At 67.9% G+C, this 57,671-nt stretch carries 46 protein-coding genes (1 of these 46 running past the window's edge); 25 read left to right on the forward strand and 21 right to left on the reverse strand.

What is annotated here, in order from left to right:
• Together DB30_RS09465 and DB30_RS09470 are read left to right on the forward strand one after the other, a co-directional pair.
• Positions 1–237 (forward strand): hypothetical protein (locus DB30_RS09465; RefSeq protein ID WP_420870647.1); only part of this gene is annotated, 237 nt, incomplete at its 5' end.
• A gap of 164 nt (positions 238–401) precedes the next feature.
• Entirely contained in the window at positions 402–2,141 is a 1,740-nt protein-coding gene (locus DB30_RS09470) for a HEAT repeat domain-containing protein (protein ID WP_052548034.1), read from the forward strand.
• A gap of 20 nt (positions 2,142–2,161) precedes the next feature.
• Here DB30_RS09470 and DB30_RS09475 read toward each other — a convergent pair whose 3' ends face one another.
• Entirely contained in the window at positions 2,162–2,653 is a 492-nt protein-coding gene (locus DB30_RS09475) for a hypothetical protein (protein WP_165703680.1), read from the reverse strand.
• Between the two features lie 78 nt (positions 2,654–2,731).
• Between DB30_RS09475 and DB30_RS09480 the strand changes: the two genes are divergently transcribed.
• The gene (locus DB30_RS09480; RefSeq protein ID WP_052548038.1) at positions 2,732–4,006 is read left to right on the forward strand and encodes a tetratricopeptide repeat protein; all 1,275 of its coding nucleotides are present in this window, start codon (positions 2,732–2,734) and stop codon (positions 4,004–4,006) included.
• A 14-nt stretch (positions 4,007–4,020) separates the two neighbouring features.
• Here DB30_RS09480 and DB30_RS09485 read toward each other — a convergent pair whose 3' ends face one another.
• From DB30_RS09485 to DB30_RS09495, 3 genes are all read right to left on the reverse strand, one after another.
• On the reverse strand, positions 4,021–5,646 hold the full coding sequence (locus DB30_RS09485) for a hypothetical protein (protein WP_052548040.1): 1,626 nt from the start codon (positions 5,644–5,646) through the stop codon (positions 4,021–4,023).
• A 94-nt stretch (positions 5,647–5,740) separates the two neighbouring features.
• On the reverse strand, positions 5,741–6,256 hold the full coding sequence (locus DB30_RS09490) for a low molecular weight protein-tyrosine-phosphatase (RefSeq protein ID WP_052548043.1): 516 nt from the start codon (positions 6,254–6,256) through the stop codon (positions 5,741–5,743).
• Positions 6,253–6,975 carry a hypothetical protein gene (locus tag DB30_RS09495; RefSeq protein WP_146658377.1) on the reverse strand — a complete coding sequence of 241 codons (723 nt, stop codon included), beginning with the start codon at positions 6,973–6,975 and terminating at the stop codon, positions 6,253–6,255. The genes DB30_RS09490 and DB30_RS09495 overlap by 4 nt, the downstream gene beginning before the upstream one ends.
• 299 nt (positions 6,976–7,274) lie before the next feature.
• Between DB30_RS09495 and DB30_RS09500 the strand changes: the two genes are divergently transcribed.
• Positions 7,275–8,561 carry a DUF5777 family beta-barrel protein gene (locus DB30_RS09500; RefSeq protein ID WP_052548047.1) on the forward strand — a complete coding sequence of 429 codons (1,287 nt, stop codon included), beginning with the start codon at positions 7,275–7,277 and terminating at the stop codon, positions 8,559–8,561.
• Positions 8,562–8,568: 7 nt separating this feature from the next.
• The gene (locus DB30_RS09505) at positions 8,569–9,387 is read left to right on the forward strand and encodes a hypothetical protein (protein WP_153258262.1); all 819 of its coding nucleotides are present in this window, start codon (positions 8,569–8,571) and stop codon (positions 9,385–9,387) included.
• A gap of 10 nt (positions 9,388–9,397) precedes the next feature.
• Here DB30_RS09505 and DB30_RS09510 read toward each other — a convergent pair whose 3' ends face one another.
• Positions 9,398–10,282 carry an SDR family oxidoreductase gene (locus DB30_RS09510; protein ID WP_052548050.1) on the reverse strand — a complete coding sequence of 295 codons (885 nt, stop codon included), beginning with the start codon at positions 10,280–10,282 and terminating at the stop codon, positions 9,398–9,400.
• Positions 10,283–10,467: 185 nt separating this feature from the next.
• Here DB30_RS09510 and DB30_RS09515 point away from each other — a divergent pair, with 185 nt between their 5' ends.
• From DB30_RS09515 to DB30_RS09535, 5 genes are all read left to right on the forward strand, one after another.
• On the forward strand, positions 10,468–11,523 hold the full coding sequence (locus DB30_RS09515) for an ATP-binding protein (RefSeq protein ID WP_052548052.1): 1,056 nt from the start codon (positions 10,468–10,470) through the stop codon (positions 11,521–11,523).
• A gap of 249 nt (positions 11,524–11,772) precedes the next feature.
• Positions 11,773–12,936, forward strand: a complete 1,164-nt coding sequence (locus tag DB30_RS09520; protein WP_052548053.1) for an efflux RND transporter periplasmic adaptor subunit — start codon at positions 11,773–11,775, stop codon at positions 12,934–12,936.
• A 1-nt stretch (position 12,937) separates the two neighbouring features.
• A complete protein-coding gene (locus DB30_RS09525) occupies positions 12,938–16,057 on the forward strand; it encodes an efflux RND transporter permease subunit (protein ID WP_052548055.1) in 3,120 nt (1,039 codons plus the stop codon).
• Between the two features lie 26 nt (positions 16,058–16,083).
• Positions 16,084–18,390 carry a YfhO family protein gene (locus DB30_RS09530; protein WP_052548057.1) on the forward strand — a complete coding sequence of 769 codons (2,307 nt, stop codon included), beginning with the start codon at positions 16,084–16,086 and terminating at the stop codon, positions 18,388–18,390.
• 31 nt (positions 18,391–18,421) lie between these two features.
• Entirely contained in the window at positions 18,422–19,375 is a 954-nt protein-coding gene (locus DB30_RS09535; RefSeq protein ID WP_052548060.1) for a sulfotransferase domain-containing protein, read from the forward strand.
• Here the strand turns inward: DB30_RS09535 and DB30_RS09540 are convergent.
• Positions 19,348–20,076: a class I SAM-dependent methyltransferase gene (locus DB30_RS09540; RefSeq protein ID WP_052548061.1), complete on the reverse strand. Its 729-nt coding sequence runs from the start codon at positions 20,074–20,076 to the stop codon at positions 19,348–19,350. The two genes, DB30_RS09535 and DB30_RS09540, sit on opposite strands and share 28 nt — an antisense overlap.
• 36 nt (positions 20,077–20,112) lie before the next feature.
• Between DB30_RS09540 and DB30_RS09545 the strand changes: the two genes are divergently transcribed.
• The 3 genes from DB30_RS09545 (at position 20,113) to DB30_RS09555 (ending at position 23,185) form a co-directional block, all read left to right on the forward strand.
• Positions 20,113–21,015 (forward strand): ATP-grasp domain-containing protein, encoded by a 903-nt coding sequence (locus DB30_RS09545; RefSeq protein WP_052548166.1) that lies wholly within the window; start codon positions 20,113–20,115, stop codon positions 21,013–21,015.
• A gap of 51 nt (positions 21,016–21,066) precedes the next feature.
• Positions 21,067–22,551 (forward strand): aryl-sulfate sulfotransferase, encoded by a 1,485-nt coding sequence (locus tag DB30_RS09550; RefSeq protein ID WP_146658379.1) that lies wholly within the window; start codon positions 21,067–21,069, stop codon positions 22,549–22,551.
• 121 nt (positions 22,552–22,672) lie between these two features.
• Positions 22,673–23,185, forward strand: coding sequence for a hypothetical protein (locus tag DB30_RS09555; protein ID WP_146658380.1), 513 nt, complete (start codon positions 22,673–22,675; stop codon positions 23,183–23,185).
• 50 nt (positions 23,186–23,235) lie between these two features.
• Here the strand turns inward: DB30_RS09555 and DB30_RS09560 are convergent, their stop codons facing one another.
• Positions 23,236–25,383, reverse strand: coding sequence for a hypothetical protein (locus DB30_RS09560; protein ID WP_240480197.1), 2,148 nt, complete (start codon positions 25,381–25,383; stop codon positions 23,236–23,238).
• A 194-nt stretch (positions 25,384–25,577) separates the two neighbouring features.
• Between DB30_RS09560 and DB30_RS09565 the strand changes: the two genes are divergently transcribed.
• On the forward strand, positions 25,578–27,626 hold the full coding sequence (locus tag DB30_RS09565; protein ID WP_146658381.1) for a hypothetical protein: 2,049 nt from the start codon (positions 25,578–25,580) through the stop codon (positions 27,624–27,626).
• Between the two features lie 25 nt (positions 27,627–27,651).
• Here DB30_RS09565 and DB30_RS09570 read toward each other — a convergent pair whose 3' ends face one another.
• Positions 27,652–29,538 carry a hypothetical protein gene (locus DB30_RS09570; protein WP_052548073.1) on the reverse strand — a complete coding sequence of 629 codons (1,887 nt, stop codon included), beginning with the start codon at positions 29,536–29,538 and terminating at the stop codon, positions 27,652–27,654.
• 95 nt (positions 29,539–29,633) lie between these two features.
• Here DB30_RS09570 and DB30_RS09575 point away from each other — a divergent pair, with 95 nt between their 5' ends.
• Positions 29,634–31,028 carry a sodium-dependent transporter gene (locus DB30_RS09575; RefSeq protein ID WP_052548074.1) on the forward strand — a complete coding sequence of 465 codons (1,395 nt, stop codon included), beginning with the start codon at positions 29,634–29,636 and terminating at the stop codon, positions 31,026–31,028.
• Between the two features lie 38 nt (positions 31,029–31,066).
• On the opposite strand, the gene cdd is transcribed toward DB30_RS09575, so the two are convergent.
• From cdd to rpe, 5 genes are all read right to left on the reverse strand, one after another.
• Positions 31,067–31,987 carry a cytidine deaminase gene (cdd, locus tag DB30_RS09580; RefSeq protein WP_165703681.1) on the reverse strand — a complete coding sequence of 307 codons (921 nt, stop codon included), beginning with the start codon at positions 31,985–31,987 and terminating at the stop codon, positions 31,067–31,069.
• Positions 31,988–32,001: 14 nt separating this feature from the next.
• On the reverse strand, positions 32,002–32,418 hold the full coding sequence (locus DB30_RS09585; protein WP_052548076.1) for a hypothetical protein: 417 nt from the start codon (positions 32,416–32,418) through the stop codon (positions 32,002–32,004).
• A gap of 203 nt (positions 32,419–32,621) precedes the next feature.
• Positions 32,622–33,662 carry a poly-gamma-glutamate hydrolase family protein gene (locus DB30_RS09590; protein WP_052548077.1) on the reverse strand — a complete coding sequence of 347 codons (1,041 nt, stop codon included), beginning with the start codon at positions 33,660–33,662 and terminating at the stop codon, positions 32,622–32,624.
• A 257-nt stretch (positions 33,663–33,919) separates the two neighbouring features.
• The gene (locus tag DB30_RS09595) at positions 33,920–34,363 is read right to left on the reverse strand and encodes a hypothetical protein (RefSeq protein WP_052548078.1); all 444 of its coding nucleotides are present in this window, start codon (positions 34,361–34,363) and stop codon (positions 33,920–33,922) included.
• 88 nt (positions 34,364–34,451) lie between these two features.
• Positions 34,452–35,165, reverse strand: a complete 714-nt coding sequence (rpe, locus tag DB30_RS09600; protein ID WP_052548079.1) for a ribulose-phosphate 3-epimerase — start codon at positions 35,163–35,165, stop codon at positions 34,452–34,454.
• Positions 35,166–35,226: 61 nt separating this feature from the next.
• On the opposite strand from rpe, the gene DB30_RS09605 reads away from it, so the two are divergent.
• Both DB30_RS09605 and DB30_RS09610 read left to right on the forward strand, forming a co-directional pair.
• Complete coding sequence (locus DB30_RS09605) at positions 35,227–36,942, forward strand: hypothetical protein (RefSeq protein WP_146658384.1); 1,716 nt, start codon at positions 35,227–35,229, stop codon at positions 36,940–36,942.
• Positions 36,943–37,289: 347 nt separating this feature from the next.
• Entirely contained in the window at positions 37,290–39,386 is a 2,097-nt protein-coding gene (locus tag DB30_RS09610; RefSeq protein ID WP_146658385.1) for a hypothetical protein, read from the forward strand.
• Positions 39,387–39,598: 212 nt separating this feature from the next.
• Here DB30_RS09610 and DB30_RS09615 read toward each other — a convergent pair whose 3' ends face one another.
• The gene (locus tag DB30_RS09615; protein WP_146658386.1) at positions 39,599–40,090 is read right to left on the reverse strand and encodes an EXPERA domain-containing protein; all 492 of its coding nucleotides are present in this window, start codon (positions 40,088–40,090) and stop codon (positions 39,599–39,601) included.
• 405 nt (positions 40,091–40,495) lie between these two features.
• Entirely contained in the window at positions 40,496–40,669 is a 174-nt protein-coding gene (locus tag DB30_RS09620; RefSeq protein WP_153258264.1) for a hypothetical protein, read from the reverse strand.
• Positions 40,670–41,075: 406 nt separating this feature from the next.
• Between DB30_RS09620 and DB30_RS09625 the strand changes: the two genes are divergently transcribed.
• Entirely contained in the window at positions 41,076–42,227 is a 1,152-nt protein-coding gene (locus tag DB30_RS09625) for a Vps62-related protein (protein WP_052548083.1), read from the forward strand.
• A gap of 216 nt (positions 42,228–42,443) precedes the next feature.
• Here the strand turns inward: DB30_RS09625 and DB30_RS09630 are convergent, their stop codons facing one another.
• From DB30_RS09630 to DB30_RS09650, 5 genes are all read right to left on the reverse strand, one after another.
• Positions 42,444–43,061, reverse strand: coding sequence for a hypothetical protein (locus DB30_RS09630; RefSeq protein ID WP_052548084.1), 618 nt, complete (start codon positions 43,059–43,061; stop codon positions 42,444–42,446).
• Positions 43,062–43,081: 20 nt separating this feature from the next.
• Positions 43,082–43,870, reverse strand: a complete 789-nt coding sequence (locus tag DB30_RS09635) for a hypothetical protein (RefSeq protein ID WP_146658387.1) — start codon at positions 43,868–43,870, stop codon at positions 43,082–43,084.
• 96 nt (positions 43,871–43,966) lie between these two features.
• Positions 43,967–46,141: a hypothetical protein gene (locus tag DB30_RS09640; RefSeq protein WP_052548086.1), complete on the reverse strand. Its 2,175-nt coding sequence runs from the start codon at positions 46,139–46,141 to the stop codon at positions 43,967–43,969.
• Between the two features lie 16 nt (positions 46,142–46,157).
• Positions 46,158–46,739 (reverse strand): hypothetical protein, encoded by a 582-nt coding sequence (locus DB30_RS09645; protein ID WP_052548087.1) that lies wholly within the window; start codon positions 46,737–46,739, stop codon positions 46,158–46,160.
• Between the two features lie 9 nt (positions 46,740–46,748).
• A complete protein-coding gene (locus DB30_RS09650) occupies positions 46,749–47,888 on the reverse strand; it encodes an AAA family ATPase (protein WP_052548088.1) in 1,140 nt (379 codons plus the stop codon).
• 332 nt (positions 47,889–48,220) lie between these two features.
• On the opposite strand from DB30_RS09650, the gene DB30_RS09655 reads away from it, so the two are divergent.
• From DB30_RS09655 to DB30_RS09675, 5 genes are all read left to right on the forward strand, one after another.
• Entirely contained in the window at positions 48,221–48,523 is a 303-nt protein-coding gene (locus tag DB30_RS09655; protein ID WP_146658389.1) for a hypothetical protein, read from the forward strand.
• A 14-nt stretch (positions 48,524–48,537) separates the two neighbouring features.
• Positions 48,538–49,395, forward strand: a complete 858-nt coding sequence (locus tag DB30_RS09660; protein ID WP_052548090.1) for a hypothetical protein — start codon at positions 48,538–48,540, stop codon at positions 49,393–49,395.
• 174 nt (positions 49,396–49,569) lie between these two features.
• Positions 49,570–50,988: a Vgb family protein gene (locus DB30_RS09665; RefSeq protein WP_146658390.1), complete on the forward strand. Its 1,419-nt coding sequence runs from the start codon at positions 49,570–49,572 to the stop codon at positions 50,986–50,988.
• 81 nt (positions 50,989–51,069) lie between these two features.
• Positions 51,070–53,379: an amidohydrolase family protein gene (locus tag DB30_RS09670; protein ID WP_146658391.1), complete on the forward strand. Its 2,310-nt coding sequence runs from the start codon at positions 51,070–51,072 to the stop codon at positions 53,377–53,379.
• 88 nt (positions 53,380–53,467) lie between these two features.
• A complete protein-coding gene (locus DB30_RS09675; RefSeq protein WP_052548093.1) occupies positions 53,468–54,412 on the forward strand; it encodes a hypothetical protein in 945 nt (314 codons plus the stop codon).
• Positions 54,413–54,439: 27 nt separating this feature from the next.
• Here the strand turns inward: DB30_RS09675 and DB30_RS41325 are convergent, their stop codons facing one another.
• Positions 54,440–55,519 (reverse strand): DUF4215 domain-containing protein, encoded by a 1,080-nt coding sequence (locus DB30_RS41325; RefSeq protein WP_052548094.1) that lies wholly within the window; start codon positions 55,517–55,519, stop codon positions 54,440–54,442.
• 153 nt (positions 55,520–55,672) lie between these two features.
• Here DB30_RS41325 and DB30_RS09685 point away from each other — a divergent pair, with 153 nt between their 5' ends.
• Positions 55,673–56,959 carry an FG-GAP repeat domain-containing protein gene (locus DB30_RS09685; protein ID WP_146658394.1) on the forward strand — a complete coding sequence of 429 codons (1,287 nt, stop codon included), beginning with the start codon at positions 55,673–55,675 and terminating at the stop codon, positions 56,957–56,959.
• A 19-nt stretch (positions 56,960–56,978) separates the two neighbouring features.
• Positions 56,979–57,671, forward strand: the 5' end (the start) of a protein-coding gene (locus tag DB30_RS41330; protein WP_153258266.1) for a hypothetical protein. It continues 1,431 nt past the right edge of the window; the window shows 693 of its 2,124 coding nt (coding positions 1–693); its start codon is at positions 56,979–56,981; its stop codon lies off the right edge, out of view.

Here is a 57,671-nt window from a genome sequence, read left to right on the forward strand (position 1 = left end):
GCCGCCCGCGAGCGCGACGCAGAGGCCCGACGCCCGGCGACGCCCGCACCGGCCCCGGCACGCCGTGCCGCCAACGAAGAGGACGACGTCACCGTCGTCATCAAGCAGCACGCCGCCCTGCGCAAGGGTGAGGCCCCGCCGGAAGAGGAAGAAGAGAAGTCCGGTCGCCGTCGGCGGGCCAAGAAGTCGGCCCGCGTCCCCGCTCGCGGCCGCAGCAAAGCCGGCCGTCGCGGCTAGTCGCAAACTCTCGATCCGCGCGGTCGTTTGGCCGTTGTCTGCAGATGGGCTGGGTTCTCACGAATCCAGCCCATTGTGCATCGCGCGACCGATCGGCGTGAGTCATGCGTTTAGAGCCCCCGCTCAGGGTGCAAACCAGGTAACATTCGCGCCCGAGGCTTCCCATGCGCAAGTTCGTGATCCACTCCCTGTTCGCGGCCGTCCTCGCGGTCACCGTCACCACCACTGCTGCCTGCAATCAGGGCGACCCCAACGCGCTCGAAACCCACGTCAAGAAGCTCGATGACGCGGAAGCGCGGGCCGAGGCGTTCAAGCAGCTCGAGCGGATCGTGTCGGGCATCGCCACCGATCCAGAAGACACCCGCCGGGCAGAGTTCGCCGAGAAGGTGCTGCCCAAGTTCGAGGAGCTCTACTCCGAGGACGACGTCGCGCCCTACCGCGAGCAAATGCTGAACATGGCGATGGCCATGAAGCGGCCCGAGGCCGTCGGCATGTGGAAGAAGGCGCTCGAGATCGACGGGTCCGCCGAGGGCCACAAGCAAGCACTGCTGGCGCTGCAGGGCATCCGCGAGTCCAAGGCCGAGGCCGCCGCGGAGACGATCATCGCCCAATTCACAAAGCTGACAGAGAGCCCCAGCAAGGACATGAGCGAGGGCCAAGAGGGCGCGCTGCGCTACGAGATGGCCCGGACCCTAGGTGAGCTCAAGGCCAAGGCCGCGGTCGCTCCGCTGATCGCCGCGCTCGGTCAGTCCGAAGAGACCCAGCCCAAGGTGGTCTACAAGGCAGCAATCGATGCGCTTGGCCAGATCGGCGACCCAGAGGCGGTCAGCGTGCTGATCTCGGTCCAATTCTCGGTCGCCGACTCGCCCGGCACGCAGTCAATTGGCGAGCGCGCCGTGCGGGCGCTCGGGGCGATCGGCGAGCCCGCCGTGCCCAAGCTGGTCGAGACCATGGAGGGCAAGAACACCAAGGTCAACGAGCTCGCCGCCGAGAAGAACGTGCCCGTGCAGATCGTGCAGCAGAGCGCGGTTCGGATCCTGGGTGTGATCGGCTCGTCCAAGGCGACCGAGGCGATCGTCGCCTACATGCCGCAGAAGGACTGCGCGGGCGACGAGCCCGTTGATCTGGCCGCGCTCGAGGAGAGCGAAGAGGGCTTCGATCAGAGCGCGGCGGTCGGGCTGCGCGCGTTCTCGGCCAACTCGCTCGGGTTCATTGGGGATCCGGCTGCAGTCGCGGCGCTGTGCAACTGTCGCAACGCGACCCACAACCCCGGCGACCTGTGGGAGATCATCTCGGCGCTTGGCCGGATCGGCGGCGACGAGGCGTTCGCGTGCATGGAGAAGATCATGGCGACCGGGTTCTACGACCCCGAAGAAGCCGTGAACTCCGACTTCAAGTACCAGGTCCGCTGGGAGGGCGCGCGCTGGATGATCCTCGCGGCCCCGCCCAGCAAGGCTGCCGCGGCCAAGGCTGCGATCGACACCAACGAGGACAACGTCAAGGCCGAGATCGAGAAGCTGGGTTGGGGCGTCGGCATCGGCGTGCTCGAGTCCTGCAAAGAGGACGTCGCCTGCTACGAGAAGATCCTGTTGGACTCGAGCAAGGGCTGGTTCGAGCGCGAGGTCGCGGCCTTCAACTTCGCCCGCATGTCCAAGCCAGGCGACATCGAGGCGGCCGGCAAGCTGGCCAAGGCGTTCAAGACCCGTGACCCCGAGGCGCGCATCAACATCGCGTGGCTGTCCGCAAGGGTCGCTGGCGGCACGCCTTGCCAGGAGTGCTCGGACGCGCTCGAGGCCGTCATGAATGCCGAAGAGCTGACCAAGGACGCCAACATGCAGGGCGCTTGGCTGACCGCGCGGCAGGCCATGGCCAAGATGACCAGCGGCGGCAGCGGCGGCGAGTAGCGCTCACCGCTGGCGCGGGCTCACAGCTGGCGCGGAGCCGGGGCGATCGAACGCAAGTTCGATCGCCCTCGTCGTTCCAGCTCCTCTGGCGACGGCTCGGCTTGGGTTCCTTGGTAGCTGCGCCGGGCCGCCTCGATCGGACCCTCGCCAAGCCGCTCGAGCCGATGCTCGAACTCCAACAGCAGCGCCGGATCGACGTTGCCGAGCTGTCGCGCGCTGGCGATCGCGGCGCGGGCTCGCGTGACCGCCTGCTCGGCTTCGCGGACCTCATGCTCGAGGCGCGCGCTGTGGTGGATCAACTTGGTGGGATCCGGTGCGCCGTTTTGGCCCGAGATGACGGTTGGCGTCACGGCCGTGCTGTCGGCCCGTGGCGCCGGCCGGCTCTGCGCCAAGCTGGCGAGCCCACCCACGCCGACCGCGGAGACAGCCAACACCGCGACGGCTGTGAGCAGGCGGACGCGCGAACGTGCACGAGTTGGACCGTTGAACTGAGGTCCGGCGGGCTGATTCACCGGCGCAGCATACCAGGGAAGCGCGCGAAAAATTGTTGGGGGGGACGCGGGGGCGGCGTCGGCAACCAGGCGAGACCCATGTCATGCTCGGTCGTGCCGCGCAGCTCGATCCTCGCAGCCCGCCTGTTGTCCCTCGCCTGCATCGCCGCGCTCGGGACGGCCTGCGCAGCCATCACGAGCGGGCAGGGGTCCAGTCAGACGCCCGCGGCCGCGACCGGCACGGAGGATCGCAAGCCTGGATCCGACGCTGCCGACGCGACCGCGGCGGATCCCAACGCGTGGATCGACGAGGCCGAGCGGGCGCTCTCGGGGGGGCAGCCTGCACGGGCGGCGACCTTGTTCGCGCGCTACCTCGGTCAAGATGCCAGCGGCGAGCAAGACCGCCGCGCCTACGCGGGCTTGGCCCGCGCGCACGAATTGCTGGGCGACTTTGACGCTGCGATCCGCGCCTACGACGGCTACCTCGCCCACTTCTCGGATGATCCAAGCGCCCACCTGCTGCTCGCCCGGCGCGGCGCGTGCGAGGCCCAAGTCCTGGCGTGGGAGCGCTCGGCGGCCTCGTATGCGCAGGTGCTCGAGCTTGGCGGCGACCAGCTGATCCCCAGCCAGCGGGTCGAGGCGCTCGCGCGCCAGGGCTTCGCGCTGTATCAGCTCGCGCAGTTCGAGCAGGCCGACGCCGTGCTCGCTCGCGCCGACGCTATTTACGAGGCGGCGACGAGCGGCGAGGCGGCGACGCGCGGCGGACAAGAGCGGTTCTCGGACACCTACTTCGTGGCGATGGCCCGGTTCTATCGCGCCGCGATCTTGCACCTCGAGTTCCGCGCCGCCCGGATCCGGCTGCCCGAGGCCCAAATGAACGCCGACTTCGAGGCCAAGCTCGCGCTGCTCGAGCGGGCGCAGACGGCCTACAACCATGTTGTTCGGGCGCGCCACGTGTACTGGGTGTCGGCGGCTGGCTACCAGCTGGGCTCGATGTTCGAGGAGTTCTACGACGCGATCATGTACGCGCCGGTGCCCGACTGGCTCGACGAGGCCCAGCGGCGCACCTATTACGTCGAGCTCGAAGAGCAGCTGCGACCGGTGATCGACAAGGCCGTGTGGGTGTTCGAGAAGAACCTCGAGACCGCGCGCAAGCTTGGGTACGACAATGAATTCATCGAGCTGACCGAGGCGCAGCTCGGGCACTTGCAGGGGATCGTGCTTGGCCGCGGTGAAGGTGGCGGGCCGATGCCCCGGCTGGCCTCGCGCGAGCCGGGGGACGCGGATGACCCCGACGCGTCGCTGCCTTCACCTCGAGATCAGCTGTCGGCGGTCGAGCGCAAGCTGTTCGTGCCGATGCCGACGACGCTGTAGCAGCTGCTCGAGCTTCATGGGTTGAGCTTGCGGGCCCACCAGTTGGTGCCGCCAACGTCGTATGCGATGGCGGACACGTACACATAGCCAAAGCGATCGACCTCGACCGCGGCGTCAAACCCGAGGAACAGCAGGTTCGGCCCCAGGAACCCGCCGCCGGGGTAGATCTGCTCCCACATCAATTGCCCGCTCGGGTCATATTTGCGGATCGCGAGGTCGCACGACTCGTAGCGAAGCCCCGGGCTCGAGCAGCCCTCGGTCGAGACCGCCACGACCTCGCCCCAGGGATCGATGGCGAGCGCCGCGACGACGCCAAGGTCGGTGATGGGAACCACCACGTCCCACTGCATCGCGCCGTTGGGGTCGTAGCTGCGGACCCAGGACAGGGCCTCGCCGTCGACCGGCGCCTGGCCGCCAACCACCACGCTGCCATCGGCGGCGATGTCGACGGCGTGGAGGATGCCGGCCCCGTAGTCGTTGATCTGTACCTCGTTGACGACCATGCCCTGCGCGTTGAAGCGGCCCATCCACGGCTTGATCGGCGTCTCGGCGAACTGCCCACCCACGAGCACGTAGCTGCCGTCGCTGGCGGCGGCGAAGTCGTAGGCGAAGGGCCGCCCGCTGAGCGCCTCGCTGGGGAAGCGCTCCCACTCGAAGTCCATCGCGTCGGTGTAGCGCCGCACGTAGGTGACCCACTTGTCTTCCTGGGACCCGCCGCTGGCAAAGTAGGTGCCCATGATCAGGACACCGCCGGGGGCTGGCTCGGCGGCGATCGGGTTGTCGGCGTCGTCGGCCATGTCGGGCTGACTGGACCCGTCGAACACCGTCGACTCCATCAGCACGCCCGCGGCGTCGTAGTGGTAGAGCGCCGAGTCGCTCTTGTTGTTGGGCTTGGGGATCGCGCCCGCGACGAAGTACCCGCCGTCCTCGCGCTGGGTCACGGCTGCGCCGTACGCCGAGCCGATCTCGACCTTGTTGGCCCAGCTGGGACCCACCACCCGATCGGTGCGCTGCTGGCTTGCGAGGTCGTCCGTGCGCTGGCCCGTGATCACCAGGTCGTCGCCGTTGGGGCTCACCGCCAGGTCGTAGGCCGCGTCGAGCTGGCCGCTGTCGTAGTCCCAGTTGTCGACCTCGGACCCGCCGGCGGCCATGCCAAGCGTCACGCTCACGCCGTCGCTGATCACCATGTTGTCGGCGGCGTCGGTCGCCTCGGCGGTCAGCTCGTAGGTGCCGTCGAGCTCCGCCCCGCTGGCGACCCACTCGAACGCGTAGCTCGGACCGGGATCATTGGCGAAGGTAGCGATCGTCTCGCCGTCGCGCTTGAACACGACGTAGTTCACGTCCATGTCGAGATCGCTGAGCTCGGCCTCGATCATGATCCCCGAAGCCGAGGTCACGACGCCGGGGTTGGTCGACATGTTGACGGTGAAGCTGACGAACTGCGGTGCGCTGTCGCCGGGGTCACCATCACCGTCGCCGGGGTCGCCGTCGCCGTCGCCGTCGCCAGGATCGCCGTCGCCGTCACCAGGATCGCCGTCGCCGCTGGTCTCGGTCGGGTTGCTGGTCTCGTCGTTCGACGCACCGTCGAAGCAGGCCAGGGGGAGCGCACAGATCAAGGCCACAGCCGATCGCAAGTTCATTGCGACAGTGTACATCGCGCGTCGTCGCGTGATCGTGCCGCGAATCGATCCACACCCGGAGCACGGCTCGGGATCCGTCCGCTGACGCACCGAACTACTGGATCTCGTCGAGCAGCGCCGAGCACCCTGCCGCGATCAACTCGTAGGCCGCGGCGTACTGCCCGGGCCCGCAGCCGATCGGATCCGGCACATCGAGGGCGCGGCCGCTGGCCTTGGGATCCGCGATCGCCCGCAGCATCCGCAGCCGGGCGCGGAACCCCTCGAGCTCGCCAAACGCCGAAGGCGCAGCGAGTCGAGCGATCTTGTCGTAGTTGCGGCGATCCATGACGACGACATGATCGAAGCGGCTCAGGTCATCACGCACGAGCTGGCGACCGGTGCCCGTCAAGGTGATCCCGTGCGCGGCCGCGATCTCGCGCGAGCGCGGGTGCGGGTCGCAGCCCTCGACCGCGTCGGTGCCGGCGCTGTCGATGTGCAGGCGCTCGAGCATGCCGCGGTCCTTGGCGAGCTGGCGAAACACGCCCTCGGCCAGCGGCGAGCGGCACATGTTGGCGTAGCAGACGAACAGCACGCCAACCGGGCGCTGGACGGGTGGAGCCGAGTCGCTCATTGCTCGTAGATCTTGCGCACGTCGGGGTCGTCGTGGAGCGGGGCAAAGGCCAGCTCGACGCCGACCTGCTTCATGAGCTTCTTGTTGCCGCGCTTCTCGAGCTCGGCGAGGTGCTCCTTGGCGAACTCGAGGTCGCCAGCCAGCGCCGACATCTTGGCCAGGTTGAAGACCGGCTCGGCGTACAGCGAGTGGGCGTCGCGGGCCCACACGAAGAAGGGCTCGGCCCGCTCGCTCTCGCCCTTGGTCAACAGGGCCTCGCCGCGCTCGTTGGCGGCCTTGGCCGCGTCGAGCTTGGCGGCTCCGGCCTTGATCGCGTCATCCAGCGCTTTTTTGGCGGCGGCGTCGTCGTTGTCGAGGCTCTTGACCACCTCGAACAGCGCGGGGACTGGGTCTTCGGGCGGGGCGATCTCTTCGCCGCCAGCTTCTGCCCCCGCTTCTGCGCCAGGCTCGACGGCCTCGCCAGCTTCCGCTGCGGCCACTTCACCCGCTTCAGTCCCGCTGGGGGCACCAGCCTCTGCACCGGCCGGCTCGACCGCTGCGCCACCAGCCTCCGCGGCAGCGCTGGCTTCTGCATCAGCCGGAGCGCTCGAATCTGCCCCGTCAGCGGGCTTGGCCGCTGCGCTGGTTGCCTCGGCCGAGTCGCCGTCGCCCTTGCACGCTGACGATGTCGAGATGAGGATCGAGAGGACAGCCACGAGACCGCTGGAGAGGCGCTGCATCGGAAAATCCTAGCTTTTTTAGACCCCCACAGACAGCTTGGCACTTCGCCGACTGCAGCCGCTTCGCGTCTTGTCGCTTCGCTCCTCGGGGCTGGCTGTTCGCTGTCGCATGTGTGGCCCCCTAAAAGGCCTAAAAGGGGCTCCGGGGGCTTCGGCGGAGGTGGTCGTTGGCCCCCACAGACACCTGGGTTCAGACGCGGTTTGGCTGGGGTCGCGGCGGCTTGACACTCCAGCAACTTTGGGGGGTGGGGCAACTCGTGCCCACGGGCGCTCATGTGTGACGTAAGCTGTGGCCGCCCATGCTGCTCGCGACCTTGCTGCTCCCGCTCGCGTTTGCGCCACCCGAAGCCGGTGGTGAACTCGCGGCTGCCCAGGCGATCTTCGACGAGTCGTGCACGCTCTGCCACGACTCCAGCGACGACGTGCTCAACCTCGAGGACATCGGCGCGCTGGTCGGCGTGCCGTCGACGACCGGCAAGCCCTACGTTGACCCGGGCAACCCCAACGGCAGCTACCTCTACATGAAGATGGTCGGCGCCGAGGGGATCGAGGGCGAGACGATGCCAATGGGCGACGACCCGCTGCCCGTGGATCAGCTGACCGTCGTCCAGCAGTGGATCGCGGCGCTGCCGCCCGCGAACACCCAGAAGGATCCCGCGGGTGAAGGTGAGACCGGCGAGGGCGAGACCGGCGAGGGCGAGGTCGGCGACGGCCCCGGCGTGCACACCAACGTCCAGCCACCCACGCCGCCCAAGCGCAAGCCCAAAGAGCCGTTCTTTGGGACCTTCCAGATGAACCTGCCGACCACGACCACGCTCGGCAAGAAGGTCATCGCGTATCGCATCCACCACCGGCTTGGATTGGTTGGCGGCCCAGGCGACCGCACCTATATCGGCCTCGCTGGCGGCGCGACGATCAGCATGGGCATCGAGTACGGCGTGATCGACGGCCTCGATCTGGTCCTGCGCTGGACCAGCTCACGGCTCGACTGGGAGCTTGGCGCCAAGTACGTGCCGATCCGCCAAGAGGCGGGCAAGCCGGTGTCGTTCGGCGTGTACGCCAGCTTGGAGGCGCTGACCGACTTCCCAAGCAACTCGGTCAACCCGATCACGGGCAACTTCCAGCTCATGCTCAGCCGCTTGTGGTTCGAGCGCTGGAGCACCCAGCTGACGGTCAACTACTCGCTGCTGACCAACCACTCACCCACGGTGCTCTACGACTTTGGCGAGGGCAACGGCCCCGAGCCGGTGACCGACAACCGCGGCACGCTCAACGCCGGCGTTGTCAGCACGGTATGGCTGGGCAAGAAGAAGAAGCACGGGATCGACCTCGAGTACCAGCTGCCGATCCCGGTTGATGCGTTTTACTATCGCGGCGGTGACGTCGACCCGGGCGGCACCAAGATCGGCTCGTGGGGCTTGGGCTGGTCGGCGCGCACGGGCATGCATGTGTTCCAGGTGTTCGTGACCAACACGCGAAATATGCACACCAACTTGGTCGCCCCAGGCGGGGACACGGCCAACCCCTTCTCGCCGTTTGGCGACTTCTTCTTCGGCTTCAACATCACCCGCAAGTGGAAGCTCTGATATGCACATGATGAACCGAAGCTACGGAATCTGTGGGTTGCTGCTGCTCAGCTCGGGCTGCGGCCTCGAGCCAGTCGGCGAGGGCGGTGGCGAGGACGCGATCCCGCCCGCGGTCCAGCAGGCGTTTGACGAGAGCTGCGCCACCAGCACGGGCTGCCACGGGGCAGGGGCCGGTCAGGTCGTGCTCTCGGCGCCCGAGAGCGGGCAGATCCTGATGACCAGCTCGAGCAGCGGCGGCGGTCCGTTCGTGACCCTTGGCGATCTCGAGGCCTCGTACATCGCTCAGAAGATCTTGGGCGGGCCCAACATCACCGGTGGTCCCATGCCACCCTCACCTCAGAGCCCCGACGACTCGCTCAACCAGGCGATCATCATTGGCTGGATCGCCGGGGTCCCGATCGCAGAGGGCGGCAGCGGTGACGGCGACGGCGATGGCGAGGGCGACGGCGATGGCGATGGCGACGGCGAGCCCGCGCCCACCTGCTACATCGAGGCCCCGGTGCCCGCGATGCCCAGCTACGAGACCGACATCTGGCCGATCATCGAGAACCGCTGCGGTGTCGCGGGTTGTCACGCGGATCTCAGCGGCCCGCTGATGCCCGACGCGATGACCAGCTACGACAACTTCGTCAGCGTGATGGCCGTTGGCGCGGCGCTCAACCTCGTCGAGCCGCTGTCGGCGGATGACAGCTACCTGTGGCACAAGCTCATGGGCACCCAGGCCTCGGTCATGGGCAGTGGCTCGACGATGCCGCTCACGGGGGCGCTGTGTCCGATCGAGGTCCAGGCGATCTACGCCTGGATCAACTCGGGCGCCGAGCTGTAGCGTCCCCCAGTCAGGACTTCGGCTTGCGCTTGGCGAGGCCCTGCTCGACCAGCGCCTCGCTGACCTCCCAGAGCCGCTTGGCCGCTTCGTCGTCCTGGGCGGCAGCGATTTGCTTGCCGGGCCGACACTTGTCGTAGTAGCCGCCGGTCTTGCCCTCGAGCTCCGGGGCGCTCGCCAGGTAGATCGAGGTCTGGGCGCCGCGCTCGGGCCCGATCAAGAACGGGCGTGCGATGCTGATCGCGGCGCGTGCGAACACGTTTGACACGTCGCCGTCGCGGGCGAACCCGGTCCGCACGACACCCGGGTGCAGGGAGTTGGCGGTCACGCCTTCGAACCGGCGACCGAGCTCGTTGGCGAACAAGATGTTGGCCAGCTTGGACGCGCTGTAGGCCGCCCACCCCTTGTACGCGCGCTCGAACATCAGGTCGTCGAAGTTCAGCCCAGACCGGGCGCCGCGATGGGCATCTGAAGCCACCACCACGACCCGCGCCGACGCGGCCTCGAGGTGCGCGCGCAACAGCTGAGTCAGAAAAAAGTGCCCAAGATGATTCACGCCAAAGGTCATCTCGAAGCCCTCGTCGGTGACGCGACGGGTGTCGAGCACGCTGCCCGCGTTGAGGACCAAGACGTCGAGCCGCGGGTACTTGGCGAGGAATTGCTTGGCGAACTGCTCGATCGAGCGGAAGCTCGAGAGGTTCAACTCCATGCAGTCGACCTGTTGTTTGTTGACGATCTCGCGAAGTTCGGCCCGGGCGACGTCGCCCTTGCGAAGGTTGCGACTGGTGAACACCACCTTCGCGCCCATGCGAGCCAAGCCGATCGCGGTGTACCTTCCGATCCCAGAATTTCCCCCGGTGATCAGCACGGTCTTCCCGCTCATGTCGACGTCAGCCATGGGCGGCGAGCATAGTCCTCTGTGTCGCCATGGTCGATGGATCAGGCAGCCGCGCCGGGTCGCGCGCCATGTCGCGCGTCATGTCACCGAAGTGATCCGTGGATCAGCCCGCCGCCCCTTGCGATGCCGTCCACGAACTGCCGGCCTCGCCCGAGCCGAAGACAGCTGTTAGCCTGCGCCCACGCATGTACCTCGAACGGACTCGCGTCGTCGGGCTCGGACCTTTTGATCACATCGAGGTCGAGTTCTGCGATCGGCCCGGGGAGCCGCGGCTGCTGACGGTCATCCACGGTGACGGGGGAACGGGCAAGACCGCGCTGTTGTCGGCGATCTCGGCCACACGCCCCGCGCACCACGTGGTCCAGACCTCCGTGTGGCGGCGGCCGGGTGCAACGCCGCACGTGGTCTGTGACTGGCGGCTCGGGGCGGAAGACCCCGAGCGACCCCACGCGCTGCGGGTCTCGACGCCTGGTGTCACGGTCGAGGGGGACGACCAAGCCGAGCAGCTGCGCCGCCGCGAGCTCGTGCATTTTGATCGCATGTTGGCCGAGAAGGGCGGGTTCGCGTTCGTGGGGATCCCGGGCTCGCGCCGGTTTCCGCGCGGGTCGCTGGTGATCGGGGATCCCGCGCGGACGGTGCTCCGCGCCGACACCCGCGGAGCGCCCGGTTTTCAGGACCAGAACGGGGTTGAGCTCACGCGACCGATCAAGCTGCTGCTTGGGTACGCGGGCCTGTCAACCGCGCTCGCGGGTGACTCGCGGGGGGAGAGCGGCGCCGATCCTCGCTGTCTGGGCGTTGCGATCCACGAAGCGCTCGACGAGCTGTTGGGCTTGGCCGGGTTTAACTATCGCGGTCTCTCGCCGCGGACCTTCGAGCCGCGCTTCGAGACGCCCGGCGGCGAGGTCCTGCCGTTCGACGCGCTGCCGGCCCAGGTCCGCCAGCTGGTCTGCTTTGCCACGATCCCCACGCATCAGCTGTGGGTCGCCAACCGGGGGGCCGACCCCCGCCACTGCGAGGGCACCGTGCTGATCGACGATGTCGAGCTCAACCTGTCGGCTGCGGTGCAGCTCGAGCTCATCGGGAGTCTGCGCCGGATCCTGCCCAAGGCCCAGTGGGTGCTGGCCACGTCGAGTCCGGCGCTTGCGCACGCGGCCACGCTGGGCAGCACGGTCACGCTGCGGCGCGAGGCGGGCTCGGATCGGATCGCCGCCTACGAGGGCGAGCTCTCGCTAACACACTAGGTTTGACCCCCACAGGCGGTTTCGCACTTCGCGGTCACTCGCTTCGCTCGCTCCCAAGCGGCCGTTTGTTCGCAGGGGTATGTGTGGCCCCCTAGAAGGGGGCTCTCGTCTGACCACCTGGAGTTGGGTGGGTGCCTCTCCATTTACGTGTGTGGCTTTGACCGCCGTCTGCAGCCGGTGGCGCGTCTGGTCGCTTCGCTCCTGGGCGCAACCCTGCTAAGACGCCCGCGTCGCCGGAGTTCGTTCGACATGCGCTACGTCATCGCCATAATCGGTCTGCTGCTGGTCATCGGCGGGCTGGTGTTCGTCAAGGGCTCGCAGATCTCGATGCTCATGGGCATGGGCGAGGCGATGGAGCAGGCCGGGCCGCCGCCGGAGGCCGTGAGCACCGTGCCCGCCACCGCGCAGACCTGGGAGGCCAGCCTGCAAGCCGTTGGCACCGTGGCCTCGGTCCGGGGGGTCCAGATCAGCGGCGAGGTGCCCGGCGTCGTCGTGCGCATTGGGTTCGAGTCGGGGGCGCTGGTCGAGGCCGGCGACGTGCTCGTCGAGCTCGACAGCCGCGTCGAGCGGGCGCAGCTGGCCGCTTCCCAGGTCACGCGCGACCTCGCGGTCACCACCGCCCGGCGCACGCGTGAGCTCGACGCGGCCGGCGTCGAGCCTCAGGCCCAGCTCGACATCGACGAGTCGGCGCTGCGCCAGGCCACGGCGCAGATCGAGGTGTTGCGGGCTCAGATCGCCCGCAAAGTGATTCGGGCCCCGTTCGCGGGCCGGCTGGGGATTCGCGAGGTCAACCTTGGCCAGTACCTCAACGCGGGCGCCGCGATCACAACCCTCGAGGCAGTGGATGGCGCCTACGTCGATTTCGAGCTGCCTCAGCACCAACGGCGCGACCTCGCGACCGGCTTGCGCGTGCGGCTTTCGGTCGAGGGGGCGCCCGAGCTCGACGACGAGGGGACGATCGTTGCGATCGAGCCCAGCGTCGATCCGTCTACGCGCATGGTCTTGGTCCGGGCGCTGGTCGCTACACCGCAAAGCGCGCTCGAGCCCGGCATGTTCGTGCGTGTCGAGGTCGTGCTCCCCGAGCAGCGTCAGGTGGTGAGCGTGCCGATGACCGCGGTCGTCCACGCGTCCTACGGGGACTCGGTGTTCGTGATCGACGCACCGCAGGAACCACAGCCAGGCGCGACGGGTCCACCGACGGGCCCAGACGGTGCGCCAATCAAGCTCGCCCGCCAGCAATTCGTGCAGCTCGGCGAGCGCCGCGGGGACTTCGTGGCCGTGCTCGACGGTGTGCTGGCTGGCGAAGAGGTCGTCGTTGCCGGCGCCTTCAAGCTCCGCAACAACGCGCCGGTGGTGGTGAACAACACCGAGGTGCTCGACGCCAAGCTCGAGCCAACCCCACAGAATCGCTAGCATGGCGGTCACCGACACCTTCATTCGGCGCCCGGTCCTGGCGTTGGTCGTGAACCTGGTGATCATCATCGCCGGGCTGCAGGCGCTGGGCTCGCTCAACGTTCGCCAATACCCCAAGCTCGAGAGCGCCAGCGTCGTGGTCCGCACGGTCTACGTGGGCGCCGACGCCGAGCTGGTGCGTGGGTTCATCACGACCCCGCTCGAGCGCGCGATCGCGGCGGCCGACGGGATCGACTTCATCGAGTCGCAGAGCGTGCAGGGCCTGTCAACGATCAGCGTGCGGCTGACCCTCGACTACAACGCCTCCGACGCGCTCGCCGACATCAGCGCGCGGGTCGATCAGGTCCGGGCCGACCTGCCCCCCGAAGCCCAGATCCCGACGATCAACATCGAGCCTTCAGACGCCCAGATCGCGGCGATGTACCTCAGCTTTGGCTCGACGGTGCTCGATGAAAACCAGGTAACGGACTACTTGCTGCGGGTGGTCCAGCCGCGGCTGTCCGCGCTGCCGGGCGTGCAGCGGGCCGACATCCTTGGCGGCCGCACCTTCGCGCTGCGGGCCTGGCTCGACCCGCGGCGGATGGCGGCCAAGGGCGTGAGCCCCTCGCAGGTCCGCGCCGCGCTGGCTGCCAACAACACCCTGGCGGCGATCGGGCAGACCAAGGGCGCGCTGGTTCAGATCAACCTGACCGCGGACACCGGGCTCGAGACCGTCGAGCAATTTCGGCGCTTGGTCGTGCGCGAGTCCAGCGACGCGCTGGTCCGGCTCGAAGACGTGGCCGAGGTCGTGCTCGGGGCCGACGACTACGAGCAAGCGGTCCGCTTCTCCGGGGAGGAGGCGGTGTTCATGGGGGTGTGGGTGCTGCCCAACGCCAACTCGCTCGACGTGATCGAGGGGGTCCGCGACGAGATGGCGCTGCTGCAAGCCGAGCTCCCCACGGGGATGCAGGCCAACGTCGCGTTCGACTCGACCAAGTACATCGACGACGCGATCAGCGAGGTCGCCAAGACGCTGAGCGAGACCGTGCTCATCGTCATCGTGGTGATCTTCTTGTTCCTGGGCTCGCTGCGGACCGTGCTGGTGCCGTTGGTGGCGATCCCGGTGTCGCTGATCGGCGCCGTGTTCCTCATGCAGGTGTTCGGGTTCACGGTCAACCTGCTCACGCTGCTGGCGATCGTGCTCTCGGTTGGGCTGGTCGTCGACGACGCGATCGTGATCGTCGAGAACGTCGAGCGGCACATCCGCGATGGCAAGACGCCGAAGCAAGCGGCGCTGCTTGGCGCCCGCGAGCTGGTCGGGCCGATCATCGCCATGACGGTCACCTTGGCCGCCGTCTACGCCCCGATCGGCCTGCAGGGCGGGCTGACCGGCGCGCTGTTCCGGGAGTTCGCGTTCACGCTGGCGGGCGCGGTGTTCATCTCGGGGATCGTCGCGCTCACGCTCTCGCCGATGATGGCCTCGCGCTTGCTGAAGCCGGATCAGCGGCGCGGGTGGCTGGGTCGATCCGTCGACGCGGGGTTCAACTTCGTGCGGCGTGTGTACGTCCGCATGCTCGCCGCCACGCTGCGCGCGCGGCCGGCCGTCTACATCGTCTGGATCACCCTGTCGCTGCTGACGATCCCGATGTACCTGCTGTCGCCCGCCGAGCTCGCCCCCAACGAGGATCAGGGCACCGTGTTTGGGGCGATCAACGCGCCCGCCAACGCCTCGCTCGAGCAGATCACCTTCTACACAGAGCAGGTCGGGAGGGTGTTCCAGGCGTCGCCAGAGTTTGACCACAGCTTTCAGCTGACCTTCGCCAGCGGCGGGTTTGGGGGCATGTTGCTGAAGCCGTGGGACGAGCGCGAGCGCACCGTGTTCGAGGTTCAACACGAGGTCAACACGGCGCTGGGCAGCATCACGGGGATCCGGGCGCCGGTGTTCTTGCCGGCCGCGCTGCCAAGCTCGGGGTTCTTGCCGATCGAGTTCGTGATCGCTTCAACCGACAGTCACGAGCAGATCCTGCAGGTCGCCGAGCAGGTCGTGCAGGCGGCGATCGACAGCGGCGAGTTCGCGTTCCCGCCCTTCGTCGACGTGCAGATCGATCAGCTCGAGACCGAGATCGTGATCGATCGCGACAAGGTGGCCGCGATGGGGCTCACCATCCAGCAAGTTGGCGCCGACCTCGGGACCATGCTTGGCGGCAACTTCGTCAACCGCTTCGACATCGACGGCCGCGCGTACAAGGTGATCCCCCAGATCCAGCGCGCCGATCGGCTGGTGCCCGAGCAGCTCGAGCAGATCTACATCACCGGGCCCGCAGGAACGCTGATCCCGCTGTCCGCCGTCGCCAGCTTGCGCGACGATGTGGCGCCCCGCAGCCTCAACCGGTTTCAGCAGCTCAACGCGGTCAAGATCTCTGGCGTGGCGACCCGCTCGCTCGACGGCGGCCTGAAGGTGCTCGAGGACGCCGCGGCCAAGGTCATGCCGCCGAGCTACCAGGTCAACTACACGGGCGAGTCCCGCCAGCTGCGGCAAGAGAGCGGCAAGTTCCTGCCGGCGATGGGCCTGTCGGTGTTGCTGATCTTCTTGGTGCTCGCCGCCCAGTTCAACTCGTTTCGAGACCCGTTTGTGATCCTGGCCGGCTCGGTTCCGCTGGCGATGTTCGGGGCGCTCGCGTTCACCTTCTTGAAGTTCTCTGGGCCGCCTGGAATGGGCTTTGCGCTCACCGATGGGTGGACCACCACGCTCAACATCTACTCGCAGGTGGGCCTGGTGACGCTCGTGGGCCTGGTGGCCAAGAACGGGATCTTGATCGTGGAGTTTGCCAACGCGCAGCAAGAGCTCGGGGCCAGCAAGCTCGAGGCGATCGAGCTCGCCGCGTCGACCCGCTTGCGACCGGTGTTGATGACGACGGTCGCCACGGTCGTCGGTCACTTTCCGTTGACGCTGGTGACCGGCGCGGGGGCGGTCGCGCGCAACTCGATCGGCATCGTGCTGGTCGGCGGGATGACGATCGGGACCCTCTTCACGCTGTTCGTGGTGCCTTCGGTGTATATGCTGATCGCCAAGCAGCACACTCGGGACGAGGACGAGGACGAGGACGAGGGCAAGGACGAGGGCGAGGGCGAGGATCCCTGAGGTCGCTCCTCAGCGCGGGCGCGATCATGACCGGCACGGCTTCAGCACAGGTCAAGCAGTGGGCCGCGATCGCAGCCCTGTGCGTGGTGTGTGCGCTCGTGGGCCTGCGCGACTTCGTCTCGGGCAAGCTCAGCCCCTTCTTTGGCGACATCCGCTTCACCCACCACCCGCTGCTGCGGGCGGGTGCGCGCCGCGACGGACGCTGGCCGCTGTGGAGCGACCACATCTTCAACGGCTACCCGATCTTCGCCGACTCGCAGGCCGCCCAATATTATCCGCCGAACTGGGTCGTGCGCTGGTGGGACGACCCCGACGCGTTCACGGCCTTCTTGTTGTTGCACGTCGTGATCGCCGGGATCGGCATGGTCGCGTGGTTGCGCGGCCACGGGTTTGGGTTGCCGGCGCAGCTGACCGGCGCGGTGTGCTTCGCGTTCTCGGGTCCGTTCTCGAGCCTTGGCATGCACCTGGGGCTGTTTGCGGTGCTCGCCTGGATCCCCGCCTGGCTCGCGGCCGTGCACCGCGTGACCCGGGTGCCGGGGTTTGTCTCGGTCGCGATCGCGGGCCTGGTGCTGGGGGCGCTGATCCTCGCGGGCGGTCCCCAGATGCTGGCCGCGGCCGCGCTGTTGACCGCGGCATACTGCGTGGGGTTGGCGGTCCAGCACCGCGACGATTGGCGCCCGCGTGGCCTGGCCCAGCGCTCGGGTTTGATCGCGGCCAGCGTGATCGTGGGCGCGTGCGTGGGCGGCGTGGCCTTGCTGCCGCAGCTCGAGTTCATCCCGCTGTCACAGCGCTCGCTCGGGCTCGAGCTTGGGTTTGCCTCGGATCCCCACCTGGCCCCGCACTCGCTGTGGCGGTTCTTGGCCAGTCCCACGCTGCCGCGGCCGGCCGGCGAAGAGGCCGACCCGCTCGAGCTCTACGCCGGGACGCTGAGCGTAATCCTGGCGATCGTCGGGCTGGTCACCGCGCTGCGTGGCAAGCACCGCCGCGCGCACGCGGGGGTCGTCGTGGCCTTGGCTGGCGTCGCGGCGCTGACGATCTTCGCCTCGCTCGGGCCGGCGACGCCGGTGTTTGGCTGGGTCGTCGAGTGGGTCCCCGGGTTTGGCTATTTTCGGGCGCCCTCGCGCTTGATCTGCCTGGCCAGCGTTGCGCTGGCGTATGCGTGCGCGCTGGGGCTCGAGCTGCATCGGCGCGGCCACGTCCGCGCTCGCTTGCTGCTTGGGGTCGCCGGGGTCGTCGTGCTCGTCCCGGGGATCGCGGCGTTGACCCGCGAGACCTACGGCGGCGAGCGGTGGGGGCTGCTCGCCGCGCTGCTCGTGGGTGTTGGCGTCGCCGCGCTCGCGCTTGGCGAGCGCTGGCGCGAGCGGGCCGGCTGGGTGATCGTCGCGGTCACCGTGATCGATCTGGTCGGGCTGGCCGCGCCGCGCAGCCCGTTCGCCAAGCGCAGCCGCGACGAACCTCCAACCGCGCGCGAGCTCGACGGCCGGGTGATGCAGAGCCTGGAGTACATCGGCGAGCGCGAGCCCGATCCGATCGCGGCCCGGGTCATGATCGCCGAGGGCCTTGGCTACGGGAGCTACAACCACACGATCCTGCGCGGGCTCGACGGCGTGTCTGGCTACAACGGGACCAGCTTGCTGCGCTTCTTGGACGTGATGCACCTGATCGAGACGGGCAGCTTCTACCCGCGCACCGGTCTGTACCGTGACGAGACCGCGCTCAAGCCCCGCCAGTTCGACGCGCGCATCGACATGTTGGGCGCGCCGTACATCGTCAGCCACGCCGCGCTCAACACCCCTCGCTACAAGTTTCTGCGGCGGCTCTACACGGATCACAAGACCGAGCGGGTCTCGTTCAACAAGCACGCCGTGCCGCGGGCGTACCTCAGCACCAAGACGATCGTCGCGCCCACGCTTGGCGAGCGCGAGGCTGCGCTGCGAACGTTTGATCCCGCCCACGAGACCGTCGTCGAGGATCCCAGCCTGGCGCTCAATGGCGCGGCCAGCATCGAGCCCGTCCCGCTCGCGCGCCCACGCCCCGAACACTTGATCCTCGAGTGTGAGCCGCAGGAGCCGGCGCTGCTCGTGATCACCGACAGCTACTACCCGGGCTGGCGCGCCACCGTCGATGGCATCGAGACGCCGATCGTCCCCGTCAACCATATGTTTCGCGGGGTCCCGCTCGAACCTGGTGCCCACGTCGTCGAGCTGGTGTTTCGCCCGCTCAGCTTTGCGATCGGCTGGCGCCTGAACATCGGCATGCTGGCCTTGCTGGCGCTGGGCATGGCCTGGACCAGCCACCGCCGGCGCGGCGCGAGTAAACCCCTCTCCAGTTGACCCGGTCGGGGCGGCGCGGGACCATCGTTGCGTGTCCAAGCTCGTGTCTGGCAAAACCACGCTTCTGAGCCCGATGACACCGATGGTGTTGCTGGTGCGGGCCGCCGCGAGGCTCGGTCGGGCTCGGCCTGCGCTGGGCTTCATCGTGAACAACGGGATGATGCCGCCCGACAGCAAGGTGTTTCGCGGCTACACGCCAACCCAGTCCGACGTGTTCGTGACGACCTTCCCCAAGAGCGGCACCAATTGGGGCATGCAGATCTGTCAGCAGATCGCCCACCGCGGCGCCGCCGAGTTCGACCACATTCACGAGGTGGTGTGCTGGCCCGAGGCCCCGATGCCCGAGGTGGTCAAGTTCAACGATCCGGGCCCAGCCAGCGCCTCGCCCACCGGCCTGCGCGTGATCAAGACCCACCTGCGCGCGGCGATCGTGCCCTACGCGGCCGAGGCCAAGTACTTCACGATCATCCGTGATCCCAAAGAAGTCGTGGTCTCGTCGTACCTGTTCTTGCTGGGCTTGATGGGTATTCAACACCGGGTCACGCCGTCACAGTGGGTGGATTGGTGGTGTGATCCGTCGTTCCTTGGCGGCGCGTGGGCCGAGCACACCAAGGGGTTTTGGGCCATGCGTGATCGGCCAAACGTGGTCGTGCGCAGCTTCAACCAGGTCAAGGCCGACCTGGGCGGAACCATCGACGCGGTCGCCGAGCTGATGGGGGTCGAGCTGAGCGCGAGCGAGCGGGCCGCGGTCGCCGAGCGCGGAAGCTTCGCCTACATGAAGCAGCACGAGTCGCAGTTCGCCCCGCCGCCGGTCCCCTTGGCCAAGCCAGACCAGGCCCCCAACATGATCCGTCGCGGCGCGGCCGGGGGCTCCGACGAGCTCATCGACGCGGCCCAGCGCGCTCGGATCAACGCGTTCAGCCGGGCGCGGCTGCGCGAGATCGGGTCCGACTTTCCCTACGACGAGCTGTTCGCGGCCAACTGAGGATCGGGCGACTCGGGCTTGTCACCGCGGGCCAGATACAGCTGGCCGCCGTGCTGCTTGGTGCTGGGGAGTGGGTCTCGCGCGTAGTTCGTGGCCAGCCGCTCGAGGGGGGTCCAGGTCCGTCGGCGGATGTCGGCGCGCGCGACCAGGTTGACCATGCGGCCCTGAAAGTCGGGCTTGTCCGCGTACACGTCCACGACCACGCAGCGACCACCCGGCGCCAGCAACCCCCACAGCCGCTCGAAGGCCTGCTCCCAGTCTGGAAAGGCGGTGAGGCCAAGGAACACGTGCAGACGATCGATCCGCGGCGGCGCTTGATTGGGCGCGGACACGGCGGTTGCGAGCGCGCTGGGATCGAGGGTGCGGACGTCGTGCTCGAGCAGGTGCACGTGATCCCAGCCCCGCAACCCCGCTCGCTTGCTGGCCTGGGCGAGCATGCCCGCAGAGAAGTCCACGCCGATCAGCGTCCCGGTGTTGGTGATCCGCGGGGCGATCTCATCGAAGCTCTGGCCCGTGCCACAGGGGAGATCGAGCACCGTGTGGCCCGGCGCGAGCGCGAGCGCGTTGGCGGCGAGGCCGCGCTGCTCGCGGTACAGGGGCTCGAGCGAGCGATCGTAGAACCCCGAGAACATGTCGTACCAGCCCATGGCGTAGCCTGGATATACCAGCTGGGCGCGGGCGCTCGAGTGCTTGGATCCCATCGCGTTGCAGTGAGCGAGCTGCGAAGCTCCGCCGTCATGCGCATCGCCCTTGCGACCTGCTCGACCCTGCCCAGCCACGAGCACGATGATCGAGCGCTGCACGCCGCGCTGCGCGGGCGAGGTGCGGTCGTGAAGCAGCCGATCTGGGATGACCCTTCGGTCGACTGGTCGGTGTTTGACGCGGTCCTGATCCGCACGACCTGGGACTACCACTACAAGCACGCGGCGTTCGTCGCCTGGGCCACGCGCGTGGGTGCTGGCGTGCCGTTGTTCAACCCGGCCCCGGTGGTCGCGTGGAACACCCACAAGCACTACCTGCGCGAGCTCGAAGACCACGGCGTGCCGCTGGCCGAGACCGCCTGGCTCGACGCCGGGCAGCTCCACGATCTGCCGTCGCTCGTCCGCGCCCGCTCGATCCGCCGCGGGTTTCTGAAGCCAGTGCTGGGCGCCAACGCTCGCGACACGCTGCGCTTCGACGCCGGTGATTCGGCCCAGCTCGCGGCCGCGCAGGCGCACCTGACCCGGGTCACGGACACCGGCGACATGATGTTGCAGCCGTACCTGAGCAGCGTCGAGCGGCACGGCGAGGTCTCGGCGATCTACTTCGATGGCGCGCTCAGCCACGCGGTCCGCAAGCTGCCCGTCGCCGGCGACTACCGGGTCCAGGACGACTACGGCGCCCACGATGCGCCGATCGAGCTCGACCGCGAGCAGCTGGAGATCTGCGAGCAGACCCTCGCTGCGCTGGCTTCGGTCGTGAAGGCGCGAGGGTGGGAGCTTCAGCTGCCGCTGCTCTACGCGCGCGTCGACCTGCTGCGGGACGATGCCGGCCGTTGGGTGCTCAACGAGCTCGAGATCGTCGAGCCTTCGTTGTTCTTCCGCCACGGGCCGGTCGCGGGGCAGCGCCTCGCCGACGCGCTGCTGGGTCGCGTCCGCTGACGACCGGGTTCTCGTGAGACCAGGCTCGCGCACTTCGGTTATTGTTGCTCGGTGCGATCGGCCGTCTGCGTAGTGCTCTCGCTCGGATCCGTGGTGGCCTGCTCCGCGGCCGCCGAGCCAGCGTTGCTCGTGGGTGAGATCGAGGTGATCCATCACGAGACCCAGCCGATGGTCGTGGACCTGTGCTTCGAGCTGTCCGAGCCGGACCCGGACCGTGCGATCCTGGTGACCGCTGTCGACCTCGACGATCCAGGGGTGGTCAGCGCCCGACTCTCGCCGCTCGACGGTGATCCCGAGTGCGTGCGCGTGCGCGGGCTCGAGCCGGGGGTCGAGCACGAACTCGAGCTGCAGCTCGGCGACGTGGAGCGGCACGGGGTGAGCTTCACAACCCTCGCGCCGCTGCCCGGCTACCTCGACTCGTTCGCGGTCTCGAGCGCAGACGCATCCGCGGCCAGCGACGACTACCGCCTCTTCGATCTCTCGGTGCTGTTCTCGGACGAGCCGCTTGGGGTGTTCGCGGTCGACAATCAAGGGGTGACCCGCTGGTACCTGGGGGGGCCGCCCATGAGCGCCGGGCTGCCAGCGCTGTGGACCGGGCTGAGCCTGCGCGACAATGGTGAGATTCTGCTGTTGCGTGACGACGCGGCGCTGATCGTCGACGAGCTTGGGATCGAGCAGCTGCGCATCGAAGCCGACACGCTTGGGGTGCCCGGCTTTCACCACGACATATTGGAGCTACCCAACGGCAATTTTGTCGCGCTCAGCTTCAGCTTTCGTGACATCGACTATGGGCCCGAGGGCGTGCTGCCCGTCGCGGGTGATCGGATCGTGGAGTTCACGCCAGCCGGCGAGCTGGTGTGGAGCTGGGACAGCTTCGATCACCTGGACACGAATCGCCGCGTCGAAGATTTCTGGGGGACCTTCGTGATCGTAAACCCGGCGACCGGGGTCGAGCACCACGACTGGACCCACGCCAACGGCTTGGTCTACGAGCCCAGCCGCGACGAGCTGCTGGTCTCGCTGCGCCATCAAGACTGGGTGCTGGCGCTCGATCGCGAGTCGGGTCAGATCCGCTGGCGGCTTGGCCCCGAGGGCGACTTCAGCCTGAGTGCGGGGTCCTGGTTTTGGCATCAACACTCCCCGCAGTGGCAGGCCGACGGCAGCTTGCTGCTCTACGACAACGGGATCGGTGATCCTGCGCTGCCGATCGAGCAGGCCCGCTCGCGCGCGGTTCGCTATGTGCTCGACACCGCGAGCATGACCGCCACACAAGCGTGGGAGGACGACGCCGCGCCATTCTTGTCAACGGTCGCCGGCGACGCCGACCGCACCTCTGACGGCACCATGCTCGCGCTGGACTCGCTGATCGCCGTTGATCCCCTCGATCCACTCGCGGGGGCGTACATGCGGATCCGCGAGCTCGATCCAAGCGCGTCACCCATGCAGGTGTGGTCGCTGACCGGGCCGGTGGGGCGGTTTGCGTATCGAGCGGTGCCGATCAATCGGTTGGTCGGCGCCGCGAGTGATCCGCGGTAGCGGGCGCGTGGTACGGTTGTGGTAATTGATGACGGCCGTCGGGCACGAGCGCATGCGAGTCCAATCCATCATTCCAGTCGCTACAGCTGCGGTCGTCTTGCTTGGGTGCCCGTCCACAGAGGTGGCAGACACGAGCACGGGTGGGTCCGAGTCGGGTTTGGACAGCGGGACCGACGTTACGGACACGACTGGCTTGGAGACGGACACGACTGGCTTGGAGACGGACACGGGCGAGCCGTGCACGGGTGACACCTGCAGCTCCACGCTGACTCTGCGCTTCGCCCACGCGCTGCCGTTGCTCGAGGGCCCCCATCGGTTTCGGATCCAGACGCCCGCCCACGACATCTTGTGCAGCGTCGAAGCCAGCCTCGAGGGGGACAAGTCGTGCTTTGGGTTCGCGTTCGCGGACCTCAGCTGGACGCCCGAGCTGGTGACGGTGCTGTTGACCAACCCCTTCTTCGACACGGTGACCAACCCCGAGGCCACGCCCTTCGAGGCCGTCAGCGTTCAAGTCGAGCGTGGTGACGAGCTGATCTTCGAGGCCCAGCTCCCGGTTGACGCGGGTGAGGCGATGCAGCCCGACCCCTGCGGCCCGGCGTGCTGGCAAGCCCTCGCGCAGGCGACGATCGACTGACGCGACGTGGCGGCGCTGACCCGCGGGCATGTTCGGGGCCAACCCCGAAATCACTCGGGCTTGCGGTAGGCCCGAAACAGCCGCAGCTCGATCTGATCGAGCTCGCCCAGGCCAAACGCGAGGTTCTCGTCGTACGGCCGCGAAGCAAACCGGGTCGCCGCGACCTCCTCGAGCGTGACGAACCCCTCGATCGCGCGACACACGGGCGCCTTGGGCTCACTGACGTCTTTGTAGGCAAAGCACGGCAGCCCCTCGTACCAGTACAGGCACGCTGGCGGATCCTCGAGCAACGCCCGGACGTGGTCGGGCAGCTCCGGCTCGCCCTGTTTGGCTTGGAGGATCTCGACGACGTCATAGCGCTCGCGCTGGACCCCGTTCTCGATCCAGATACCGACTCGCGCAAACCGAGGTCCGGCGCCGACGCCCGTGTATTCCAAGACGGTGCACTGGGCCGGGATCTGCTCGCGGACCTCGTGCACGAACATCCACTCTTGCACATCGTTGAGCGCGACATTGCGAATACCGTGAAGGTGGATCAGCGGCGACGCCAGCACATACGCGAGCGCGCCCCCACGCAGCAATTGGTAGCGCCGCTGGGTCAGCCATGGCTTGCGGGCGCGGGCGTCGTCCAGCCAGCGCAGCCCGGCATCGGCCCCGCACGCGACCAACAGCATGTAGGGCACGATCAAGTGCAGGTGGTAGCGGGCCTGCATGTACATCGAATCCGGGATGATGTAGGCGTGCGCGATCAAGAACGCGAGTAGCCAGCCCACCACGAACGCGAACAACCGTCGCCGGCCGCGGCGCCATAGATCAATCGCCCCCCACACCGCCAGCAGCGTCAGCAAAGGCGGCGAGAACACCGGGTTGAGCAGCGCGTTGAGCCGCGGGCTGACGACGACCATCAGCGCCGAGGTCACGGTTCGCAGGCTCATGCCCTCGTTGACCTGGTCGCCAAATCCCTCGAGCAGCTGCGGGACCCCAAGCCCAAAGGTCACCAACAAGATCACCAAGAATGTTGCGATGCTGCGCGCGGGCGTGGCTTTTTGTTTGTCGGTGCGCACGCCTTGATCCACGAACACCGTGGCCAGCAGCAGCGGGCAGTACAAGATGTTGAGCGGCCGCAATTGATAGACCACCGCGATCGGGAACCCGACCAGCGCGAGCGCGATCCAGCCGCCAAGCTTCGACTTGCCACGGGTCGCCTGATGGACCAACGCGAACGCCGTTGAGCTGATCGTGATCGATGAAATGAAGCCCGCGTCGGAGTGCGAGAAGCGCAGGTGCAGCGGCAAGATCGCGACGACGAGGGCCGCCACGATCGCGGCGCGGTGATCATCGAGCAGGTAGCGAACGTGGGCGAAGATCGCCAGCGGCGCGAGCAGCGAGAACGCGAGCTCGGTGCCGGTGACCACATCGCTGAGCCAGACTGGATCCGGGTGCAGCAGCGCCAACCCCGGGCCATGGAAGATCTTGCCGGCGGGGACCAGCAGCCGCGTATAGGGCCACGGCGCCAGCGCGACGGTTGGGGACAAGCCCACGCGCAGCCCGGCGCCAAGCACCACAATCCCCGGCAGCGCCCACCGGTGCCAGCGCGGGGCCCCGCGCAGGGTGTCGACCGCCATCACGATCAACACGGCGGTCACGAACAGCAAGAACACCAGCCCGTCGCGCAACCACAGCTCGATCATGGAACCGAGCCGCATGTGATCCAGCTCGAACCCAAACGGGTACTCGCGCGGCTCACCGGCATAGACCACGTTGGTGCCCCAGAACGCGCCGTCGTCGTTGGCTGTGATCGCCCCGACCAGGGTCGCCACCGCCGCCTCGCTGCCTGGCGGCTGCTCGATCACCTGCAACGCGAAGCCCGTCAGCGCCTGGGCACCGGGGGGTGCGTGGTCGAGGTGGTCGAGGCTGACCTGCGCGTAGCCGCGCTGGCCTTCGGTCTCGGGGCCCTCGATCCAGACGTTGATCGTGCCGACGTTGATCCCGAACGAGTGCAAGCGCCAACCTGGCGCGAGCTCGTCTCCGATCGCGTGGGGCTGGAACAGCGCGGTGATCTCCGCCTCGCGGCCAGGCACGATCACGGGGCGGGTGTCGGCGGACGAGCCCGCGGGCGCAGCCGCGACGGGCCGAGGCAGCAGCACGCTCAGCAGCACCAACGCCAGCGCCAGCAGACCCAAGAGGGGACGTGGCAAGACCCGCGCACGAGGGAGCACGGGCGCAGGATACAGGTCTTCGCCGGGTGAATGTCCGCGCGCGGGTGTTGGCCGACGTGCTTGGGCAGTGATTTCGCTTCCGTTCCGGCCGGGTGACACCGAGCCCAGCGCCACCGAGCCCGACGCCGTTTCGCGTGTCTGTGATCTGCGCCGGGCGCTACACTGCGGCGGTCGTGCACGCCCCCGCGCCCGCGCAGCTTCGGTATTCGCGCGCCCCGTCTTGGTCGGGGCTGTGGGCGTGGGTGCTCGTGTTCGGCGTGATGCTGGTGCTGGCCCCGAGCCGCGCGCGGGCTGGCGATCCAAGCTGCTCCGAGCCGGTCGAGCAGTGGGTGCGAAGCTGCGCGGAGTCGACGGGGCAGCCGATGTCGGCGATCAGCTGCCCAGCGGGGATGCTGATCATCAGCGCCGCAGCCGGCGAGGCGACCGAGCTACGCGTGGAGGTGCGCAGACCCGCCGGCCATTCAATGGCCACGATCGACGACGTCGGTGTCTCGCCGATCGGTGAATTTCCACGCTGGGCAGACGCCCCAGCGCCGCTGCAGGCCGCGTTCGCGGCGGTCGTCGAGTGTGCGCGCGCGGGCCCGGTCCCCACGCTGGCGAGCGGTGCCCCCCGACCTCGGCATGCCCCGATCGTGGCGGCGCCGCGCTCGACCGATGACGCCAGTCCCGACCGCCTCGGCGAGCCCGAGGTCGCGCCCGCCGAGGCCCCGCCAACCCCGGCGCCGTGGCTGGGCCTCGCGGGGCTGCTGGTCATGGCCGGCGTCGTGTGGCGAGCTCGCCCGCCGCTTCGTACCCGGGAGTCCTACGTCGCGCTGGGACTGGCGCTGACCTGCGCCGCGCTGCAGTCGATCTTGCCGTGGTCGTTCTTCCTGCAAAACGGGCACGGACCGCAGTGGGTGGAGTTCGCCCTGCGTGGCCACGACGGCCTGGCCGAGTATGGGCCGGGATACCCCGAGCTGCTCGCGGCCGTGGTCCGGCTTGGTGCTGGCGACCCCGAGTCGGCGCTCGCGTGGGCCTACCTCGGACTCGGTGTGGTGCTGTCGGTCTCGATCTACGCGGCGGCGCGGGCTGTCGGTGCGCGACCGGTGTGCGGGTTTGCGCTGGTGGTGATCGTCGCGCTGGATCCAACCGTGGTCCGGCTGATCCGCAGCGCCAGCTACCACGCGCCGGTCATCTCGCTGCAGGCGCTGGCGGCCGCGTTGCTCGTGCTCGCAGCGCGGCGAACATCTGCGCGCGCACCCACGTTCGTGGTCGCAGTGATCGGCGCTGGGTTGATGATCGCCCAGTCGGCGCGGGTCCATCCGGTTGGGTGGCTCGCGGCGGCGGTGCTGCCAACGGTGATCATGTTCGTCCCCGGTCACTCCCGCACCCGCGTTGGCCAGACGTTGCTGGCGACGGCGGTGATCGCTGTCGTCGTCGCCGCGACCTCGCTGTCCGAGCTCTCGCGCCCGTTGAACACCCCGATCGGGCGCGGCTCCGTGGATCCAAGCCAGCTGCTGTGGACCTTCGGGCTCAGTCTGCTCGCGCTTGGTGTCGGTGTTGCCCTGGTCCTGCGGCGGCCAACGGCGCGGGCGCGAACCTTGCTGATCGCGGGGATACTCGGCGTGATCGTGGTGATCGCGGTGCGACTCAATCCGGTCGCTGTCGATGCCATGCGCTACCAGGCCGGATACTTTGCCTGCTTCGCCCCGGTGCTTGGGCTTGGCCTCGCCAGCTTGGCTGCGCGCTTGGTCCCAGGCCGCCGCCACCAGCGGATCGCAGCCGCGGTCGCGCTTGGCGTTGCAGCGCTCGCCTCACTGGCGACCGCGAGCGAGCGAGTCCGTCCCGCGACCGACGCCCGCGAGTCCACCTGGGCCCTCGAGTGGCGCGCCCGCGATTGGGGCGTCGCGCGGGTCGTCTACATCCGCGAGGTGGACACCCGCGCGGTCGTGCTGCCGCTTCATGCTCGCGGATCGCTGCGCGGCACGGGCCTGCGCGCCGCGGATGTCTCGGCGTTCTACCTGGGCGAGCCGGTGCTCTACTACCGGTCGTCACTATGTAGCGAGGCCGCGGGCCGCGAGGCGTGCAGCGATCTCGAGTCGCGCCTCCACATCGAAGACCCAGCCGTGCTCGAGCGCGAGTTTCCAGCGATCGCCAGCCAGCCATGGCACCCGCTCCAAGCCGACAGCGTCCGCGTGGGCCTGTTCATGGCCCGACCGCGCCAGTCGCCTGACTCACCCTGAAGTTCGCCGCGGGCGGCGTGGCGGGCTACTCGGCCGGGAACACCAGCGGCAGCGCGGGGATCGGGACCGGCGCCCGTTCCCCCCGCTTCGGCACCTGCCAGCGTCGCAGCCCCTCGGGTGTCGAGATCAAGAACAGATAGCGAGGATCGTCGAGCGAGTGGGGGAACCCAAACTTGACCCGACTTGGGTAGCCTTCGACGTCGGACTCGATCTCGACGGAGAGCCCGGGAACCTCGAAGGCCGTCCCAGCTGGGAGCGTCTGGCCATCACGGCGAAAGAACAGCTCGGCGCCGCTGCGCAGCCAGCCACTTTGCACAGCCGAGAGCTCGAGGCTGCGCCTGCTGGTCCGCCGCGCGATGATCGGAAACTCGGCCATCGCCAGCGATCGCCAGCTGCGTGGGGTTGGTTCCCCGCGAGAGTGGAGCAGGTAGTGTCCGTGCAGCGCCACGGTCTGGCTGATCGCGTTGAGCACGATCACATCGCGCCCGCCAAAGTCGGCCGCGGGCACGTCCGTGCGATCGAACGCGGCCTCGATCGTGCGGTTCATGTTGGTGAGGATCGCCAGATACGTTCGACCCCACTGCAGCTCTGCCACCGTGTGTCCGTAGAGCAGCACGGCGGTCAGCGGAACGCAGCAGATACTCGCGATCCGATAGTGCACGCCGCCCGCGAGCGCGCGGACCGACGCGATGATCATCGCAGCGACCAAGGCACAGGTGCCAAGCTGCGCGGGGATCAGCAAGCGCGAGTGGGCGGGCGCGACGCTCAGCGGCAGCAGCCCCAGCACCGCGCCAGCCGTCAACCACCGCAGGGTCCGGCGCTCTTGCTCACGCAGCTCGCTGCGCAGCAGGGCGACCACGAGCCCAGCGAGCAGCAGCAACACCCCACAGACGATCGAGTGGGCCCGCTCGTACGCGGCGGGGCTCGGCTTTGGCCCGATGTCCCACACCACCCAGCTGGACCCGAACCGGCGCACCAGGTCGCCCGTGTCGGCGGGGATCGACCAGAACGCCGCGGTCAGCAGCCGGGGGATCCGCGTCGCCGCGAGCTCGAGCCAGGCGATCGGTGCGGTGAAGGGGTCGACATAGATCGCCGATCCCGAGCTCCCGTAGCCAAGCGCGCGGTGCAGGATCAGCCACGCCAGCGCGGTCACCAGCGCGGGGGCGCAGGCGAGCACGCGCGCGCGGACCGACGACACGGGGGCGCCGAGCAGCTCGTAGGCCACCAGGTAAGCCACGAAGGACAACCCGTACTCACCGGCCGCCAGGCTCAGACCCACCAGCACGACCTCGGCGGCGATCAGCCTGCGCCGCGTTGTCCTTCGCTCGAGCTCGAGCGTCCGCCAGCCGACGTGGGCCCACACCGCCAAGCACCCAAAGGTCGCGCTGACCAACACGCAGCGGTTGGCCAGCCAGGCGATCGGCGTGGCGACGCCGGCCTCGCAGCCAAGCAGCACGACCGCGAGCACGGCGATCCACGCTGGCAGCAACCTGCGCAGGGCCAGCCCCGCCGCGACCACCAGCGCGACCAGCCACGCCAGCGAGTGAAGGTGCCATGCCCACGCCGCGTAGGGCCGCGAGTAGGGCACCACCGCATGATCCAAGCTCAGCAGCGCGCTCGACAGCGGACGCAGCACGGTGCCATGCAGCCCTGGCTGGGTCCACCACGGCACGGTGCCGGCCTCGACGTGCGCCGCGAGCAGCTTGGGGTCGTCACGAAAGAACGCGTACAGATCGAAGGGCGCGTAGCCCTGGCCCGGGTACAGCCCAACGAGCATCCCGTGCTGCGCAAAGTCATCGCTCATCAGCCCAACGTCCAACGCCGAGGCGCGGGCGAGCGCCGCGAGCAAGCCGACCCCGATCAGGATCGTCAACCAGCGCCAGCCGCTGGCCCAGCGAGGATCTGCGAGCACGAGCGAGAAGCTTCGCCCGCCCCGGCCCGAGCGACAAGCCAGCGGGGCGATCGCTCGCGCTTGACAGCCGCGGGGCAGCCGGCGAAACCCAATGAATGGCGGAAGAACGACGCGGTGAGTGGGGCTCTCGGGTTGGGTTCATCCTCGCGGCCGCGGGCTCGGCCGTTGGGCTTGGCAACGTCTGGAAGTTTCCGTACATCACCGGGGAGAACGGCGGCGGCCTGTTCGTGCTGATCTACTTGGTCTGCATCGTGTTCGTGGGCCTGCCAATCATGATCGGCGAGGTCATGCTCGGGCGCATGACGCAGCGGTCTCCGGTCGGCGCGTTCACCAAGCTGGCCGGTGACAAGTCGATGTGGCGCGGGGTTGGCTGGATCGGCGTGCTCGCGGGCTTCGTGATCCTGTCCTACTACAGCGTCGTCGCTGGTTGGGCCCTCGAGTACACGGTGTTCTCTGCCTCTGGCGCGATCGATGGGGCGGATCCGGCCGCGCTCGCGCGGCGGTTTGGCCAAGTGGCTGGCAACGGCAGCGGGGCAATCTTGTGGCACGTCGCGTTCATGGCCATGACGATCGCAATCGTGATCGGCGGGGTTCAAAAGGGCGTCGAGATCGCCGCGCGCGTGCTGATGCCGCTGCTGCTCTTGATGTTCGTCGCCCTGTTGATCTTCGCCAGCCAGCTCGAGGGGTTTGGCCAGGGCGTGTCGTTCGTGTTTGGGTTGCACACCGACAACTTCGGCCCAGGCAGCGTGCTCGAGGCCTTGGGTCACAGCTTCTTCACGCTCAGCGTTGGCATGGGCGCGATGCTGACCTACGGCTCGTACATCAAGAAGGACGACGACATCATCGGCGCCTCGGTGGCGATCTCCGTGATCGACACCCTGGTCGCGCTGATGGCCTGCCTGGTCTTGTTCCCGATCACCTTCACCTACGGCATGGAGCCCGCGGCCGGCCCAAGCTTGGTGTTTCAGAACATCCCGATCGCGCTCTCGCAGCTGCCGGGCAGCACGATCTGGGCGGTCACCTTCTTCTTGCTGTTGGTGTTTGCGGCGCTGACCTCGGCGATCTCGCTGCTCGAGGTCACGGCCTCGTACTTCATCGACGAGCTGGGCTGGTCGCGCAGCGTCGCGGTGCCGGTCACCGGCGGGGCGATCATCATGCTCGGGGTCCCTTCGGCGCTCGCGGCGTCCAGCCACACCTTTGGCGCCGGCATGGAGGCCGCGGTTGGCATGAACTGGTTCGACTTGTTCGACTATGTGTCGAGCAACTGGATGTTGCCGCTGTGTGGGCTGGGCATCTCGCTGTTCGCGGCCTGGCGGGTCGGCGAAGAGGCCCGGCGGGTTCAGTTCGCCGCCGGCTCGACCCTGGGCAAGATCGAGGGTCTGTATGTCACCTGGCTGCAGGTGCTGCGCTTTGTCGTGCCGATCGCTATTGTGCTGATCATGTTGCACGCGTTGAAGGTGTTCGAGCTGGTCGGGCTGACCGGCGGCTGATCGCCTTGTCAGCTGGCGAGCTGGTCGGGCTGACGGGCTCAGGCGCGCGCGAGCGCGACGCTGCACGAGGCGGTCGGGGCCACGCTCGCCAACAGCTGTCGGGCAAAGTCGAGCTGCGAGACCGTAGCGCCCTCGAGCTCGACGAGCACCGCGTGGGTGATCGACGAGAGCGTGACGCCCTGGCCGCCGTGGTGGGCGGCGATCAGGGCCGCCTGCATGGGGGCGAGCGTAGGGTTGTAGGCGACCGACTCCGCGACCGCGCCGGCAAACCGCTGGCCGTCTGCGGTCTCGAGGGCCACGCCCGCGCATGCGCCAGTGTAGGGCGCGCTGCTGCGGTTGGCCGCGGCGAGGGCGAGCTGCGTGAGCTCGGCATGCTCGGCATGCTCGGCATTCTGGGCATGGGGGATCAGCTGCAACCCATGGGGTCCCGCCCGCAGCAGCTGCGGTGACCTCCCGAGCTGGGTGGGACCAAACGCCGAGGGCAGCAGCGACTCGATCGACATTGGCCTACCCCCGGGCGCGTCAGCGAGCAACAGCTGCGGACGCGGCTCGGGCAGCTCGAACATGAACTGACGGCAGAACCCACACGGTGCCGCCGAAGTGGCGATCACCGTCAAGCCCGTCTCCGCGTGGGCCCACGCGTGGGCGATCGCCGACTGCTCCGCGTGGATCGTCTGTGACAGCGGGAACCCATGAAATTCGATGTTGGCGCCGAGGTACAGCCGGCCAGACTCGCCGAGCGCGGCCGCACCAACCTCGAAGCTGGACAGCGGCGCCCGAGCCCAGCGCCGCGCCCACTCGAGCGACGCGAGGATCAGCGCGTGTTTGTCGAGGCCTGTCTCGGTCTGCAGCGCCGCGAGCTCGCTGGCTTCGATGACCGCCGCGCTGCCCGGCCCGATCAGGCGTGCGTCGAGGTGCTCGACGATCGGCGTGCGTGGCAGCCCTGGGTGGTTCGACACGCTGCGATGGTAGCTCAATCGTCCCTGCCACGCGCGAGCGCGACCCCGAGCCTGGCGAAGCCCGGCGCGGACACCAGCGCCGCGACTTGGGCGAGCCCGCGCAGCAGCTCCGCGTCCACGTCGAGCCAGACCGGCACCATCACCGCGCCCGCGCCTACAACCGCGAGTCCAAGCCCACCCAGCAGCGCGCGGGCGGTGAACGGCTGGCCAAACGACAGCCACACCCCCAAGGCCGCGCCGATCGGCCACACCACGATGCTCATGTGGATCAGCGCGCCCGCGCGCTCGGGCCCGGGGGGCACGAACAGCGAGACCAGGCCGGCACCAACCATCACCAGCAAGATGCCGACCAGCACGCCGGCCGCCCAGTCCAGTACGATCGAGACGACCGGCTTGCGCCTGCGGCCGGGTCGGTAGTCAGCCTTGCTCACGCCGACATCGTGGCATCCCGAGCCGGTCCGGGCCAGATGCCTGCGGTCAGGCCGAGCGCCGCACACCCCGAGTTCGCTCCGGGTCATGCACGGCACTGAGGCCCAATGGTCTAGCAGTACGCCCGGCGACAGCGTCGTCGCCGCTCCTCGCCCTTGGGCCTCAGCTCCGCACCTAACCCGGAACGAACTCAGGGTGTGCGGCATTAAATCAGCAGATCAAACACCTGGGCGACGGCGGTGGCGATGTCCTGCCAGTGTTCCTGCCGCGCGCGCAGGCTCTGCTCGATCTGAATGCCGCCGGTTCCCCAGCCAGTCAGCCAATTGACCACGTTGTCAGGCGAGTCCCCAGCGTACTGATCGCCAGGTTGTGCGATCGTAACCTCGATCCCCGTCCCGGCCAGCACGTTGGCGATCGCGTCGCGGACGGCCGCCTTGAGCTGTTGGGGCCCGCCGCCGCCAACGATCACCAGCTCTTGGCTGAGGCCGTGAAACGACACCGCATAGTCAAACCCGCGGTCGGCGATCGCGTCGAGGCCGGGGAAGCTGCTGCGGCTCAGGTCGGTGCTGGTGATGTGCCATTGGTCGTAGGCACCCCCGCCAAGCTTGTAGCCCTTGCACACCCATGAGCTCACGCCCTTGCCAGCCAGCAACGACCGCATGAACTCGGCCTGATTGTCGGTGCGGGGCTCGATGAACCCGCCGTGGGGCGCGATCACGACCAGCCCCGTGTGGACCCCGTCGTCGACCCGCCGCTCGACGAACTCGCTCTGCGCTTGGGCCTGCGCGTCGCTCAGGCCCTCGGCCACGACCGCGGTGTACAGCTTGGCGCTGAAGGTGTTTGTTGTTCCAAGCCGCGAGCGCGCGGCCATGCCCATGCGTATGCGCTTGCTGCTGGACTCGTTGCGGACCTCGCCCACGGTGTATAGCGCGACGTTGCCGTTGCTCCGCTCCACTCTGCATTGATCGCCAAGCGACAGATACTGGGTGAGGGCATCGTCAATCGAGATGTGTTCTTGCCGATTCAGGATTGGTTGCTCGAGCAATGAGCGGCTGACCGAGACCGAGCGCTTGACGCTGGGGTTCACGGCGCGCAGCTCGGTAGCGTCGCTCCAATCGTCCTCGTCCTCGGTCACGCAGCCCTGGACGACCAGGGGGACCGCTGTGGCGCCGAGTAGACGGAAGAAGTCTCGCCGATCGAGTGCGATCGGCTGTGATGCGTCGGGGTCGATGTCGTCGGTTTCCATCAATGCACATGACTAGGCCTTCGTCGTCTGAAGTCAATTCGCCCTATGTGCACACTTGGGCGAGCGCTCGAGCCTTCGCGCATTGGCTGGTTTGCTGATTTGATAATCTCGCTGACGATAGTGACGAAAGAGCAGGAGCAAGCTCGATTGCGTCAGTCGCCCACGCGCCGCCGGTGGGGGAGCAAGTAGCTAGTTATGCCGGCAACGACCCAGGCAGACGCAAAAGCGTCGGACAAAGTTTCGCCCGGCCGGGCCGATCAGCGTGAGGGGTCCCCGGGGTCGGGGGCGGACGATTGCGCGAGAAACTCGAGCCCAGCCTCGACTTCGGTGGTGACGAGGATCTGGTCGCTGAGGCCGGTGATCCGCGTGGCTTGCAGCTTGCCGATCGCCGAGCGGACCAGCACCACCACGCGCTCGAAATGGGCGAGCAGGACCGCGTTGGATCGGCTGACCGCCGCTTCGAAGCGCTCGTCGCTGTTGCCGGTGACCAAGCGGGTGTCGATGATCAGCCCCCAGCCCTTGGTGTCGTCGCCGAGCGTGGTGAGCTCGCGGTGGGCGGGCTCGACATCCTCTGCGCCCATCGGGGCGCCCTGCTTGCGCTCACCTAGGATCACGCGCAGGTCGCGATTTTCGAACACGTGCATGAACGCCGTCTCGGGGAGCGAGACGAAGCCGGAGAGCGTGGGGTGGTCGTCGGACATGCGGGTGAATAGTGACATGCGGGCTGCGACCCCGTCGACCCGTCCGCTTGGTTCGAGCGGTCCGAGCGGTCCGAGCGGGGGGCGCGGCTCATTCCTGGTCGCTGGTGATCGCCGCGCTCGCGTTGGCGCGCAGGGCCGCGATCGCGCCTTTGTAGTCGCCGGGGTGCTGCGCGCTGCGAAACACCGCCGAGCCAGCCACGAACACGTCGGCGCCGTCGCTCGCGCTCTCGTGGATGTTGTCTGCGGTGACGCCCCCATCGACCTGAATTCGGGTGGCCAGCCCGCGCTCGCGGATCGCCGCGCGCAAGGCTCGGATCTTCGGGCGGACCTGGGGGATGAAGCGCTGGCCCCCAAACCCCGGGTTGACGGTCATCAGCAGGACCAGGTCACACAGCTCGAGCACGTGCAGCACCGACTCGATCGGCGTGTGTGGATTGAGGCTGACGCCCGCGCGGACCCGATCCTGGCCGTGGTGGGGGAGCGCATGGATCTGTTGCAGGTTGCGGTGCAGGTGCGGACAGGCCTCGACGTGGACGGTGATCCCATCGGCGCCCGCGGCCGCGAATTCGGCCACGTACTTGTCGGGCTCGACGATCATCAGGTGGCAATCCATATACTTGGCAGTGACCGGGCGCAGGGCCTTCACGACCATCGGACCGATCGTCAGGTTGGGCACGAACCGACCGTCCATCACGTCAACGTGGATCCAGTCGGCGCCGGCCTCATCGATCGCCTGGACCTCTGCGCCGAGTCGGCTGAAGTCGGCGCTCAAGATGGAAGGGGCGATCGCGGGCGCGTGCATGCGGCGATCTACCCGAATGTGGGTAGCTGTTCAATTCGGACCCCTGGTAGCATGACGGGCCATGCGCGAGACACTTGATGCGACCCCCCCGGCGACCCTGGATGTTCGCGCGACGGCGCTGAGGACGGGCGCGGGCCTGAGCGTGGATCGCTTCATCGCGCGCGAGACCCCCGGCAACGTTGGCGTGGCGCTCTCGGGTGGCGGCTCGCGCTCGGCGGTCGCGTCGATGGGCCAGCTCCGGGGGCTGCACGCGCTTGGGCTTCTCGATGAGGTGCGCGCGATCGCGGCGGTGTCTGGGGGCAGTTGGTTGTCGGCGGCGTGGACCTTCTTGCCGCGCGAGTTCGCCGACGAGGACTTCTTGGGCCCCTACGTCGCAGACCCGGGCGAGCTGGTGTTGGTGGGACCCGAGCGCGCTCCGCCCGGGGCGTGTCTGACCGAGGTCGCGTGTTCGAATTTTGCTCACGCGATCACCCGCAAGGACTTCACCGCCGTCGGCCTGACCGCTGGCGTGGCTGCGTTCAGCAAGCGCGGTGTGCCGGGTGGCCGGGTCTGGCAGGCCGTGATCGGTGAGCGCTTGTTCGCTCCGTTTGGCCTGTACGCCGCGAGCGACGACGGCCAGCCCCGGAGCTTCTTCGCGTTCGACGAGGCCGCCGCGCAAGCAGCCCGTGACGCCAATCCAGGCTTGGCTTCGGCGACCGCCCACGTCGTCAAGCAGCCCCACGCTGGCGAGGCGCGGCGGCCCTTCTACATCTGCAACGTGGGCCTGGAGGTCCGCGACGAGCTTGGCGAGCCCGCGATCGCGCCGCTGCAAGGCACGCCCTTCTTCGTCGGGGTCACCTCGCAGCCGGCCGCCCGAGATGCGTGGAACCAGCGGATCGGCGGCGCCGCGGTCACGCCGTTTTGTTTTGGCGGCCAACTCTTGGATCGCGTGGGCCCAACGGACGCTGTCGCCGATGACGAGCACCCGATCGCGGTCCGGATCAGCTCGCTGTTCAGCCTGTGGGACCTCGTTGGTACCAGCAGCGCGTTCTATGCCGACTTCTTGTTCGATCGGCAGCGCGACGGCATCGTCCCGCGCTACGACTATTTTTGCCCGGCCGCCGATCCCCCCGCTGGCCAGCCCAACCACTTTGTCGACGGGGGCAGCGTCGACACCCTGGGCGTCACGGCGCTGCTCGCCTACGAGGACATCGACTCGCTGATCGTGTTCGTGAACGGCCCCGAGCCGGTCGAGCGCTCGACCGACGGATTGGATCTCGTGATCGTCGACCGGGGCATTCCGCCGTTGTTTGGCTACCAGCCCTATCGGGAGGGCGTGGGCTACCTGCCCTATGCCGCGGGCGCGCCCGCGATCCCGGCTGGGGCCTGCGGCGATGTCGATCCCAAAGCGACGGACTTTCGGCACGACCGGGTGTTTCCCGAGCATGCCTTCGCGGAGCTGCTCGATGGCCTGTGGGCCGCGACCAGCGGGGGTGGTGAGCGCGCGGGCGTCGAGTCGTGCGCGTTTCTTCAGCGCAGCCTGAAGGTCCAAGCCAACGCGTGGTTTGGCGTGCGCGAGCGGGTCGTCGACGTGCTGTGGTTTCACCTCGACCCCGCGTCCACATGGACGGACCAGCTGCGACCTGTCGTCGCCGCCGCGGTGCCCCAGCGCTGGCCCAACTACCCGACGATCGAGACCGGTCTGAGCGCGCCGCAGGTCAACTACCTGGCCCACTTCACCGCGTGGTGTGTGGCCGCGCGCGCGCCCGAGCTGCGCGAGCTGTTCGGGCGCAGCTGAGTTGTCCACGCTGGCGTGTGTGGTCTCCACGGGATCACCGAGCGAGGCGCGCGTGTCATGGGCGTGCTCGTGGCGCTCGTGGCTCGGCGCGCGCGCGGACGATCGGCCCCGAAATAGCGGCGCCGAGGCGGGGCCAGCTGGCGAAGTGCGTCGGCTGCTTCACAGGCGCGTCGATGGCCCGCAGAATGCAGAGGATTCTCGTGCGGCAACGCGGGACAGTGGTAGGTTTGCGATCGATGCACCCAGCACGGCTCGAGGCACACGGCGGCGACAGGACGAAGGGTCCCTGCTCGCCGGCCGCCGCCCGCCGCAGCAGGGGGCCAACCCGAAGGTCGCGGCTGTTCGGGATGCCAAGGGGCCTTGGCTTGCTGCTGCTGTTGCTGGTGGTGTTCAGCTGCACCAGCGGGGTGGCCTACCAACGCGGGCCCGTGATCCCCACCACCGGGCTCGAGCTCGGGCCCAGCGAACGCGCCGAGGAGCAACGCCGCAGCCTCCGCCACGTGTTCTACCGCAACAACGAGATGCCCCCGACCCCGAGCCCGCGCGAGCTCCGTCGGCTGGAGCACAACCTCGCCGAGGCCCCGCCGGTCGAAGTTCGTGAGCTGCACGACCTGTTTGGCAACGACGTCGAGCTGCTCGCGTTCGCAACCCGTGACACCGACGCAGACGGAGTGCTCGACTACCGGATCAGCGAGTACCGCGGGAAGTTCTTCGAGGGCGACCTGGACCTCGACAACGACGGGATCCGCAACGTCTACGACTCGGCGCCCTATGATCGCGACGTTGGCGGGGTCGACACCAACGGCGACGGCGTGCCCGACAAGCCCGGCAGCTTCGCCGACCGCGACGGCGACGGGATCCCCGATCACTTGGATTGGTCGCGGCGCAAGGGCGACCAACTCGCCGAGATCCAAGCCGCGCTGTTCCGCGACTACGACGTGATCCTGGTCGAGCGCAGCGCTCGGTTCACCCCCGAGCTGGTCCACGCGATCGACGACACGCTGCGCTTGGTGTTCCACGAGCGCCTGGCGACGCTGCGCACCATCGCCGTCGAAGACCAGCTGCTGATCAGCCCCGATCTTGGCGACAACGGCTTCATGCTGGCGCAGACCCAGACCCTCACGGTCTACACCAAGAGCCTCGAGGGCGCGCCGCCGCTGGTGCTGCTTGGGCTGCTGGTCCACGAGGTCGACCACGCCTGGCAGCTCGCCCAGGACTTCGACGAGACCAACCTGCTCGCCGAGAACAAGAAGATGCACTTCCCGCCGGGCAACTTCACCAGCAGCCTCGAGCGCTTTGGGTGGGAAGTCGACGAGAACACGCTAGGCGAGGGCTACTATCATCGCTTGTATTGGCCACACTTTTACGCGACCAGCCCCCGGTATCTGTACCGTGGCTCGGCCGCCAACGAGTGGGCCGTGTGGTTCGAGAGTGTCCAGCGCGAGTCAGGTCCAGAATTCTTGCGCAACAGTCCGGCGGTCACCTGGGGCATGGTCGGGCCCTACTCGCTGACGTCACCGTGGGAGTGGCACGCGGACCAGCTGATGGCCTCGCTCTACAACCGCCTGGATCGCGGGCTCAGCGAGCACCCCAACCAAAGTTATCGCAGCAGCGTCGGCACCTTGTTGCGCGCGCGCATGTTGCAGGTCGTGCAGGCCCAGTGGAGCCGCTACGACTACCGCAACGCGGTCGGGACCAGCATCGATCGTGAGCTTGGGCGCCGCTTCGAGCTCTCGCCCAACGAGATCGAGCTGCTCGTCGAGCGCTACATGCTGCCGCTGGTCGATCTGCCGATGTTGTCCGAGGCGCTGGCGCTCGAGTCCGAGGCGCTGGGGGTGGCCAAGTTGAGCGACGCGCTCGCCACGAGCTGGGATGAGCTGAGCGAGCGCGCCAACGATCCGCAGCGGCTTCGCCCGGACTTGCACGCGCTGGTTCGCGCTGGCATGGGCGCGTGGCACATGTCAAACGCCAACGTCGGGGCTGGTGGCAACGCGGAGGAGCCTGGCGCGGAGGCGGAGTCGGAGGCGGAAGCGGAGGCGGACGCCGAAGCGGACGCAACCACCCCTGGCGAACCTGAAGCCGACGAAGCCGACTCGAGCATCGACGAGGCCCCACAGTCGCCCGCGACCGCCATCGGACCTGCCGCGTCCGGGCCCGCGCCGGATCAGTCACCGCTGACCCGCTCGGGTCGGACGAGCCGCGGTGCGGGTCGCGTGGGCGGCATCATGCAAGGCGAACCCCAACCCGGTGACGATCTTCTCGCCGGGGCCGGCGACGCGGAGTTCGAAGATGGCGGCGCCGAGATCCGGGGCGAGGGCAGCGAGCGGGGCAGCAGCGGTGTCCGGCGCGCGGTCGATCCGGTGGTGAGCCTGTTCGAGCAGCTGCGTCTGGCGGTGCCGCAGCCCGTGGAGCCTGTGGAGCCCGGTCAGCCAGACGGGGGCTAGAGCGCCAATCAGTTTGAATTCACGACGCCAGGCACATCTGGGACCGCCCCTGCCGTTGTCGGTCGGCGCTCGCAGTATGCCGGATACAGCTTCGGCCTCCCTCCTAGGCAGGAACGGCCCCAGACGCACCTGACGCCGCGACTCCAAACTGATCGGCGCTCTAGGAGCCCGTGGTGCAACGCCGGCGACGCGATGCATTGCACCACGGGCTCCTAGATCCGCTTGGTGAACGGATGCGGCCCTCGCAGGCGCCACAGCGCGAGGATCGGCACGACGGCGTAGGGCAGGTAGATCGCGATCAGCAGCCCAGGTCGAGGTGGCGGCAGCTCGCCGAAGAACTCCATCCACAGGTGCACCACCATCGAGTAGAGCAGCGCGACGGCCCACGCGATCGTCGGCCATCGCACCGCCTCGACGCCGCGCCAGATCCCCCAGGCCAACACCAAGTAGGCCGGCCCAAACACGAACGCCGAGATCCCCGACATCACCCGCAGCCACTGGGGGTTGGCCAGAAACAGCGGATCCAGGTTGCGCCCGTACCAGCACAGCGCGCCCCACAGTTGCTGCGGCTCGCCGCAAAAGTCGACGTCGAGGGCGGCCAGCCGATCCACACCGAAGCTCGTGCACGCGAAGCTCAGGAGCGCGACGGCGAGCCAGCGATCATGGGCACGCTCGCTCAGCGGGATCGGCTGAAGTGCGGTCATCGAGGCCAAGTATCCCGAGTTGGCGAACTGCACGCGTGATCTCGATCCGGGTCGTCGCTGCCGATCCGGAGATTGCTCACTGTGCTCGAGGGCCAGTCTAGGTGAAGGCTACGGAGCTCGGTCGCGATTACTAAACGTTCCCTCGACGGAAGAATCGCTGATTCCTGGTCGGTGTGACACTCGGCCGCGACGTGCCTGGAGCTGGGGGGCCTCAGGCACGTCGTAGCCGCCCTATCAACGGTGATTACTGTCGCGCGGCGGTACGTAGCCCCCGACGAATTCACGCTTCCACGCTGGTGTATCTTGTCACTGTTCTAAAACAGCTTGGCCGCAGGCACGGGTGGGTGCTTCTGCGGCCAGCTGTGAGCGTTTTCGTGGCTCAGGAGTCTCGCGTCGCGGGTCTCATCAGAGGAAGAACTGGACCGATGGGTCTTTGAGCGACGCCTCGTACTCGGCTTCTCGTCGGCGTCGCTCCCGTTCTTCCTGGACACGCAGGTCGACGGGACCCCGGTTGATCGGCAGCGCGAGGGCAACTGGGATCACACTTCGGGCCGAGAGCTGGTTTTCGCGGAGGTTCATCTTGTGGGTCCTGGTCGCGTGAGTGACTCGTGCAGGAGTCGTCTGCCGCCCCCGAACTGTACCAAAGGACATGTCCATGAGGCCAACTCCAATGTGTATGGAAGTGATAAAAAGTACAGTAATCTGGCTCGATATCGCCCCATGTTGGCTCGTATCAGCTGTTTTTCGAGACTTTTCGTACTTAGGTACACTGGCGGACATCTCCTGAGTTCAGAATGCGTACTACAGGTTCCTATATGTATTCATGGCGCTTACATGTCTCTTGTAGTGGTCCACACATTTTGAAATGGATGTGTGTTGCATTACGCCCCATGTCGCTCGCTCGTGGGCAAAAACGCCCGAAAGCGTAACCTGCGCGGTGCTTTGAAGCCCGGAGCCGGAGGGCGCCGTAGTAGCGTCGTTACCTGTGAAGAAGATCTACGGCGTCGCCCCCCTCGTGTTCTTGCTGTCGAGCGGATGTGGGGAGCCATCGGGCTCGGGGGTCGACGCGGACGCGACCGAGACGGGCGAGAGCGACGACACAGATGCCACTGGCGACGGCGATGGCGACGGCGATGGCGACGGCGATGGCGATGGCGATGGCGATGGCGACGGAGACGGAGACGGAGACGGCGACGGAGACGGCGAACCGGGAACCGGCGATGGCGATGGCGATGGCGACCCAGATCCCCACCAGATCGAGCTCGAGACCTACGCGCCACGGGTGTGGTTCCCGGCCAACGAGAGCTACTGGCCGTCGTCGGTCGAGTTCGCGTACCCCGAACTCGAGCGCTTCGCCGATGGCGACGGCAAGTACTGGGTGCGCACGCGCGACTCGCTTGGCAGCCCGTCGGACACGCTCCCGTTCTTCGCGGGTGAACTCGAGACCGCGCCGGTCTACGCGTATTGGGCTGACAAAGGCGGCGACGTCGTCGACCTCGTGTACTTCTTCTACTTCCCCTACAACCGGGGCAAGAACGTCGCCGACACGGTCTGGGGCAATCACGTTGGCGACTGGGAGCACATCACGGTGCGGCTGCTCGGCAACGACGTCGATGGTTACGTCCCGAGCCAGGTCTACCTGTCAGCGCATAGCTTCGGGGGCGCCTATGACTGGAACAGCGGTGAGGTCGAGCTGCTCGAGGGCACGCACCCGGTCGTGTACTCGGCCTGGGGCTCGCACGGGATGTGGTCCAGCCCTGGCGATCACGTGTATCAAACCATCGGAGAGACCTTCTTCGATGTGTGCGTGACGCTGGTCTGCGCAGACTTGACCGATGAGACCAGCGCTGGCGTGGCGTGGGATACCTGGGAGAACATGGTCGCGCTCGACTACGCTGAAGGGGTTGGCTTGGGCGGGGCGCAGTGGCCCGTGTGGATGAGCGATCAATTCACGGACGCCGGATCCGGTGATCCCGCGGTCCCGGGCCAGGGGCCGATCTATCGCTGGGGCAACCAAGAGGACTGCTCGGTGCTCGGGATTCCGTTCGACATCACTGACCTGATTGGCGTGTGTCGGCTCGAGGATGGGCCCACGGGGCCGGCGTCCAAGAGCGTGTGGGGGGCGGAGCTGCAATAGACCAGCGCGCACAACCACGCGGCGGCCGAATGCCTTGCACCAGAGCGCCAAGATCTCGAGCCAGTCCCCGCATTCGCGGCGGCCCACGCTATACTCGGCGGCCGAAGATCGCCAACAGGCCCGACGACATCCCACGGGCGCTCGCCGAGCTGGGCCTAGTAGGGTGGCGGCTACGAGTCGAATCAGGCAGGCGCTCGCACCGGGCGGGCGTGGTAGTCAGATCGCGGACTTGCACACCATCCAGATCGCGCCCTCGCCCGTGTCCGTGTCGGCGGTTGCCCAGTAGACGGCGTGCTCGTCGACCTGAACGGTCGTGGGCTTGGGCGAGAACTTGTCCACCACAAACTCGCCCTCGAGGGGGTCGTACTCGCCGCCATGGCGTGGATAGCGGTGGATCCATCCGAGGTGGGTCTCCTCGTCGAAGTTCCACTTCGGCAGGTAGACATGGGTGGAGTCGACCGCGAGATCGAAGTTCTTGGCCCCTCCAGCGACGAAGTAGGGCGCCTCGCCAGGAATGACGCGATACAGGCCGCCGAAGCCGTTGACCCACGCAGCACCCTCGCGGAGCTCGAACCCGACGGGTGTGGCAACCTTGGCGATGAGCTCTGCTTGACTCCCGTCTTTGCCGGCGCGCCAGAGCTCACCGCTGATGTCGGTGACCCACCACAGGTGGCTCTCGTCCACCGCGATGTCGCTGATCTGCCACTCGTTCGAGGCGAGCAGCTGCTTGTCGGCGCCGTCTAGGCGAATCCGCCACAGCCGCCGCTCGATCATGTTGTCGAGCTGATGGTCCTCAGCGTAGTAGAGCCACCCGGGGCCGTTGTCGGTCGGCATTCGCAGTATGCCGGTTCTCGCTAGCGCAGCGGGCCGCCGTCGTCATTGGCGAGGATCAGCGGATTGTCGCGTCCGGTCTTTCCGGTCGCTCCACTGTTGCCACTATTGTTGCTATTACTGCGGCCGTTGCCGCGCCGCCCATTCGTGGCCGCGAGCTTGGACGCGAGCTCGGCGCTCTCGCGCTGCTTGGCGGCGATCTGGGCGGCGATCTGTGCCCGCTCCTGTTCGCTCTTGGCGGTCTCGCTCGCAGCCTGGAGCTCGGCCAGCTTGATCGCGTTCTGATCCATGTCAGCTTGAAGCTCACGGGCCTTGGCGTCGAGCGCCTCGAGGGCCTGCTGCTTCTCCGCGAGCTGCTGCGCAATGCGTTGCTTCTCGGCGGCGTCGGCCTGGCGGGCTTGGTACGAATAGCCGCCCCCGACCACGAGGCCAACGGTCAGGATGGCCGCCGTCGCGTAGAGCCAATAGGGGGTCTGCTTGCGCTCGGCCATCTTGACCTGCGCGTCGAGCCGCATCTGCTCTTCGCGGAGTCGGGCGTCCGCCTCGGCGCGGGTTCGGGCTTCGGCCTCGGCGATCCGAATGCGCGCCTCTCGTTGTTCGCGCTCGCGCGCTTCTTGCTCGAGGCGCAGCCGCTGCTCCGCGGCGGCGCGGACTCGTTCTCGGTGGTCTTGCTCGGCGCGCGCCGCCACTTGTTGGGCGTGGAGTTCGGCTGCGCGCTGGGCCTCGGCCTCGTCCTGGACTTTTTGCACCCGCTGCGCTTCGAGGTTCATGAGCTCGCCAAGCGCGATCAGGGCGGAGTTTTCACGTGACATCGAACCCATCGAACGACGCCACGCTTGGGTCGATTTGGGTCGACGCAAATATGACTATTGTCAGCTTGGAAAAGCCGCCGTTTCAGCAGCTATCGTCTACTCGGACTCGGACTTGACCCGATCGAGCAGCCCCTGCATGCGCTCGCGGTTAGCCTCGTCGGAGATCGTCGCGGTGCCGTCAAGCGAGCCTAGGTCGATGTTTGACAGCCCAACCGGCATCGCAAACGCGCGGGCGTGAAACGCCTCGGCGGTCATCGACGCGTAGTCGTTGTCATCGAGCTCGGGGGTGATCCCAGTGGTGGCCCCAGTGGGCTGGGTCGCGGGGTCGTCGGGGTCCGGCTCCGGGGGCGTCGACGCGCAGCCAAGCACGCCGCCGGCAGGTTCGAGCAAGCACAGCTCGAGCTGGCGGCCGGTGCCCGACAGCGTGATCGTGAATCCAGCGGCGTTGTCGTCGAGCTCGAAGCGCGGCGAGTCGTCGAGCAGCTCGAGCACGCGCTTGGCGACCGGGCCGCTGGCGTCGCTCTGGATCTTGGCCGGCAGCGCGAGGCCGCGACGGCGGATCACGCCCGCGTCGCGCTGCATGGCCGTGGCGAGGAACTCGAGCGCGGCCTGGTCTTGGCCGAGGCCCATCGCGGCTTCACCGGCGATCGCGGCGACGCGGGCCCGCAGCAGCGCCTCGAATTCCGGCAGGGTGTCGAGCGCCTGGTTGGCCAGCTTCAGCGCGTCTTTGCGCTTACCCCGATGGATCGCGATCTCGGCCGCGAACGCGTCGTAGTAAGGATCGAGGGCGGCGTCGTCCTCGGCGTCGCGGACCATGTCGAGCACCACCGCGCTCACGCCGGCGCCAAGGATCGGGACCAAGTCGCCGATCAGCCAGCTGGGCACGGGCTCGAGGCCGCCGGCGACATACATGCGAAAGCTGGCGACGAGTCGATCGTCGTCGTTGAGGACCCCGCGGATCCGCTCGGCGTCGGCCCAGTCGTGAAGCCGTCGCTGGGCTGCGTCGCGGGTGATCCGGGCGGACTCGGCCGTGCCCGACCAGACCGCGCGCTCGGCCTCGACCTCCGCGTGGGTCTGGCGCAGGGCCCGACGCAGCAGCGCGTGGGCGCCCAACGCCTGCTCTTTGGACGACGAGGTCAGCCCGCGGCGGTCGGGGTTGGCGATCGCCCGATCGACGACCTCGAGGCCGGTCTTGGTCTCACCCGCGATCAGCAGCACGGTTGCGAACGCGACGTCGGTCTCGGCGCGGACTTGCTCGCGCAGGTGCGGCGGCATCTTGCGCCGCCACGCCTGCATCTCGCGCAGCGCCTGCACGGCTTCGTCCATGCGGCCTTGATCGGTGTACAGGCGGACCAGCAAGCGCCACGGGTTGGCGGGCGTGAACTCGATCCGGGTCGCGCCCGCCTGGGCGAGGCGCTCGGCCTCGTCGGGGCGCAGGGCGGTCATGGCCGCGAGCGCGGCGTTGTAGGCGTGGACGGTGACGCTGGTGACTTCGTCGGGCCGGGCAAAGGGATCATCCCCGCGGGCTCGGTCGGCGGCGTCGTCGTAGGCCGACAGGCACGCGGTAAATCGCTGTTCACGGGTGCCGGCCTCGCCTTCGATCGCACACATGGCGTTGCGGCCGAGCGAGCGCTGAAATTCGTCGCTGCTCTCTGCGGCCTTTTGTGCGTACTTGCGGGCCTCGTCGTAGCGGCCCAGCAGCATCAGCGGCCAGGCGTGCTCGGCGGTCAGCCGCGGGTCGTAGAGCGAGTCGTGATAGTCCAGCAATTGCAGCTGGTACTCGTGGCGCTCGAGCTCGCCGGCGATCATCTGGGCGGCGTACAGGATCTCGCGGTGCAAGAGCCACGGGGTGCTCTCGAGGTTGATGACCGTGGGCTTGTACTCGCGCTCATACAGCTCGCGGGCCTTGCCCATCTGCTGCATGGCCTTGGGCAGGTTGCCCTCGGCGCGGCGGAGGATCTGCGCGAACACGAAGTGGCCGACGATGCTGTCGTCGTTGTCCTTTAGCAGCGCTTCGACCTTGCGGCGGGCAGTGAGCAGCTTGTCGTCTTGGTAGAGCTGCCAGATCTCGTCTTCGGCGGGGGTCCGCGCGAAGTCCTTGGCTTGGGTGAGCGGGGCGCCGGTTGGGACGCTGCGCGGATCCGTGGGATCCGTGGGATCTTGGGCAAACACCGCGCTGGCGGTGGCCCCAATCACAAACACGCCCGCGAGCACGCCCGCGAACCGCAGGACAGACGAGAGTTTGCGCTTGGCTGGTTTTGCGACGCTCATGCTCGTGCTCCTGGGTTCACCCGTGCGGCGGCTGAGGCTCGAGCGCGTCGAGCTCGCGCTGCAGATCGATCTCGGCTTGGGTCAGTGGTTCGAAGCGCAGCGCGCCGGTCAGCACCCAAGCCACCCCAGCGCTGGCCAGGTGCGCGAGATGGTTGAGCCACGCCGACTCGCCGGTGACCATCACGCTGCCCATGCCGAACAGGCTGAGCTGCTTGTCGAGCTCGATCAGCGTGAACCCAGCCAAGAAGCTGCCGATCCAGACCGCGCGAATGACCGGGTCGCGGAAGCTGTGGGCCTTGTGCTCGAGGGTGCCCGAGCCAAATCGGTGCGCGAGCCAGACCAGCCCCAGGCCGGCGGGGATCGACAGCAGCTTGAAGAACTGCGCGTTGAGATCGCCGAGCCAGGTGCCGTCGCTTGGGGCCCGAATGAGGTAGCGCAGCGGCGTGCCGTCCACGGCCCGCCAGTAGTCGGGGTTGAACTCGTAGAGCGTGTCGGTTGCGAAGCGCAGCGCCCCGATCGTGAGCAGCAGCGCGGCGACGCCCACGCTGAGCCGGCCAGCGCGGAGCTTTTGCTGGTCGTTCGAGGGGGGCTTGGACACGGGCGCGCATCACTTCTGGTGGAGTGTGACACGAGCCAGGCGCTCGAGCGCTTGGGCGCTGCACTCTTTGATCACGCCGCCGAGGCTGTCGGCGCCCGGCGCGAGCTCGAGGCGGTGGCCGAACACCAGGTAGCTGAGCGCCTCGATGTCGTCGGCGTTGACGTAGTTGCGCTGCTGGGTGACGGCGCGGGCTTGCAGCGCGGGGATCATCAAGACCAGCGCGCGGGTCGAGACCCCCTGCAGGACCTGCTCGTGTTGGCGCGTGGCGTTGGCGATGTCGACCAGCGCCTCGCGGATCTCGTTGGCGACGTAGACCTGACCTTCAACGACCCGGCGCGCGTCGATGACCTCGGTCCGGGTCACGCGAGGCAGCTCGCGGCCGGCCCCATCGCGGCGGCTCTTGATGCTGGCCAGCACCTCGAGCTCCGAGGCCCGGTCGATGTGCTTCATGATGATCTTGAACAAGAAGCGATCGAGCTGGGCGCTGGGCAGCGGGAAGGTGCCGGCGAGGTCCAGCGGGTTTTGGGTCGCGAGCACGAAGAACAGCTCGTCGAGCTGGCGGGTGCGGTTGTCGACCGTGGTCTGCTTCTCGGCCATCGCCTCGAGCAGCGCCGACTGGACCTTGGGCGAGGTCCGGTTGATCTCGTCGGCCAGCACCACGTGCGCGAAGATCGGGCCTGGGCGAAAGAAAAACCGGTTGGTGTTGGGATCGAAGATCGTGGTGCCCGTGACGTCGCTTGGCAGCAGATCGGGGGTGAACTGGATCCGGCGGATCGTGACGATGTCGTCGTGGGGCTGGTCGTCGATGATGCAGTCGCCGAGCGCCTTGGCCAGGGTGGTCTTGCCCGAGCCTGGGTAGTCTTCCAGCAGCACGTGGCCATCGGCGAGCAGCGCGATGATGATCAGCTCGATCTCGTTGTCGCGGCCGCGGATCGCCACGCGCAGGCGATCGCGCACGCGCTGGACCGCGCCGTAGGCCTCTTCGAGGTTGGTGATCGGCGGCGCGAGCGTGTGCGTGATGTGCTTGCTCTGCTCGAAGTCGCTGCGGACTGCGTCCCGCCCTGGCTCGGTGGGGTTGTCGATCGGATCGAGATCCTGATCGGCGGAGGGGGCAGGGGACGAACCGGTGGCCTGGTCTTGCGTGGTCACGAGGGTCTGTTTTATACCCCCACAGAGACCTTGGACTTCGGCGACTGCAGCCGCTGGCGCGTCCGGGGGGCGGCGTTTGCGTGGTTTTGTTAGGGCCCGTTGGCGGGGGGTGGTGGCAAGACCCCACCTCGAGCCCCCACCTGAAGCCCCCCACCGAAGCGAACGACGAGCCCCCTTCCAGGGGGCCACACATGCGACCGCGCACAGCCAGCCCCGAGGAGCGAAGCGACCAGACGCGCCAGCGGCTGCAGTCGGCGAAGTCCAAGGTCTCTGTGGGGGTATAAAACAGACTGGGTATAAGACAGACTCGGGCGCTCCGACGCCGGAGAGGCATGGACACCTCGACGAAAAATTTGATGTTCTTGTTGGCTGCGGCTCCGATGGGGATGGGCGGCTGCATCGTCACGAGCAACGACGCTCCGATCGAGGCTGGCGAGATGGGGGAGTCCGGCGAGAGCGGTGATGACGGTGATGGGGACGGGGACGGCGATCCTGGCAACGCCTACGTGTGCAGCAGCGCGTACGAGGCGATGTTCGTGTGTCTGTCTCCCCTCACGTGTGACGAGTTCATGATGCAGGAGCCACCCGGCTGTGAGGCCGAGCAGGCTGACGTCGAGCAGGTCTGTTTCGGGTAGGCTGGCAGTCCGCGATGATCTTCGTCTCTGGCACCAAGCGCAGCGGCACCTCCATGTGGATGCAGGTGCTGCGCGCGGCCGGCATGCCCGTGCTTGGCGAGGCGTTCCCGCGCCAGTGGGATCAGGGGCCGCTGCGCGACGCCAACCCCGATGGCTTCTACGAGAGCCTGCTTCGCCAGGGCATTTACTTTGGGACCAACCCGCACCCCGTCACTGGCACCTACTTCATGCCCGAGGACGTGCAGGGCTACGCGGTCAAGGTGTTCGTGCCGGGGGTGATCCGCTCGGAGCGGGCCTACATCACGCACTTGATCGCCAACGTTCGGGCCTGGCGGGAGTACGAGACGTCGATCGAGCGGTTGTTCGCGCTCGAGGACCAGGGGCGCGGCGAGCATGAGGAAGACCGGGAGCAGCCAGTGCGGCTTCCGGCTGCGCTCGAGTGGTGGATGGAGAACTTCGCGCTGGTCCGCGACATCAGCCTGCGCAAGCTGCCGTTTCGGATGCACACCTACGAGGCGGTGATCTCCAAGCCCGAGTCGGTCGTCAGCGGGGTGCTCGGCTGGATCGGGCATGGGGACGTCGAGAAGGCGGTCGCGGCGGTCAAGCCAGAGCACCGCACGCAAGTCGACTCGGGCAGGTCGGACTCGATCGAGCCCGCGCTCGCCCGGGTGTTCGACGATCTCTACGCAGCGGTCGCGGCCGGCAAGGGCTTCTCGCGCGCGCTGCTCGGGACCCTCAACGACACCAATCAACGGCTGCTGCCGCGGCTGACCAAGCTTCAGCACGAGGTCGCGGCCTATCAAATGCGGCTGGCGGCCAGGGGCAAGCGCCGGCCGGAGCCGATCCACGGGCTTCCAAAGCTGCCGCGCTAGTGGCCTTGGCTTCGGGTGGGCGACAGAGGCCGCACGAGTCGTGGGGCCGGGTCGTGCGCGCTGCCCGATCAGCACATCGAACCCCGCACCCACTCACGGAGGCGATGTCCATGCAGAGGTCTACGAACCCGACGGTCTGAGGCGGAGCCCCGCCAATACCGGTATGATCCCGGCATGTCGCGTTGGCTGGGTCGTCCAATGGTTGCGAGCTGCTCGCTCCTGTGTGTGATCTCCGTGTCCGGGTGTGGCGACGCGAGCCGCGACGCGGGCGCGAGCGGTGGCCCGGAAGAGGGCATTGGCAGCAACGGCGAGACCCTGGGCGGCGAGTCTTCTGACAGCAACAGCACCGAGCCGACCACGGGCGAGCCAAGCACGGACACCCACGATCCGACGACGACCACCAACCCGACCACGGGCACCGACGACGAGACGGAGACGACGGCCGACGACTCGGGCGTGAAGTTCGACCTCACCGGGATCCCCGACGCCGGCCTTGGCGAGTGTGGGGTTGGGGGCATGGGCGAGGGCGTGCTCTCGTACATCTGGGTCGCAAACTCGTCCGAGGGCACAATCTCCAAGATCGACACGAAGACCATGGTCGAGGAGGGTCGCTACATCACCCGGCCCGACGGCGTGGGCAGCCCCTCGCGGACATCGGTCAACCTCGCGGGCGACGTCGCGGTGGCCAATCGTGTCGGTGGCATCACCAAGGTCTACGCCAACCACGAAAACTGCGACGAGATGCAAAACGGGGTGCCGGGTCTGCAGACCTCGACCGGCAAGTTCGACGTGCTGGCCTGGGGCCAGGACGACTGCGTGGCCTGGCACACCCCGATCAACTACACGGCGAACCGCCCGGCCGCGTGGACCTTTGGCACGATCAACGAGGCCACCTGCGAGGTCTACGACACCAAGTTCTGGACGGGCGCGTCAACGGGTGCCGGCGCCAACGCCCACGCGATGCGGCTCAACGGCGACACTGGCGAGATCGAAGCAGACATCTTGCTGCCGGGCTTCGTGGTCAATGGGTTTGGGCCCTACGGCGGCGCCGTTGATCCCGACGAGAACTTCTGGATGATCTCGCACTCGACCGGCGCCGATCTCGTGCGGATCGACCAGGGCGATCTCAGCGTCACCGTCTGGGACATCCCCGCCCAGATGTTCGCCTACGGGTTCACGATCGACGAGTTTGGCCGCCCGTGGATCGGTGGCGCAGGGGGCAGCGGCATCACCTTGGTGTTCGATCCCGAGACCGAGCAGTTCACGACCCTGCCCAAGGCCGGGCTTGGCATGGGCCAAGATACCAACGGGATCATGTGGCAAGCGATGTTCTCGTCGCAAAATGGCGTGCGTGGGTGGGACATCGAGACCCTGCAGATCGTCACGGAGATCGACATCCCGGTCAGCTCGTCGCGCGGGGTGAGCGTCGATATCGACGGCTTCGTGTGGTTCATCGAGGTCGGCAGCCGCGCGTTCAAGATCGATCCCGAGCTCGAGACCTATGAGGTCTATGACGGTCTCAACGGCGCGTACACCTACTCGGACATGACCGGCAACGCGCTGAGCATCGTCGCGGGTGGGATCGCGGGGTGAGTCACGCAGCCCGCGGCGCGACCCGCCCAAATTCGCGACGAGTTGCTTTATCCGCGCGCGACCCTCGGATACCATCCGACGATGCGCGTACCGTTGATCATTGCTGCAGTCGCTCTTGCTGGTTGTAACGCGGGCGGTGCCGATGGTTCGTCAACGGACGGCACGGACACGGACACGGCCGGGACGACGGAGACCCAGGGCACGACCGAGACCGACGGCGAGACCGGTGAGCCCCCGCAGCTCGACACCAACGGGTTCGCGAACGGCTGCTACGTGGTCCGCAGCGGCGACGGCTTCTTGGCCGCCGACGCTTCGGGGCAGGGCTACGCGTTCGACCCCAGCGAGGACGCCGCCGCGAAGTTCTTCATGAAGGCGTCGGATCTTGGCACCTACCTGCTGTACGACACGGGCGGCGGCTACTTGGTGGCGGACGACGGGCCGCTGCTGCGGCAGACCTCGCTGCAGTCCGACGTGCTCCTGACCGACGACACCTACGTCTCGGGCGCAGAGTGGATGCCCGAGACCTCGCTGGTCGACTGGGATCAGTACCAGCTGCGCAATCGCCGAAATGACCAGCTGCTCGGTGAGACCGGCCTCGCCGACGAGGGCGCGCCGCTGACCTTCGAGCCGGCCACCGGCTGCGTCGAGCACCCCGAGCTCTCGCTCGACGCGAGCGGGACGGTCCAGCGCACCACCTTTGACAACGGTGATCTGTACGGCATCGTCGACACCCACTCGCACATCTTGTCCAACTTTGGGTTTGGCGGCGGCGGCATCTTCCATGGCGGCGCGTTCCACCGGCTTGGGGTCGAGCACGCGCTGCCCGACTGCGAGCTGTACCACGGCGAGAACGGGCGCAAGGACTTCTTTGGCTACGCGTTTGACACCGCGGGCGCCGACGGTGCCGACCTCGCGGGGCTGATCCCAGACTTGATCGCAGGCGAGCTGGCCGACGACAACCACATGACGGCGGGCTACCCGGAGTTCACGGACTGGCCACACGCGCCAACCCGCTCGACCCACCAGACCCAGTACTACCGCTGGCTCGAGCGCGCCCACCTCGCGGGGCTGCGACTGGTGGTGCAGCACGCCACGACCAACTCGGTGATCTGCAATTTCACGGCGGGCCAGGACCTGCAGCAGACCCGCTACGAATGTGACGACATGGTGGCTGTCGATCGCATCATTGACGAGACCTACGTGATGGAGCGCTACATTGACGCGCAGTCGGGTGGGCCGGGCATGGGCTGGTTTCGTGTGGTCCAGACCCCCGCCGAGGCCCGCGAGGTCATTGCAGCCGGCAAGATGGCGGTGATCCTGGGCATCGAGACCTCGGATCTGTTTGATTGCGCGTTGACGCCCAAGGCCGGCGACCCGACCTGCGACGAGGCCTACATCCAAGAGCAGCTCGACTATTATTACTCCCTGGGGGTTCGGGCCATGTTCCCGGTCCACAAATATGACAACGCGTTCTCGCCGGGGGACGGGGATCGGGCGTTCATCGAGCTCGGGAACTTCCTCAACAGCGGGCACTGGTCCAACTTCACGCTGGACTGCCCGGCCGAGGTCACCGACGGCTTTGACAAGGGCGACGTCAACTTTGGCGGCCTCAACCAGCCGCGCGAAGAGTACAACTCGGCCCCGCCCAACAACCTCAGCGCGTTCCCAGACATGCCGCTGAACATCACGTCCGTGTACCTTCAGCAGATCCTCGAGCCGCCGCTGGTTGGCGCGTACTGCCAGAACGCGTCGTTGACCCCGCTCGGCGAGACGCTGATCTCCGAGATGATGGCGCGCGGCATGATCATCGAGGTCGACCACTTCTCGCAGCAGGCCTACAAGCGCGTGTTCGAGCTGCTCGAGGCCGCGAACTACCCCGCCGCGGGTACCCACGGGCGCAACTTCAACGGGCGGCTGTACGAGCTGGGGGGCGTGTCGAAGACCGGGTTTGGTCGGTGCCGCGAAGCTGGCAACCCCGGCTCGACGGTCCAGGGCTTCCTGAACAAGATCCAGCAGATCACCGACGTCGGCGGGTACCCGGCCGAGGGCTTCGGCTTTGACCTCAACGGCTTCGCTGGCGCTCGCGGCCCGCGGTTTGGCGATGGGGTGTGCGCGGACGAGCAGATGGACCCAATCACCTATCCGTTCAGCTCGTACGCGGGGGACATCGAGTTCACGCAGCCGGTGATCGGCAACCGCGAGCTCGACTTCAACACCGAGGGCCTGGTCCACATTGGGTTGCTGCCAGAGTTGATCGAGGACGCCCGCCGCGACGCGGTCTCCGAGGACGACCTCGATCCGCTGTTCCGCTCGGCGGAGGGCTACATCCGCATGTGGGAGCTGTCCGAGCAGCGGGCGGCCGCGCTCAGGGCCAACGTGCTCGGCGGGTAGGGGCACAGCGGGTCGGGCCGCCCGGCCCCGGTGGGCCACGCGACGGTCGAGTCGCGTCGCCGCCCTTCGCCGTGATAATGTCCGCGCAATGGACCTACGCGGGACCTCCGTGCTCCTCGCTCCGGCGCTGCTCCTCGCGTGGTGCCCAGCGGCGTCAGCCCACGCGCGCGCACAAACGCAGGCGCAGGCGCCCGAGCCCGCGGCCGACAGCGAGGCGAGCCCCGCCGACAACGAAGCCGCGCTCGATGACCCCGCGCTCGAGGAGGCCCAGCGCTTGTTCAGCGAGGGCGCCAACAAGTTCGAGACCGCCGACTACGCCGGGGCGATCGAGCTGTGGACGGCGGCCTACGGCCTCGTGCCGAGCGCGCCCGAGTACTCGGTGATCAAGGCCAAGCTGATCGCCAATCTCTCGGCCGCGCACGAGCGCGCGTACGCTGTCGACGAGCAAGTCGACCACCTCAACCAGGCCAAGATCCTGCTCGAGAGCTACCGCGCCAGCATCGACACGATCTACACGGCGGAAGAGGCCGACGAGCGCGACCACGAATTGGCCTGGGTCGCCGAGCGCCTGACCAAGATTAACGCGGAGCTGCAGGCGGTCGCAGATGCCAAGGCCGCGGCCCAGCAGACCCAGGTGGAGCCCGAGCCCGAGCCCGAGCCCGAGCCCGAGCCCGAGCGCAAGCCTGGACGGGGTCTGGTCATCGGTGGCAGCGTGCTGACGAGCCTGGGGGTGGCCGGGCTTGGGGTCATGGCGGGCGGCATGGTGATCGGCGGCCAAAACAATGACGTCACCGATCTGCCAACCAACGACCTGGACGCGCGCGGGGCTCGGTTCTCGCAAGGTCGGCTCGGCAACGCGCTGGCGATCGCGGGCGGGGTTGGCGGTGGTGTGTTGCTCGTGACTGGCGTCGCGCTGCTTGTGGTTGGGCTGAACAAAAAGCGCTCCGCGGGCGCGGACACGCCACCAGGCGTCACGCTCGCGCCGAACTTCGATCGCACCCAAGTCGGTGTGTCGCTGGTCGGTCGTTTCTGAGGCCAACCCGGAGCCACCGCGCGGTCATCAGTTGCGGGAGATCATCACGTTGTCGATGAACCAGCCGCGGCCGGTCTGATCGGTCGGGCAGTTGCCGCAATCCCAACCAACCCGAAAGCCGACCTTGATCGAGCTGCCCGCGAACGCGCTCAGATCAAAGGTCTCCTTCAAGTAGGCGATGTCGTCAGTGAACACCTGCTGGCCATCGAGGGGGTTGTCCGTGCACAACCCGTCGCCGACGACCTCGGGCGAGTAGCCGTCGGTTGGGGCGATGACTTGATAGGGGCCATCGTCAACGGAGACCTCGACCACCGCGCCCTCGTAGGAGGTTGGGAGGTTGCAGTCGCGGAAGGTGTGGGTGTGATCGAAGCGCAGCTCGATGGCTTGCCCAACGAAGGGGCTGAGGTCGATCGTCGGGGTCATCAAGCGGGTGTCCCCAGCACCGTCTGGTGGCAGGCCGGTGTCCCACGATCGCCGCCCCTTCGCGTTGCGCCCAGTCACGGCCCAGGTGTCCGTCACGACTGGACCGCCGCTGACGAGCTCGTGGGTCCACGCGACCGTGGGCGTGTCGACCTCCATGTCGTCCCACAGGAGCGGAACCGTGCAGTTGTCCAAGCACAGCGGGTCGTCGTCGTCGTCGCACTCTTCGCCGGCGGCTTCGTTGCGCTTGTTGTCGCCGCACATGGACGACGTGCAGTCGTCGTTGCAGGTGGCCGACTCGCCGGCGTCGTCACAGTCTTCGCCGGGATCGACGACCGCGTTTCCGCAGCCGGTCTCTGGCATGCACGCGGGACTGCAGCCATCGCCGGGGTTGGTGTTGCCGTCGTCGCACAGCTCCGTTGGGCCCTGGACACCGTCGCCGCAGGTCTCGGGCGTGCAGTCGAGCCGGCACGCCGCGTCGTCGGCGTTTTGCTCGCCCGCGTCGCAGGCTTCTCCGGGATCCAGGAAGCCGTTGCCGCACAGCGTGGCACTTGGCTCGCCCCCGCAGTAGCCCGAGATGCACTCGAGCCCAAGCCCGCAGTGGAGCTGCTCTTCGCAAGGCAGACCGCGCGAGCCCTCGCCGCTCCAACACCCGAGCGCTGTAGCGAGCGCGCAGGTCAAGCCCACCAAGCTGGAGCGAAAACCGAGCGAGAAGCCCTTGCCCGAGCTGAAACTACGTACTCGAGCTGATGACGCCTGTGGGGACTCTGGATGCATGTCGGCGGCCAGACCTTATCAGCTTTTCAGGGCCCGAGTTAGCCCGTAGCATCGTGGCTGAACATGCAGCGTGTACGGTACTCGTGTCTGTGGTTGTTTGGTGCGGCGACCTTGCTGGTGGATGGCTGCCGCTGCAATGACGAGCCGCCGATCATCGGGGTCGAGACGGGGAGCGAGAGCAGCGAGGACACGACCGAGTCCGGCATCAACCCGCCTGACATGGACCCGACCGAGTCTGGAGAGACCGAGACCGAGACCGAGACCGAGACCGAGTCTGGCGAGACCGGCGTCGACTCGGGCTGCGACGACGGCATCGTCGACCCCGGGGAGCTGTGCTTCGAGCGGATCAATCTGGTGCTTGGTCAGTCGTCGGGGGCGATCGCGCTTGCAGACGCCAACGCCGACGGGGCGCTGGACGTTTTCGTTGGCCAGCTCGATCGCGCGATCGTGCTGCTTGGCAACGGCGACGGGAGCTTCGCTAGTCCCGTCGAGCTCGCCAGCGCAGGCGGGGTCCTTGGCATCGTCGCGGGCGATCTAAACGGCGATCAGAACGCCGACGTGGTTGCGAGCGTCGCCGAGCAAGACCACGTCGTGGTGTTCCTCAGCCAGGGCGATGGCAGCTTCGGGGCCGGGCAAATTCATGTGACCGGCGCGGCGCCGCGGGGCTTGGCGCTGGCCAACCTCGGCGGGTCGCCGGCGCTAGACTTGGTCGTTGCCAACGAGGACAGCGGCGATCTGAGCGTGCTGCTGGGCGACGGCGTGGGCTCGTTTGGGATGGCGACCCACTACCCGGCTGGCAGCGTGCCGCTCGCGGTCGCGGCGGCCGACCTCGACGGCGACACGCTGATTGACTTGGTCCTCGCCGACGTTGCCAGCGACACCGCCGTGTCGATGCTGCAAGCCGGCGGCGGGTTTCCGTCGCCGATCGCCTACGGGGTGGGCAGTGAGCCGCGCGCGGTGGCGCTCGCCGACCTCGACGGCGACGACGCGATCGATCTGGTCGTTCCCAACCAAGGCAGCGACGACCTCAGCGTCCTGTTCGGCGATGGCTTGGGCGATCTCGTTGGCGAGCAGGTGCTGCTAGTTGGGGCCACGCCGCGCGACGTCGCGCTTGGCGACTACGACGGTGACGGCGTCCTCGACATCGCCGTGGCCAACCGGGGTGAGGATCGCCTGGGGATCCTGATCGGTGTTGGCGACGGCAGCTTCGCCAAGCAGGTCAGCTATGGCGTCATCGCCGGTCCGATCGCGCTCGCGGCGGGCGACGTCGACGGCGACGGGGTCGACGACGTGCTGGTCGCAAGCTCGGGCCCCGGCGGCGGCGTGACCTTGTTGTTGTCCAATCATTGATCATTCAGAGCCACGAACCATGCACGACCCACGCACGACCACGACCATGACCGCTGTTCACGGCAGCGATGCCACGCACGTCGCGGCCAGCGTGATCGGATCGGCCGGCGTGGGTACTTCCGCAGGGGGATCTTCCATGCTTGCAGTCCGCCACTTGTCATCGATCTCTGTCCTGTTCGCGCTCGCCCTCCTGCCGGCCTGCTCGGCTGGCGACTACAGCAGGCTGGCCGAAGACAGCGGGGGCGAGACCGGAGAGGGCACCGGCCCGAATGGCTTGGGGGAGACCGGCGCCGAGACCGGCGACGACACCGACACCGGCGATGGAGACGGCGATCCAGGCGACGGCGACGGCGATCCGAGCAGCGATGCGTGCGAACTCGCGTGCGGCGAGGGGTTCTGCGTGAAGGTTGGCGACGAGCCCTATTGCGAGTGCCCCGAGGGCACCGACTGGCTGCGAGACGCGTGCGGGGCCTGCCAGCTGCTCGACGCCGCGGCCAGCCACGAGCTCGAGCTCGAGATCGTGAGCTTCGAGGGCCAGTTCCTGCTCGCAGGCGCGCCGCCGCCCAAGCTCGAGTACGACGACGCCAACGTGTGGCTCGAGAATCACCGCACGGGCGACCGCGCCTTCGTCGGCAACACCCACGATCTCAGCTTTGCCGTGCGGGTCACCCCAGGCATCTACGACGTCATCTACGAGGTCGAGACCCCAGGC

This window comes from Enhygromyxa salina, from assembly GCF_000737335.2.
In the GTDB taxonomy this organism is placed as follows: Bacteria; Myxococcota_A; Polyangia; order Nannocystales; family Nannocystaceae; genus Plesiocystis; species Plesiocystis salina_C.

What these genes read in the sequence shown, in the direction of transcription:
- DB30_RS09470 (WP_052548034.1), top strand. Translation starts at nt 402, where the DNA reads ATGCGCAAGTTCGTGATCCACTCCCTGTTCGCGGCCGTCCTCGCGGTC.
- DB30_RS09480 (WP_052548038.1), top strand. Translation starts at nt 2,732, where the DNA reads ATGTCATGCTCGGTCGTGCCGCGCAGCTCGATCCTCGCAGCCCGCCTG.
- DB30_RS09485 (WP_052548040.1), bottom strand. Translation starts at nt 5,646, where the DNA reads ATGAACTTGCGATCGGCTGTGGCCTTGATCTGTGCGCTCCCCCTGGCC.
- DB30_RS09490 (WP_052548043.1), bottom strand. Translation starts at nt 6,256, where the DNA reads ATGAGCGACTCGGCTCCACCCGTCCAGCGCCCGGTTGGCGTGCTGTTC.
- DB30_RS09495 (WP_146658377.1), bottom strand. Translation starts at nt 6,975, where the DNA reads ATGCAGCGCCTCTCCAGCGGTCTCGTGGCTGTCCTCTCGATCCTCATC.
- DB30_RS09500 (WP_052548047.1), top strand. Translation starts at nt 7,275, where the DNA reads ATGCTGCTCGCGACCTTGCTGCTCCCGCTCGCGTTTGCGCCACCCGAA.
- DB30_RS09505 (WP_153258262.1), top strand. Translation starts at nt 8,569, where the DNA reads ATGATGAACCGAAGCTACGGAATCTGTGGGTTGCTGCTGCTCAGCTCG.
- DB30_RS09510 (WP_052548050.1), bottom strand. Translation starts at nt 10,282, where the DNA reads ATGGCTGACGTCGACATGAGCGGGAAGACCGTGCTGATCACCGGGGGA.
- DB30_RS09515 (WP_052548052.1), top strand. Translation starts at nt 10,468, where the DNA reads ATGTACCTCGAACGGACTCGCGTCGTCGGGCTCGGACCTTTTGATCAC.
- DB30_RS09520 (WP_052548053.1), top strand. Translation starts at nt 11,773, where the DNA reads ATGCGCTACGTCATCGCCATAATCGGTCTGCTGCTGGTCATCGGCGGG.
- DB30_RS09525 (WP_052548055.1), top strand. Translation starts at nt 12,938, where the DNA reads ATGGCGGTCACCGACACCTTCATTCGGCGCCCGGTCCTGGCGTTGGTC.
- DB30_RS09530 (WP_052548057.1), top strand. Translation starts at nt 16,084, where the DNA reads ATGACCGGCACGGCTTCAGCACAGGTCAAGCAGTGGGCCGCGATCGCA.
- DB30_RS09540 (WP_052548061.1), bottom strand. Translation starts at nt 20,076, where the DNA reads ATGGGATCCAAGCACTCGAGCGCCCGCGCCCAGCTGGTATATCCAGGC.
- DB30_RS09545 (WP_052548166.1), top strand. Translation starts at nt 20,113, where the DNA reads ATGCGCATCGCCCTTGCGACCTGCTCGACCCTGCCCAGCCACGAGCAC.
- DB30_RS09575 (WP_052548074.1), top strand. Translation starts at nt 29,634, where the DNA reads ATGGCGGAAGAACGACGCGGTGAGTGGGGCTCTCGGGTTGGGTTCATC.
- DB30_RS09590 (WP_052548077.1), bottom strand. Translation starts at nt 33,662, where the DNA reads ATGGAAACCGACGACATCGACCCCGACGCATCACAGCCGATCGCACTC.
- DB30_RS09595 (WP_052548078.1), bottom strand. Translation starts at nt 34,363, where the DNA reads ATGTCCGACGACCACCCCACGCTCTCCGGCTTCGTCTCGCTCCCCGAG.
- rpe (WP_052548079.1), bottom strand. Translation starts at nt 35,165, where the DNA reads ATGCACGCGCCCGCGATCGCCCCTTCCATCTTGAGCGCCGACTTCAGC.
- DB30_RS09605 (WP_146658384.1), top strand. Translation starts at nt 35,227, where the DNA reads ATGCGCGAGACACTTGATGCGACCCCCCCGGCGACCCTGGATGTTCGC.
- DB30_RS09610 (WP_146658385.1), top strand. Translation starts at nt 37,290, where the DNA reads ATGCCAAGGGGCCTTGGCTTGCTGCTGCTGTTGCTGGTGGTGTTCAGC.
- DB30_RS09615 (WP_146658386.1), bottom strand. Translation starts at nt 40,090, where the DNA reads ATGACCGCACTTCAGCCGATCCCGCTGAGCGAGCGTGCCCATGATCGC.
- DB30_RS09620 (WP_153258264.1), bottom strand. Translation starts at nt 40,669, where the DNA reads ATGAACCTCCGCGAAAACCAGCTCTCGGCCCGAAGTGTGATCCCAGTT.
- DB30_RS09630 (WP_052548084.1), bottom strand. Translation starts at nt 43,061, where the DNA reads ATGCCGACCGACAACGGCCCCGGGTGGCTCTACTACGCTGAGGACCAT.
- DB30_RS09635 (WP_146658387.1), bottom strand. Translation starts at nt 43,870, where the DNA reads ATGTCACGTGAAAACTCCGCCCTGATCGCGCTTGGCGAGCTCATGAAC.
- DB30_RS09640 (WP_052548086.1), bottom strand. Translation starts at nt 46,141, where the DNA reads ATGAGCGTCGCAAAACCAGCCAAGCGCAAACTCTCGTCTGTCCTGCGG.
- DB30_RS09655 (WP_146658389.1), top strand. Translation starts at nt 48,221, where the DNA reads ATGGACACCTCGACGAAAAATTTGATGTTCTTGTTGGCTGCGGCTCCG.
- DB30_RS09660 (WP_052548090.1), top strand. Translation starts at nt 48,538, where the DNA reads ATGATCTTCGTCTCTGGCACCAAGCGCAGCGGCACCTCCATGTGGATG.
- DB30_RS09665 (WP_146658390.1), top strand. Translation starts at nt 49,570, where the DNA reads ATGTCGCGTTGGCTGGGTCGTCCAATGGTTGCGAGCTGCTCGCTCCTG.
- DB30_RS09670 (WP_146658391.1), top strand. Translation starts at nt 51,070, where the DNA reads ATGCGCGTACCGTTGATCATTGCTGCAGTCGCTCTTGCTGGTTGTAAC.
- DB30_RS09675 (WP_052548093.1), top strand. Translation starts at nt 53,468, where the DNA reads ATGGACCTACGCGGGACCTCCGTGCTCCTCGCTCCGGCGCTGCTCCTC.
- DB30_RS09685 (WP_146658394.1), top strand. Translation starts at nt 55,673, where the DNA reads ATGCAGCGTGTACGGTACTCGTGTCTGTGGTTGTTTGGTGCGGCGACC.